Annotated in this window: 56 protein-coding genes, 2 tRNA genes and 1 other RNA gene (2 of these 59 cut by a window edge); 34 read left to right on the plus strand and 25 right to left on the minus strand. The window is 73.5% G+C overall.

Going from position 1 to position 56311, the window contains the following annotated elements; translation table 11 throughout:
* Both ABEA04_RS02955 and ABEA04_RS02960 read right to left on the minus strand, forming a co-directional pair.
* Positions 1-85, minus strand: partial view of a sensor histidine kinase gene (locus ABEA04_RS02955; RefSeq protein WP_345454365.1) — the beginning only. 1346 nt of this gene lie to the left of the window's left edge; the window shows 85 of its 1431 coding nt (coding positions 1-85); the start codon lies at positions 83-85; its stop codon lies beyond the left edge, outside the window.
* A 51-nt stretch (positions 86-136) separates the two neighbouring features.
* Positions 137-1036, minus strand: a complete 900-nt coding sequence (locus ABEA04_RS02960; protein ID WP_345454367.1) for a hypothetical protein — start codon at positions 1034-1036, stop codon at positions 137-139.
* A gap of 215 nt (positions 1037-1251) precedes the next feature.
* Here ABEA04_RS02960 and ABEA04_RS02965 point away from each other — a divergent pair, with 215 nt between their 5' ends.
* The 5 genes from ABEA04_RS02965 (at position 1252) to ABEA04_RS02985 (ending at position 5725) form a co-directional block, all read left to right on the plus strand.
* Positions 1252-1674, plus strand: a complete 423-nt coding sequence (locus ABEA04_RS02965) for a hypothetical protein (protein ID WP_345454369.1) — start codon at positions 1252-1254, stop codon at positions 1672-1674.
* A 303-nt stretch (positions 1675-1977) separates the two neighbouring features.
* Positions 1978-2850, plus strand: coding sequence for an AAA family ATPase (locus tag ABEA04_RS02970; RefSeq protein ID WP_345454371.1), 873 nt, complete (start codon positions 1978-1980; stop codon positions 2848-2850).
* Positions 2847-4232, plus strand: coding sequence for a vWA domain-containing protein (locus tag ABEA04_RS02975; RefSeq protein ID WP_345454373.1), 1386 nt, complete (start codon positions 2847-2849; stop codon positions 4230-4232). The genes ABEA04_RS02970 and ABEA04_RS02975 overlap by 4 nt, the downstream gene beginning before the upstream one ends.
* A gap of 105 nt (positions 4233-4337) precedes the next feature.
* A complete protein-coding gene (locus tag ABEA04_RS02980) occupies positions 4338-4937 on the plus strand; it encodes a hypothetical protein (protein ID WP_345454374.1) in 600 nt (199 codons plus the stop codon).
* Positions 4938-5149: 212 nt separating this feature from the next.
* Positions 5150-5725, plus strand: coding sequence for a hypothetical protein (locus ABEA04_RS02985; protein ID WP_345454375.1), 576 nt, complete (start codon positions 5150-5152; stop codon positions 5723-5725).
* 126 nt (positions 5726-5851) lie between these two features.
* Here ABEA04_RS02985 and ABEA04_RS02990 read toward each other — a convergent pair whose 3' ends face one another.
* The 5 genes from ABEA04_RS02990 to ABEA04_RS03010 all read right to left on the minus strand — a co-directional run bounded on the left by ABEA04_RS02990 (position 5852) and on the right by ABEA04_RS03010 (position 10829).
* The gene (locus tag ABEA04_RS02990; RefSeq protein ID WP_345454376.1) at positions 5852-7270 is read right to left on the minus strand and encodes a hypothetical protein; all 1419 of its coding nucleotides are present in this window, start codon (positions 7268-7270) and stop codon (positions 5852-5854) included.
* Positions 7267-8226: a hypothetical protein gene (locus ABEA04_RS02995; protein WP_345454378.1), complete on the minus strand. Its 960-nt coding sequence runs from the start codon at positions 8224-8226 to the stop codon at positions 7267-7269. Before ABEA04_RS02995 ends, ABEA04_RS02990 begins: the two co-directional genes overlap by 4 nt.
* Before the next feature lie 10 nt (positions 8227-8236).
* Positions 8237-8698 carry a hypothetical protein gene (locus ABEA04_RS03000; RefSeq protein ID WP_345454380.1) on the minus strand — a complete coding sequence of 154 codons (462 nt, stop codon included), beginning with the start codon at positions 8696-8698 and terminating at the stop codon, positions 8237-8239.
* Between the two features lie 123 nt (positions 8699-8821).
* Positions 8822-10006, minus strand: a complete 1185-nt coding sequence (locus ABEA04_RS03005; protein WP_345454382.1) for an aminotransferase class I/II-fold pyridoxal phosphate-dependent enzyme — start codon at positions 10004-10006, stop codon at positions 8822-8824.
* A gap of 37 nt (positions 10007-10043) precedes the next feature.
* Complete coding sequence (locus tag ABEA04_RS03010; RefSeq protein WP_345454384.1) at positions 10044-10829, minus strand: nuclease-related domain-containing protein; 786 nt, start codon at positions 10827-10829, stop codon at positions 10044-10046.
* A 55-nt stretch (positions 10830-10884) separates the two neighbouring features.
* On the opposite strand from ABEA04_RS03010, the gene ABEA04_RS03015 reads away from it, so the two are divergent.
* Both ABEA04_RS03015 and ABEA04_RS03020 read left to right on the plus strand, forming a co-directional pair.
* On the plus strand, positions 10885-11358 hold the full coding sequence (locus tag ABEA04_RS03015; protein WP_345454386.1) for an NUDIX domain-containing protein: 474 nt from the start codon (positions 10885-10887) through the stop codon (positions 11356-11358).
* 37 nt (positions 11359-11395) lie between these two features.
* Positions 11396-12889 carry a potassium/proton antiporter gene (locus ABEA04_RS03020; protein WP_345454388.1) on the plus strand — a complete coding sequence of 498 codons (1494 nt, stop codon included), beginning with the start codon at positions 11396-11398 and terminating at the stop codon, positions 12887-12889.
* Positions 12890-12907: 18 nt separating this feature from the next.
* On the opposite strand, the gene ABEA04_RS03025 is transcribed toward ABEA04_RS03020, so the two are convergent.
* Complete coding sequence (locus tag ABEA04_RS03025; protein WP_345454390.1) at positions 12908-13453, minus strand: LytR C-terminal domain-containing protein; 546 nt, start codon at positions 13451-13453, stop codon at positions 12908-12910.
* The gene (locus tag ABEA04_RS03030; RefSeq protein ID WP_345454392.1) at positions 13450-13749 is read right to left on the minus strand and encodes a type II toxin-antitoxin system VapB family antitoxin; all 300 of its coding nucleotides are present in this window, start codon (positions 13747-13749) and stop codon (positions 13450-13452) included. Before ABEA04_RS03030 ends, ABEA04_RS03025 begins: the two co-directional genes overlap by 4 nt.
* A 59-nt stretch (positions 13750-13808) precedes the next feature.
* Between ABEA04_RS03030 and ABEA04_RS03035 the strand changes: the two genes are divergently transcribed.
* Positions 13809-15515: a helicase HerA-like domain-containing protein gene (locus tag ABEA04_RS03035; RefSeq protein ID WP_345454394.1), complete on the plus strand. Its 1707-nt coding sequence runs from the start codon at positions 13809-13811 to the stop codon at positions 15513-15515.
* Positions 15516-15551: 36 nt separating this feature from the next.
* Here ABEA04_RS03035 and ABEA04_RS03040 read toward each other — a convergent pair whose 3' ends face one another.
* Positions 15552-15791 (minus strand): hypothetical protein, encoded by a 240-nt coding sequence (locus ABEA04_RS03040; protein WP_345454396.1) that lies wholly within the window; start codon positions 15789-15791, stop codon positions 15552-15554.
* 598 nt (positions 15792-16389) lie between these two features.
* Positions 16390-20523, minus strand: coding sequence for a type VII secretion protein EccCa (gene eccCa, locus ABEA04_RS03045; RefSeq protein WP_345454398.1), 4134 nt, complete (start codon positions 20521-20523; stop codon positions 16390-16392).
* A 139-nt stretch (positions 20524-20662) separates the two neighbouring features.
* On the opposite strand from eccCa, the gene ABEA04_RS03050 reads away from it, so the two are divergent.
* From ABEA04_RS03050 to ABEA04_RS03075, 6 genes are all read left to right on the plus strand, one after another.
* Positions 20663-22027: a hypothetical protein gene (locus ABEA04_RS03050; protein WP_345454400.1), complete on the plus strand. Its 1365-nt coding sequence runs from the start codon at positions 20663-20665 to the stop codon at positions 22025-22027.
* A 128-nt stretch (positions 22028-22155) separates the two neighbouring features.
* Positions 22156-22476: a WXG100 family type VII secretion target gene (locus ABEA04_RS03055; RefSeq protein WP_345454402.1), complete on the plus strand. Its 321-nt coding sequence runs from the start codon at positions 22156-22158 to the stop codon at positions 22474-22476.
* Between the two features lie 31 nt (positions 22477-22507).
* Complete coding sequence (locus ABEA04_RS03060; protein WP_345454404.1) at positions 22508-22801, plus strand: WXG100 family type VII secretion target; 294 nt, start codon at positions 22508-22510, stop codon at positions 22799-22801.
* A gap of 184 nt (positions 22802-22985) precedes the next feature.
* Complete coding sequence (gene eccD / locus ABEA04_RS03065; protein WP_345454406.1) at positions 22986-24335, plus strand: type VII secretion integral membrane protein EccD; 1350 nt, start codon at positions 22986-22988, stop codon at positions 24333-24335.
* A gap of 2 nt (positions 24336-24337) precedes the next feature.
* Positions 24338-25837 carry a type VII secretion protein EccB gene (locus tag ABEA04_RS03070; RefSeq protein ID WP_345454408.1) on the plus strand — a complete coding sequence of 500 codons (1500 nt, stop codon included), beginning with the start codon at positions 24338-24340 and terminating at the stop codon, positions 25835-25837.
* On the plus strand, positions 25834-27183 hold the full coding sequence (locus ABEA04_RS03075) for a S8 family serine peptidase (RefSeq protein WP_345454410.1): 1350 nt from the start codon (positions 25834-25836) through the stop codon (positions 27181-27183). The genes ABEA04_RS03070 and ABEA04_RS03075 overlap by 4 nt, the downstream gene beginning before the upstream one ends.
* Before the next feature lie 16 nt (positions 27184-27199).
* On the opposite strand, the gene ppgK is transcribed toward ABEA04_RS03075, so the two are convergent.
* From ppgK to ABEA04_RS03090, 3 genes are read right to left on the minus strand one after another with little or no spacing between them, the layout of a single operon-like run.
* Positions 27200-27946: a polyphosphate--glucose phosphotransferase gene (gene ppgK / locus ABEA04_RS03080; RefSeq protein ID WP_345454412.1), complete on the minus strand. Its 747-nt coding sequence runs from the start codon at positions 27944-27946 to the stop codon at positions 27200-27202.
* A 45-nt stretch (positions 27947-27991) separates the two neighbouring features.
* The gene (locus ABEA04_RS03085; protein WP_345454414.1) at positions 27992-28993 is read right to left on the minus strand and encodes a YihY/virulence factor BrkB family protein; all 1002 of its coding nucleotides are present in this window, start codon (positions 28991-28993) and stop codon (positions 27992-27994) included.
* The gene (locus tag ABEA04_RS03090) at positions 28980-29750 is read right to left on the minus strand and encodes a TetR/AcrR family transcriptional regulator C-terminal domain-containing protein (RefSeq protein WP_345454416.1); all 771 of its coding nucleotides are present in this window, start codon (positions 29748-29750) and stop codon (positions 28980-28982) included. The genes ABEA04_RS03085 and ABEA04_RS03090 overlap by 14 nt, the downstream gene beginning before the upstream one ends.
* Before the next feature lie 223 nt (positions 29751-29973).
* Here ABEA04_RS03090 and ABEA04_RS03095 point away from each other — a divergent pair, with 223 nt between their 5' ends.
* Positions 29974-30147, plus strand: coding sequence for a CsbD family protein (locus tag ABEA04_RS03095; protein WP_345454418.1), 174 nt, complete (start codon positions 29974-29976; stop codon positions 30145-30147).
* 123 nt (positions 30148-30270) lie between these two features.
* Here ABEA04_RS03095 and ABEA04_RS03100 read toward each other — a convergent pair.
* A tRNA-Ser gene (locus ABEA04_RS03100) sits at positions 30271-30358 on the minus strand.
* Between the two features lie 56 nt (positions 30359-30414).
* Here ABEA04_RS03100 and ffs point away from each other — a divergent pair.
* The 7 genes from ffs to ABEA04_RS03135 all read left to right on the plus strand — a co-directional run bounded on the left by ffs (position 30415) and on the right by ABEA04_RS03135 (position 36864).
* An RNA gene (gene ffs / locus ABEA04_RS03105) (signal recognition particle sRNA small type) lies at positions 30415-30505 on the plus strand.
* An 87-nt stretch (positions 30506-30592) separates the two neighbouring features.
* A complete protein-coding gene (locus ABEA04_RS03110) occupies positions 30593-32791 on the plus strand; it encodes a DNA polymerase III subunit gamma and tau (RefSeq protein ID WP_345454420.1) in 2199 nt (732 codons plus the stop codon).
* 37 nt (positions 32792-32828) lie between these two features.
* Complete coding sequence (locus tag ABEA04_RS03115) at positions 32829-33203, plus strand: YbaB/EbfC family nucleoid-associated protein (RefSeq protein ID WP_345454422.1); 375 nt, start codon at positions 32829-32831, stop codon at positions 33201-33203.
* 98 nt (positions 33204-33301) lie between these two features.
* Positions 33302-33898 carry a recombination mediator RecR gene (recR, locus tag ABEA04_RS03120; protein ID WP_345454424.1) on the plus strand — a complete coding sequence of 199 codons (597 nt, stop codon included), beginning with the start codon at positions 33302-33304 and terminating at the stop codon, positions 33896-33898.
* Positions 33895-34485 (plus strand): DUF5063 domain-containing protein, encoded by a 591-nt coding sequence (locus tag ABEA04_RS03125; protein ID WP_345454425.1) that lies wholly within the window; start codon positions 33895-33897, stop codon positions 34483-34485. Before recR ends, ABEA04_RS03125 begins: the two co-directional genes overlap by 4 nt.
* Before the next feature lie 67 nt (positions 34486-34552).
* Positions 34553-35842, plus strand: coding sequence for an aspartate kinase (locus ABEA04_RS03130; RefSeq protein WP_345454426.1), 1290 nt, complete (start codon positions 34553-34555; stop codon positions 35840-35842).
* Complete coding sequence (locus ABEA04_RS03135) at positions 35839-36864, plus strand: aspartate-semialdehyde dehydrogenase (RefSeq protein WP_345454427.1); 1026 nt, start codon at positions 35839-35841, stop codon at positions 36862-36864. Before ABEA04_RS03130 ends, ABEA04_RS03135 begins: the two co-directional genes overlap by 4 nt.
* A 12-nt stretch (positions 36865-36876) precedes the next feature.
* Here ABEA04_RS03135 and ABEA04_RS03140 read toward each other — a convergent pair whose 3' ends face one another.
* From ABEA04_RS03140 to ABEA04_RS03155, 4 genes are all read right to left on the minus strand, one after another.
* Positions 36877-37869 carry a hypothetical protein gene (locus tag ABEA04_RS03140; RefSeq protein ID WP_345454428.1) on the minus strand — a complete coding sequence of 331 codons (993 nt, stop codon included), beginning with the start codon at positions 37867-37869 and terminating at the stop codon, positions 36877-36879.
* A gap of 69 nt (positions 37870-37938) precedes the next feature.
* Positions 37939-38015, minus strand: a tRNA-Pro gene (locus ABEA04_RS03145).
* An 83-nt stretch (positions 38016-38098) separates the two neighbouring features.
* Positions 38099-39049: a metallophosphoesterase gene (locus tag ABEA04_RS03150; protein WP_425576978.1), complete on the minus strand. Its 951-nt coding sequence runs from the start codon at positions 39047-39049 to the stop codon at positions 38099-38101.
* Complete coding sequence (locus tag ABEA04_RS03155) at positions 39040-39363, minus strand: hypothetical protein (RefSeq protein ID WP_345454430.1); 324 nt, start codon at positions 39361-39363, stop codon at positions 39040-39042. The genes ABEA04_RS03150 and ABEA04_RS03155 overlap by 10 nt, the downstream gene beginning before the upstream one ends.
* A gap of 26 nt (positions 39364-39389) precedes the next feature.
* Here ABEA04_RS03155 and ABEA04_RS03160 point away from each other — a divergent pair, with 26 nt between their 5' ends.
* Both ABEA04_RS03160 and ABEA04_RS03165 read left to right on the plus strand, forming a co-directional pair.
* A complete protein-coding gene (locus ABEA04_RS03160) occupies positions 39390-39854 on the plus strand; it encodes a GatB/YqeY domain-containing protein (RefSeq protein ID WP_345454431.1) in 465 nt (154 codons plus the stop codon).
* Between the two features lie 11 nt (positions 39855-39865).
* Positions 39866-40183, plus strand: a complete 318-nt coding sequence (locus ABEA04_RS03165) for a Dabb family protein (RefSeq protein ID WP_345454432.1) — start codon at positions 39866-39868, stop codon at positions 40181-40183.
* Positions 40184-40190: 7 nt separating this feature from the next.
* Here ABEA04_RS03165 and ABEA04_RS03170 read toward each other — a convergent pair whose 3' ends face one another.
* Positions 40191-40994 (minus strand): ATP-grasp domain-containing protein, encoded by an 804-nt coding sequence (locus tag ABEA04_RS03170; RefSeq protein ID WP_345454433.1) that lies wholly within the window; start codon positions 40992-40994, stop codon positions 40191-40193.
* A gap of 10 nt (positions 40995-41004) precedes the next feature.
* Entirely contained in the window at positions 41005-43149 is a 2145-nt protein-coding gene (locus ABEA04_RS03175; protein ID WP_345454435.1) for a transglycosylase domain-containing protein, read from the minus strand.
* Between the two features lie 311 nt (positions 43150-43460).
* Here ABEA04_RS03175 and ABEA04_RS03180 point away from each other — a divergent pair, with 311 nt between their 5' ends.
* The gene (locus ABEA04_RS03180; RefSeq protein WP_345454437.1) at positions 43461-43754 is read left to right on the plus strand and encodes a WhiB family transcriptional regulator; all 294 of its coding nucleotides are present in this window, start codon (positions 43461-43463) and stop codon (positions 43752-43754) included.
* Positions 43755-43774: 20 nt separating this feature from the next.
* Here ABEA04_RS03180 and bagB read toward each other — a convergent pair whose 3' ends face one another.
* Both bagB and bagA read right to left on the minus strand, forming a co-directional pair.
* Positions 43775-44983, minus strand: coding sequence for an ArsA family ATPase (gene bagB / locus ABEA04_RS03185; protein WP_345454439.1), 1209 nt, complete (start codon positions 44981-44983; stop codon positions 43775-43777).
* A complete protein-coding gene (bagA, locus tag ABEA04_RS03190; RefSeq protein ID WP_345454441.1) occupies positions 44980-45984 on the minus strand; it encodes an ATPase BagA in 1005 nt (334 codons plus the stop codon). Before bagA ends, bagB begins: the two co-directional genes overlap by 4 nt.
* A 163-nt stretch (positions 45985-46147) precedes the next feature.
* Here bagA and ABEA04_RS03195 point away from each other — a divergent pair, with 163 nt between their 5' ends.
* Positions 46148-46924 carry a CoA transferase subunit A gene (locus ABEA04_RS03195; RefSeq protein WP_345454443.1) on the plus strand — a complete coding sequence of 259 codons (777 nt, stop codon included), beginning with the start codon at positions 46148-46150 and terminating at the stop codon, positions 46922-46924.
* Between the two features lies 1 nt (position 46925).
* A complete protein-coding gene (locus ABEA04_RS03200; protein WP_345454445.1) occupies positions 46926-47564 on the plus strand; it encodes a CoA transferase subunit B in 639 nt (212 codons plus the stop codon).
* A 50-nt stretch (positions 47565-47614) separates the two neighbouring features.
* Here the strand turns inward: ABEA04_RS03200 and ABEA04_RS03205 are convergent, their stop codons facing one another.
* Complete coding sequence (locus ABEA04_RS03205) at positions 47615-48340, minus strand: TIGR03943 family putative permease subunit (RefSeq protein ID WP_345454447.1); 726 nt, start codon at positions 48338-48340, stop codon at positions 47615-47617.
* Positions 48337-49311: a permease gene (locus ABEA04_RS03210; RefSeq protein ID WP_345454449.1), complete on the minus strand. Its 975-nt coding sequence runs from the start codon at positions 49309-49311 to the stop codon at positions 48337-48339. The genes ABEA04_RS03205 and ABEA04_RS03210 overlap by 4 nt, the downstream gene beginning before the upstream one ends.
* 197 nt (positions 49312-49508) lie before the next feature.
* Between ABEA04_RS03210 and ABEA04_RS03215 the strand changes: the two genes are divergently transcribed.
* The 7 genes from ABEA04_RS03215 to ABEA04_RS03245 all read left to right on the plus strand — a co-directional run.
* Entirely contained in the window at positions 49509-49937 is a 429-nt protein-coding gene (locus ABEA04_RS03215; protein WP_345454453.1) for a Fur family transcriptional regulator, read from the plus strand.
* 20 nt (positions 49938-49957) lie between these two features.
* Positions 49958-50884, plus strand: coding sequence for a cation diffusion facilitator family transporter (locus ABEA04_RS03220; RefSeq protein ID WP_345454455.1), 927 nt, complete (start codon positions 49958-49960; stop codon positions 50882-50884).
* Between the two features lie 314 nt (positions 50885-51198).
* Positions 51199-51357 (plus strand): hypothetical protein, encoded by a 159-nt coding sequence (locus tag ABEA04_RS03225; RefSeq protein WP_345454457.1) that lies wholly within the window; start codon positions 51199-51201, stop codon positions 51355-51357.
* 168 nt (positions 51358-51525) lie between these two features.
* Positions 51526-52704 (plus strand): pyruvate dehydrogenase (acetyl-transferring) E1 component subunit alpha, encoded by a 1179-nt coding sequence (gene pdhA, locus ABEA04_RS03230; protein WP_345454459.1) that lies wholly within the window; start codon positions 51526-51528, stop codon positions 52702-52704.
* Positions 52701-53693 (plus strand): alpha-ketoacid dehydrogenase subunit beta, encoded by a 993-nt coding sequence (locus ABEA04_RS03235; RefSeq protein ID WP_345454461.1) that lies wholly within the window; start codon positions 52701-52703, stop codon positions 53691-53693. The genes pdhA and ABEA04_RS03235 overlap by 4 nt, the downstream gene beginning before the upstream one ends.
* Before the next feature lie 14 nt (positions 53694-53707).
* Entirely contained in the window at positions 53708-55147 is a 1440-nt protein-coding gene (locus ABEA04_RS03240) for a dihydrolipoamide acetyltransferase family protein (RefSeq protein WP_345454463.1), read from the plus strand.
* Between the two features lie 103 nt (positions 55148-55250).
* On the plus strand, positions 55251-56311 hold the 5' portion of the coding sequence (locus tag ABEA04_RS03245; protein ID WP_345454464.1) for a serine/threonine-protein kinase. Its footprint extends 535 nt past the window's final position; 1061 of the gene's 1596 nt are visible here — the first part of the coding sequence; its start codon is at positions 55251-55253; its stop codon lies beyond the right edge, outside the window.

Here is a 56311-nt window from a genome sequence, read left to right on the forward strand (position 1 = left end):
GCTCGGTGAGCACCACCCACCCCCCGTCGTCGGGGCGCAACGGGTCGCGGGCCACCGGGACATCATGGTCGGTGCGCGCGAGCACGTCGGCTCCTCCTGCTGGTGCGTGCGGGTGAGAGGGCGGTCGGGGTGAGGCTCAGCCGCCGATGGGGGTGGGGTTCTGCGGGTCGGGCGGCACGGGCACCGAGCCGCGGATCTGGTTCTGCGCCTGGCACTGGCTGGTGCAGTTGGTGGCGCCCTGGCTCAGCTCGATGGCGTCCTCACCGAGGACGCCGCCCATGCGGCCGCCCGAGGCCACCGACCAGCGGGTGGTGGTGCCGTCCTGGTACAGCTTGGTGGCGACCTGCGGGCTGTCCTTGCCGAGCAGCATCCGGTGCGCGTCGGGACCGGTGGCCACGGCGTCCTGGCCGTTGCCGAAGTTGATCTTGCCGGTGTAGCTGTTCACGAAGTAGAAGAGCGTCGGGCCGAGCTTGTGCTCGATCGTGACGTTCGTGCCGAACTCGGGCTCCATCTGGAAGATGCCGCCCTGCGGGGCGTCCTTCGCCTGGATCTTCAGCTTGCCGGCGCTGGTCGTGAAGATCGCGACGAGGTTGTCGTCGCGCACCTCGAGCCGGCTCAGCCGCGGGCTGCGCAGCTGGGCCGCGGTCAGCGAGGGCACCTTCGAGGCGAACACGACGGTCGGCGAGGTGACCATGCGCTCGGGCGACGGGGCGCCGGTGAGGGTGTAGTCGTAGACGCCGAGGGTGGCCGAGTCGATCGAGAACCGCAGGTTGACGCCGTTGACGGCCACGCGGCCCGAGACGGCCAGGTCCTGCAGCTTGACGTCGCGGCCGGGCGCCGGGTTGTAGGTCTTGCCGTTGACGGTCACGGCGAAGTCGCCGGCGGCGCTCGTGCCGCCGCCGCCACCGCCGCCGTTGTCGTCGCCGGGCTCGCCGCCCTTGGCGAAGGCGTGGGCGGGGGCGAGGGCCAGCGTGGTCGCGGCCAGCAGGCCGAGGGCCGCCCGGCGGAGGCGCCGGCGGGTGGGGGTGGTGGTCATGGGTGCTCCAGTGGTGGTCGGGGCCGCGACCGGCTGCGGTGCGGCACGACCAAGTAGGCGGCCGGCGAGGTCGGAGTCACCAGATGGACGTCGGTACTAGGACCCGGGCGCGAGGCCGGCGGGGTCCTAGGACCATCGGCCATCTGGCGACTCCGACCGGACCGGCGCAAGCGTGAGCACACACCGCAGAACCCACCCCGACCTCGGAGGTCACCATGACCGGCACCACCACCACCCGCACCCGACGCGCCGTCGCCGGCCTCGTCGTCCTCGGCGCCCTCGGCAGCGGCGCCGGCGTCCTCACCGCCCCCGCCCACGCCTCCGGCGGTGACGACGACCGCGTCGTCCGCACCGGCTCGTGCAGCGGCGCCGCGAGCTGGAAGCTCAAGGCCAAGACCGACGACGGCCGCCTGGAGGTCGAGGGCGAGGTCGACAGCAACCGCACCGGCCAGACCTGGGAGTGGACGATCCGCAGCAACGGCGACGTCGTCGCCCGCGGCACCTCCCGCACCGCCGGTCGCAGCGGCTCGTTCTCGGTCGAGCGCAAGATCCGCAACGCCGCCGGCCCCGACCAGCTCGTCTTCCGCGCCAGCAAGAACGGCGGCGGCGACACCTGCGTCGGCCGCCTCACCTTCTGACGCCCGCACAGGCCCCACGCACCCACGGACCCTGAGCCTGTCGATAGGCCCACGGAACCCCACGGACCCTGAGCCTGTCGAAGGGCCCACGGAACCCCACGGACCCTGAGCCTGTCGAAGGGCCCACGGGCCCCCTCGGATCCGTCCCCCCAGACGGACGACGGTCCGGCCGACTCCCCATGTGCCGGCCGGACCGTCGGTCCGAGAGCCGGTCTGGACCGGCCTCGTACGGTCAACGACGCCCCGGCACGTAGGTCACGGGTGATCTGGGGCCGTCTCGCACCGCCTGCCACGATGGGCGGCATGACTGCCTCGCCGTGGTTCGCCTCGCCCGACGAGGCCGCCTCGCGGCTGCACGCGGCGGGCTACCTGCCCGACCCCGCCAGTGCCACGACGTCCTACCTCGCGGGCGCGCTCGAGAAGCCGCTGCTGGTCGAGGGGCCTGCCGGCGTCGGCAAGACCGAGCTCGCCAAGGCGGTCGCCCGCGCGTGCGGCGCCGACCTGGTGCGGCTGCAGTGCTACGAGGGCCTCGACGAGGCGCGGGCGCTGTACGAGTGGAACTACCGCAAGCAGCTGCTGCGCATCCAGGCCGCCGGCGGCTCCGAGACGTGGGAGCAGGCCCACGACGACATCTTCGCCGAGGAGTTCCTGCTCGCCCGGCCGCTGCTGACCGCCATCCGGCGCGACGAGCCGACGGTGCTGCTGATCGACGAGATCGACAAGGCCGACGTCGAGGTCGAGGGCCTGCTGCTCGAGGTGCTCAGCGACTTCCAGGTCACCATCCCCGAGCTCGGCACGGTCACGGCCACGCGCCGTCCGTTCGTCGTCCTGACCTCGAACGCGACGCGCGAGCTGTCGGAGGCGGTCAAGCGGCGTTGCCTCTACCTGCACCTCGACTACCCCGACGTCGAGCGCGAGCGCGAGATCGTCACCGCGCAGGTGCCCGAGCTCGACCGCCACATCGCCAGCCAGCTGGTCGAGACCGTCGCCCGCGTGCGCGAGCTCGAGCTGAAGAAGGCACCGTCGATCGCCGAGTCGGTCGACTGGGCGCGCACCCTGGTGGCCCTCGAGATCGGCGACCTCGACGAGCGGGCGATCGCCGAGACGCTTGGCGTCATCCTCAAGCACCGCTCCGACCACGAGCGGGCCGTCAAGGAGCTGCGGCTCCGGTCATGAGCGACAGCGGGCTGGTCGGGCGCCACCTCGGGTTCGTGGTCGCGCTGCGCGCCGCCGGCCTGCCGGTCTCGCTGGCCGAGGGACTGGACGCCGTCGCCGCGCTCGGCGTCGTCGACTGGACGACCCGCGAGCGGGTGCGCGAGGCGTACGCCGCCACCCTGGTCAAGCGGCAGGCCCAGCGCCCCACCTTCGACGCGCTCTTCGACCTCTACTTCCCCCGGCTGGTCGGCGGCGGGGCCGCGGCCGTGGGGGAGGGGTCGGACGACGAGCCCGCCGGCCCGGCCGACACCGGCGCCGCGCTGGCCGAGTTCCGCGAGCGGCTCGCCGCCGCGCTCGAGGCGGGTGACGACGAGGCGCTGCGCCGGCTCGCCGCCGAGATGGTCGGCCGCTTCGGCGCCATGCCCGGCCGCGGACCCGGTCTCTCCTCGTGGTCGGCCTACACCGCCACGAGGCGGGTGGCGCCGTCCGAGCTGGTCGAGCGCATCGTGGCCGCGCTGCTCGGTGGTGGCCTCGACGAGGAGCGGGCCGAGCGGGTCGCGGGACGCCGGGTCGGGGAGTTCACCGCGATGGTCGACGACGACGCCCGCCGACGCATCGCGGAGGAGAAGGGCGCCGAGCACGTCGCCACCGTCGCGCTGCGGCCGAGCATCGACCGCCTCGACTTCTCCGCCGCCCGCCGGGCCGACCTCGAGCAGATGCGCCGCGAGATCTACCCGCTCGCGCGACGGCTGGCGACCCGGCTCACCCAGGAGCACCACGCGCGGCGTCGCGGCCCGCTCGACGTGCGCCGCACGCTGCGCGCCTCGATGTCGACCGGCGGGGTGCCGGTCGAGACCCGCCACCACCCCAAGCGCCCGCACCGCACCGAGCTCGTCGTGCTGTGCGACGTCAGCGGGTCGGTGGCGAGCTTCGCGCAGTTCACGCTGCTGCTCGTCTTCGCGATGCGGGAGTCGTTCGCGCGGGTGCGCGCCTTCACGTTCGTGGACGACGTCCACGAGGTCACCGACCACTTCCGGCCCGGCGCCGACGTGGCCGAGGTGATGGCCGACCTGGCGGCGTCGACCGCCCACGCCGCGCGCTTCGGCCGCACCAGCTACGGACAGGCGCTCACCGCCTTCGTCGACCGCCACGGCGACGCCGTCGGACCCAACACCTCGCTGCTCGTGCTCGGTGACGCCCGCTCGAACTACAGCCACCTGCGCCTGGACGCCGTGCGCCACCTCGCCGAGACCGCCCGCCACGCCTGGTGGCTCAACCCCGAGCACCGGCGACACTGGGACACCGGTGACTCCGCCGCCCGCGCCTACGGCGAGATCGTGCCGATGGTGGAGTGCCGCAACCTCACCCAGCTGGCCGAGTTCGTGCACGATCTCGCGCGCTGAGGGTTATCCCCAGACCTCGCGACGGCGGTTGCCAGGGGGTGGGGGCCTGCCTAGGGTCGGTGGGGAGGTCGGTCTCGGGAGCCGACCCGGACCGCAGGAGAGATCATGCGTCAGCCGCTGCGCGCGCTCTGCGCCGCGACCGCTCTCGGGCTGGGCCTCACCGCCCTCGCCGCCTGTTCCGACGACCCCGACCCCCGCATCGGCGGGGACGACGACCCCTCCACCGAGGCCGCCCCGCCGGACTCCAGCGAGCCCGCCACCACCGCCCCCGCCACCGACGGCACCACGGCAACGGAGCCGACCGAGCCGCCGTCGAGTGAGGCGCCGGAGGGGGAGACGAAGAGGCAGTTCGTTGTTCGTTGGCTTGAGGAGAGCCAGCGAATGCAGAACACGGGAGACACCGAGGGGTTTCTAGCGCTCAGCCGCGATTGCCAGTCATGCGAAACCCTTGCGCAGACCGTGTCCGACTACTACAGCGCGGGTGGAACGATCTCCTGGGACGGTGGTGAGTTGTTGCGCTTTACGTCCTACGACCCAACTCGAAATGAGTTTCTCGCCGTTTATGAGTCCGGTGACACCCGATATCGGGAACGCAAGGGATCGCCTCTGCGGGAGTTGTCCGGCGGACGTCAGCGCTACGTGATTCAGTTCGAGCGGAAGGGTGACTCGTGGCTGATCCTGGCCGCCGACAGGCTTGTCGACTAGTTGCCATGGCTGTGGCCGCGCTGACTCTGCTCGTGGTCCCAGCAACTGCATCCGCCGACCCCGAAGTCGGGGGGGACCTCTTGGGACAAGGCGCAGTTGAGCGTCACGACGGGGAGCAAGTCCAGCAGATGATCGCTACCTCGGGCACGAGCGGCGACGGGCGCGTCATTGAAGTCAGAGACGCCTGCGGTCTGGGTGGTGAGGGCGTCAACGTGTGCTACGAGACGGCCACGTGCACCGAGGACGGTGAGCCCGGCACGTTCGTCGACGTCTACATCGACGGTGAGTTTTCCGGCAAGGCATGTCTGACCCCCGGCATCGCCGAGAACCTGGCCGTCATCACGCCGGGCCTGGTGCTGCGGGAGTTCGAGCGACTGACGTGGCCCAGCAGCGAGCTGCAGGTGCAGCCGGTCGACCAGCGCACCGCGGTGAACTGGGAGACGTTCTTCTTCACCGACAACACCGCCCCGCACACCCAGACGGTCACGCTGCTGGGCCAGCAGGTGACGATCGAGGCGACGCCGAGCGAGTACGTCTACCGCTTCGGCGAGGGCGCGAGCGCCCGCACTGCCAGCCCGGGCGGCCCCTACCCCCGCGGCGACGTCACCCACGTCTACCGCGCCAAGGGCAGCGCGTCGCCGTCCGTCGACACCGTCTACACCGGCCGCTACCGCGTCAACGGCGGCCAGTGGATCGACATCCCCGCCCCGCTGACGGTCGCCGGCGCCCCCGTCACGCTGCAGGTCATCGAGATCGGCCCGCGCCTGGTCACCCCGCCCACCGACTGACCGACAGGGCAGAGCGCCCCGACCTTCTCGGGCACTCCCTCCGCTTCTCGGGCGTTGCACTGCCCCAGAACGTCAGGGACACCCGGTGAACCGGGTATCCCTGAGGCGGGTGGGACGCACGAAGGCTCAACCCGCCAGGTACCCCAGCTCACCGAGCCGCCTGATCTCGCGGAGCAGCTCGGGGTGCTGGGCGGCGTCGGCGGCGCGGGCGCCCTCGACGTAGCGCTCGTCGCCGGAGGCGTCGCCGGCGTCGTAGACCACCGTGACCCGGTTGGTGACGCCGGAGTTGATGAGCGAGCCGAGCAGGGCGACCGGGTCGCTGCGGTCCTCCAGCGACAGCACGCGCGTGGTCTCGGGGATACGCGGCACGTGGGCCGACGGGGCGCCGGCGGTCACGACCTGGTCGATGGCGAACCGGTTCGACGTCGCCGCGGAGGCCACCTCGGTGGCGGTCACCCCGCCCTGGGCGGAGCCGACGAGCATGACGCGGGCGTCGTCGTCGCCGTGGGCGTCGACGGCCCGCTCGACCGCCCGCACCACCTGCGCCGCGTAGCCCGACTGGTCGCCGCCGACGAGCCGCAGGCGGCGGGCCGAGCCGCCGCCGGGTCCGGGCAGGTAGGCGATGAAGCGGCCGGGGGCCACCCGGTGCACCACCACCGACGTCGGCGCTGCCTGCAGCGCGGTCATCAGGTCGGTGAGGGTGCGCGGCCGGGTCGAGGCGTCGTCGCCGCCGGACGCCGACGCCGCGGCGACCGCGGCCGCAGCGGCCGCCTCGGCCTCCTCGTCGAGGGAGTCGACCAGCCCGCCGGCCACGTCGCGCAGGGCACCGTCGAACCCGACGGCAAACGGCTCGACGCCCGCCGCACGCAGACCGCCGCGCCCGGCCAGGCGCCCCTGCTCGCCGGCCAGCACGCCGGCGGTCAGCAGCGAGCGCATGCGCAGGCCGTCGAGGAGGCCGCCGCCACCGGTGGTGACGTGCTCCATCAGCTCGGGGTTCGCGTCGGCCAGCTCGTTGAGGTAGGCGGCGACGCCGTCGCGGTCGAGCGCGTCGGTCTCGATCAGGCCGGCCGAGACGATGGCACCGCCGAGCGCGACCTGCGGCGCGAGGTAGCCGATGGCGCGACCGGCGATCGAGCCGAGCGTCTTGTAGGCCGCCGACTGCAGCTCGTCGATCCAGCGGTAGGTCAGCACCGTCGCGCGCAGCACCAGCGCGTCGGCGTCCAGCTCGATGGAGCGCGACAGCAGGCCGCGCTTGCCGAGCGTGGCCTCGCGGACGGCGTCCTCGGCCTGCGCGAAGGTGTCCTTGGCCAGCGGCGCGGAGTCGGTGAAGGCCGGGTCGGCCAGGATGTCGGTGCCGAGCGAGGCGCGTCGGCGCATCTCCTCGCCCGACTCGTCGAACAGCGCGGCCAGCCGCATCATGCGGTCGTACTTGTCGGCCAGGTCGGCGGCCTCGGCCTCGGTCACGGGGGCCGTGCGTCGCTCGGCCGCGGCGGCGGCCACCACGGCGGCCTGGTCGGTGGGCGGTCGCTCCTGCTCGTCGGTCACGACGCCGCCTCCTCCCCGTCGGGCAGGCCGCCGTGGCCCGTGAGGCCGGCCAGCACGGGAGCCAGGTCGGCGGCCAGCTCGGACGGCGCCACCGCCCGCAGCTCGACGCGCGCGGTCTCGCCGTGCCCGTGCGGGCGCAGCGTGCGCCAGCCGTCGGCCAGCATCACCCACGACCGGACGCCGACCACGGTCGTCGGCTGCACCGTCAGGTCGGCCACGAGGGCCCGCAGCCGGCCCTGGGTCTCCGCCGAGAGGGCCTGCAGCAGCGAGACCGCCTCGCCGTCGGTGAGCGCGCGGCCGTCGGCCACGACCGCCCCGGAGTGCTGTGCCACCAGCACCGACAGCAGGTCGCCGCGCTGGGCGCTCGCGGCCTCGACGGCGGCGTCCGCGAGCTCGTAGGGCAGCTCGACCGACGCCGGCACGCGCGACTCGCGCACCGCGAGGTCCTCCGGCAGGACGCCGATGCGCGACAGCTCGGTCGGCCACACCGACGGGTGGAACCACGCCAGCTCGAAGACCAGCCCGTCGCACGTGGCGAGCGTGGCCACCGCCTCGCTGGTGGCGCGGTGCCAGGCCTTCACCTGCACGCCCGGCACGGCGACGTCGACGTCGACGGCGTACTCGGGTGTCGCCAGCAGCCCGACGGCGCCGGCGAGACCGTCGTCCAGGACGCCGCCCGCGAGCAGACCGCGACGGGCGAGCGAGGTTTCGGGGTCGTTGAGCGAGCCGAGAGCGGCGCGGTAGGCGGCGTCCTCGGTGGTGGCGCGGCTGGCGCCGAGACGGCCCTCGAGGCTCGGCGTGTCGGCTGCCTCGGCGACGTCGAAGGGCAGCGGCGCACCGCCGGCGCGGGCGGCGACGAGCTGCAGCTCGGGCAGGGTCAGCGCCACGCGTCGCGGCAGGCCGTCGAGCGTCGAGACGGCCGCGATCAACGGGGCGGTGAGGTCGATCGTGGTCAACGGAGTCCTCTCACAGGCCGGGCAGCTCGACGGTGAGCCAGTCGCGGTGGCCGGGGGGCGGGGCGTCGAACGCGGCCAGCACGACGTCGTCCGGGTCGGGGTCGCGGCGCACCACCGGGCCGGCGCCGGGGGCGTCGTTCGCGGCCTCGATCGCCGCGATGCGCGAGCGGGCGTCGGCCACCATCGTGGTGGCGCGGCGCTCGACGTCGGCGATCGCGTCCTGCTGGGTCACGACCTCGCCGACGTGCTTGTCGAGGGTGTCGGCCGCCGTCTCGTGCGCCGCGGCGGCGGAGCGCAGGTGCGTGGCGCGCTCGGCGACCCGCAGCCGCATCGAGTCGGCGGCCCGGCCGGTCCACCCGGTGGTCTCGGTGCGGGCGACGAGCTGGTCGGCCATCGCCCGGATGTCGGCGGCCTGCTCGCGCAGCTGGTCCGCGCGTCGTCGCATGACGTCGGTCTCGCCGTAGCCCGGCATGGCGCCGTCCTCCCCGTCGGTGTCGCCGTGCAGTCCCCTTGGTGAGCGCCTTCCCGCTCCCCGGCGCCGCGAAACGCCGCGACACGCCGCGACACGCCGCGACACGCCATGACTCGCCGCGGCTCACCCGGCCAGCACCGGCGCGAGCCGGTCGAGGGCGGTGGTGATGGTCTCGCGCGGCCCGGCGAAGGAGAAGCGCACGAACCGGCCGCCGTCCACGGTGTCGAAGTCGACGCCGGTCGCGATGGCGACCCCGGTGCGCGCCAGGAGGTCGTGCGCGAACGCCATCGAGTCGGTCGTCAGGTGGCCGACGTCGGCGTAGGCGTAGAACGCGCCGTCCGCCGGGGCCAGCCCGGTGACGCCGAGCGCGGCGAGCCCGTCGAGCAGTACCCGCCGGTTCTCGGCGTAGCGCCGCACGTGGCCGTCGAGCTCGGCGTAGGCGTCGTCGGTGAATGCCTCGACGCACGCGCGCTGCGCCAGCACGGGCGGGCAGATCGTGAAGTTGCCGGTGAGCACGTCGACCGCCCGCCGCAGCCGCGGCGGCACCAGCATCCAGCCGATGCGCCACCCCGTCATCGAGAAGTACTTCGAGAACGAGCAGAACACCACGGCCTCGCGGCTCGACTCCCACGCGCACCGCGACAGCCGCGGCTCGGTGTGCTCGATGCCGTGGTAGATCTCGTCGCTGATCAGCTGGACGCCGTTCGTCTCGCACCACCGCGCCAGCGCCGCCAGCTCGGCCGGCAGCAGCATCGTGCCGGTGGGGTTGGCCGGGCTGGCCACCACCAGGCCGCGCAGGCCGACCCGCGCGTGCATCTCGGCCACCTGCTCGACGGTCGGCTGGAACCGGGTCTCCGGCCCCGTCGGCAGCTCGACCACCTCGCACCCGAGCGCGGCGAGCACGTTGCGGTAGCAGGGGTAGCCCGGCCGCGCGATGGCCACCCGGTCGCCGTGCTCGAACGCGGCGAGGAAGGCCAGCAGGAACCCGCCGCTGCTGCCCGTGGTGACCACGACGTCGTCCGGTCCGACGTCGACGCCGTCGACACGGCGGTGGTGGCCGGCGATCGCCTCGCGCAGCTCGTGGACGCCGGTCGCGGGCGTGTAGCCGAGCGGGTCACCGCTGCGCAGCAGCCGGACCGCCGCCTCGGTCACCGCCCGCGGCGCGCCGGTGCTCGGCTGCCCGGCGAGCAGGTCGACCACGTCGCCGTGCGTACGGCGCCGCTCGGCGGCCGCGGCCAGCAGGTCCATCACGTGGAACGGCGGCACGTTCGCCCGCTGCGCCACCTCCAGCCGGCTCGCGGTGCTCACGCGCCGAGGCTAACGACCCGGACGACGTCGACCGGGGTCAGCGCACGCCGGCCCGCGCCCGGGGCCGGTGACGCACCGGGGCGCCGGGACCGCCCTGGGCGGCCCGGGTCAGCTCGCGCACCAGCACGCGCGACTCGCGGCGGGGGCGGCGCTCGTCGTCCAGGACCCGCAGCCACTCCACGAGGTCGGGGCCGCGCACCACCTCGACGCCGTCGACGGTCACCGGCAGGTCGAGGCTCTTCTGCCCCTTGCCCCACAGCACCAGCACGGCGCGCACCGACGGCGCCGGGCCGCGTCCGCCGCCGACCTGCATGCCGCCGAGCAGCTGCCGGGCCCGGGCCGCCACCGCGGCCGCGGACGCCGCGAGGTCGGTCAGGTCACCGGGCTCGACGCTGCTGCGGTACTTCGAGTCCATCGCCACCACCCCGCCGTGCCGGGTGACGACGAGGTGGTCGACGTCGCCGTCGTCCAGGGTGATGTCGTGCAGCGCGTGGCGCACGATGCGGCGCCGGTGCGCGTGCCGCAGCTCGTCGCGGGTGTACTCCTCGCCCCACGCGACGCCCTTCGACCGGTCGGGCTCGGTGGTCACCAGCACCATCACGCAGACGCCGACGAACGAGCCGGCGAGCAGCACGTGCAGGACACCGAGCAGGTACCAGCTGGCGGGGCTCATCGGCGTGAACCACTCGAACAGCGCCCACAGCGCGACGCCGAGCGCGACCGCGGTGGCGGCGAGGTAGGCCATCGGGCGGGTGTTGCGCCGCACCCAGCCACGCCGCCCCGGTGCGGGGGCGTGACCCGTCGCGGACGGGACGGTCGTCATGGTGGCGACATCGGCAGTGCGGGGCGCCGACTTGAGCGCGCACTACCCTGCGCCGGTGCACTACACCGAGTACGACACCCGCATCGCCGCCTACGCCGTGATCACCGAGCAGCGCGACGACGGCCCGTGGCTGCTGGTGACCTGGTGGAACGGCGAGGGCCGGGCCGACCCGGCGTGGAGCCTGCCGGGCGGCGGCGTCGACTACCCCGAGACGGTGGTCGAGGGCCTGGTGCGCGAGGTGCGCGAGGAGACCGGCTTCGACGTCGAGGTGGGCGCCCCGCTGACGGTCGACACCCACATCGGCAGCCCGAGCCCGACGACCGGCCGGCCGTTCAAGTCGGTGCGGCTGGTCTTCGACGCCACCATCGTCGGCGGCGAGCTCGGCACGCTCGAGGTCGGCGGCTCCACCGACTACGCTGAGTGGCTGCCGCTCGCGGACGTCGCCGCGCAGCCCAGCCGCGCCTCGATCCTGGACGTCGCCGTCTCGGCGCACCTGGCACGCGACGGGGCGGGGCCGCGCGGCCGATAGGATCGGTGTCCGCCACCCCGATGCCCCACGAGGTGACATGACCTTCGACGTCCACCAGCTCGACCAGTTCGTGTTGGTCGGGTCGGCGGTCCTGCTGGCGGCCGTGCTCGCGGTCCGCCTGTCCAGCCGCGCCGGCCTGCCCAGCCTGCTGATCTACCTGCTGATGGGCGTCGCGCTCGGCGAGGCCGGCCTCGGCATCCAGTTCGAGGACGCCGAGCTTGCCCACGCCCTCGGGTTCGCCGCGCTGGCCATCATCCTGGCCGAGGGCGGCCTGACCACGAACTGGCACGAGGCCCGGCCCTCGATGCGGCTGGGGCTCTCGCTCGCCACCATCGGCGTCGCGATCTCGGTGGCGGTCGTCGCCGTGGGCGCGCACTACCTGCTGGGCCTGCCGTGGGAGCTCGCCGTGCTGCTCGGCGCGGTCTGCTCGCCCACCGACGCCGCCGCGGTGTTCTCGGTGCTGCGGGTGGTGCCGCTGCCCCGACGGCTGATCGGCTCGCTCGAGGCGGAGTCGGGCCTCAACGACGCCCCGACTGTCGTGCTCGTCACCCTGGTCAGCACCGGCGCGGTAGCCGACGACGGCGTCCTCGGCATGGTCGGCATCATCGTCTTCGAGCTCGCCCTCGGCGTCGCGATGGGCCTGGCCGTGGGGTGGGGCGGCGCCTGGCTGATGCGCCGCGCGGCGCTGCCGGCCTCCGGCCTGTACCCGATCGCCGTCGTCAGCCTCGCGTTCCTGGCCTACGGCGGCGCCGTCGGGCTGCACGGCAGCGGCTTCGCGGCGGTCTACGTCGCCGCGCTCGTGCTGGGCAACTCCGAGCTGCCCCACCGCGCGGCCACCCGATCGTTCGCCGAGGGCATCGCGTGGCTCGCGCAGATCGGGCTGTTCGTGATGCTCGGGCTGCTGCTCTCGCCCGGACGCATCTCGCTCGAGGTGGTCGGTCTCGCCGTCGTCGCCGGGCTGTTGCTCACCTTCGTGGCGCGGCCGATCTCGGTCGTCGTCAGCAGCGTCGTCCAACCGATGCCCTGGCGCGAGCTGACCTTCCTCAGCTGGGCCGGGCTGCGCGGGGCGGTGCCGATCGTGCTCACCACCATCCCGCTCAGCGAGGGGGTCGACGACGCCGAGCGGCTCTTCGACATCGTCTTCGTGATGGTCGTGGTCTACACGCTGATCACGGGGCCCACCCTGCCGCTCGTCGCCCGGGTGCTGCGGGTCGCCCGGCGCTCCGAGCCACGCGACCTCGACATCGAGGCGGCCCCGCTCGAGCGGGTGCAGGCGGTGCTGCTGCAGATCACCATCAGCCCCGTCTCGCGCATCCACGGCGTCGAGGTCGGCGAGCTGCGGCTGCCGATCGGCTCGTCGGTCTCGATGGTGATCCGCGGCGGCGAGACCCTGGTGCCCGAGCGGCGCACCGTGCTCAAGCGCGGCGACGAGCTGCTCGTGGTGACGCCCCGCAAGCAGCGCGAGCGCACCGAGGAGCGCCTGCGCCAGGTCAGCGCCAAGGGCCGCCTGGCGCAGTGGACGCCCGACTGACCGGGTGGGGCCCGGCCGTCAGGACAGCGCGGGCGGCGAGCAGACGGTGCTGCTCGAGTCGACCTCGACGCGGTTGAGCCCCGGGACGACGCCCGGGAACCGGTCGCCGACGACGACCACGACGCCGGCGTCCTTGCCACCGACCTGGCCCGCGCGGTCGACGACCTCGACCTTGCCGCCGAGGTAGCTGGCCACCAGGCGCACCGCGGCGCTGCGACCCTGGGTGCTCCAGATCTGGGCGGAGCGGACATCGGCCGCCTCGGCCTCGCTGGCGGACAGGTTGTCGAGCACGCCCTGGCCGAAGCCGCGCGCCACCAAGTCGGCGCGGGTGGTCGAGGCGAGGCCGGAGCGGTCGCCCCCGTTCAGCACGCTGACGGTGACCGAGCCGGGCCGCAGGAGGTCGCCGGCGGTGAGCTCGTTCTCGACGCAGATCGGGGGGTCCTCCCGCTGCGGGAAGGGCTCGGAGACGGCCGAGACGCCCCAGCTGACGCCGACGAAGACCAGCACGGCCAGGCCCGCCATGACCGCCGCCGAGCGCAGCCGAGCCTTCATCCGCGGGCTCACGAGGCCGCCGTCCGGTGCACCCGGGCGTGCAGCACGTTGCGCTGCTGCAGCGCGGCGCGCAGCGCGCGGTGCAGGCCGTCCTCGAGGTAGAGCTCGCCGTTCCACTCCACGACGTGGGCGAACAGGTCGCCGAAGAAGGTCGAGTCCTCGTCGAGCAGGGCCGCCAGCTGCAGGGTGTCCTTGGTGGTCACCAGCTGGTCGAGGCGCACCTGACGGGGCGGGATGGCCGCCCAGCCGCTCGAGGTGAGCTCGTGCGGGGGGTAGGGGCGCCCGTCGCCGACCCGCTTGAAGATCACCCGCGGAGTCTAAGCAACGAGACGGACGCCGTTCGATTCTGCAGGCCTAGGGTGGCTCCATGACGACACCGAGCGGTGGCGAGGCGGAGCCGGTCGCGAGCCCGGTCGCGAGCCCGGACGCGAGCCCGGACGCGAACCCGGACGCGAACCCGATCGAGACCGCGGTGCGCGCCGGCTACGCGTTCGAGGGCCCGGCGCTCGAGCTCGGGGCCCTCATGCTCGACGCCCAGACCCAGTCGGAGGCCGCCGTCCGCATCCCGCTGGCGATGCTGAACCGTCACGGGCTCGTCGCCGGTGCCACCGGCACGGGCAAGACCAAGACGCTGCAGCTGCTGGCCGAGCAGCTCAGCAGCGCCGGCGTCGCGGTCTTCGCCGCCGACGTCAAGGGCGACCTGTCGGGGCTCGCGGTGCCGGGCGAGACCAACGAGAAGGTCACCCAGCGAGCCGCCTCGGTCGGCCAGGCCTGGCAGGCGAAGGGCTTTCCGGTGGAGTTCTACGCCCTCGGCGGCGCCGGCACCGGCGTCCCGCTGCGGGTGACGATGTCGGCGTTCGGACCCACGCTGCTGAGCAAGGTGCTCGGCCTGAACGAGACCCAGGAGTCGAGCCTCGGCCTGGTCTTCCACTACGCCGACCGTGCCGGGCTGCCGCTCCTCGACCTCGCCGACCTGCGCGCCGTCGTCCAGCACCTCGTCAGCGACGAGGGCAAGCCCGAGCTCAAGGCGCTCGGCGGTCTGTCCAGCGCGACGGCGGGCGTCATCCTGCGCGAGCTGATCGGGTTCGCCGACCAGGGTGGTGACGTGTTCTTCGGCGAGCCGGAGTTCGCCAGCTCCGAGCTGCTGCAGGTCGACACCGAGGGCCGCGGGCTCATCTCGCTCGTCGAGCTGCCCGAGCTGGCCGAGCGGCCGGTGGTGTTCTCGACGTTCCTGATGTGGCTGCTGGCCGACCTGTTCCACGACCTGCCCGAGGTCGGCGACGTCGACCGCCCCAAGCTCGTCTTCTTCTTCGACGAGGCGCACCTGCTCTTCGACGACGCCTCCGACGCCTTCCTCGACCAGGTCGCCCAGACGGTGCGGCTGATCCGGTCGAAGGGCGTCGGCGTCTTCTTCGTGACCCAGCGCCCCACCGACGTCCCGGACGACGTGCTCGCCCAGCTCGGCTCGCGGGTGCAGCACCAGCTGCGCGCCCACACGCCCAACGACGCCAAGGCCCTCAAGGCCACCGTGGCCACCTACCCCGAGAGCGGCTACGGCGACCTCGGCGCGGTGCTCACCGGCCTCGGCATCGGCGAGGCCGTCGTGACGGTGATGGACGAGCGCGGCGCACCCACCCCGGTCGCCTGGACCCGGCTCCGCGCACCCGAGTCGCGCATGGGGCCGATGGACGCCGACGCGATGGCCGCCGCGGTCGCCGCCAGCCCGCGCCAGGCCACCTACGGTGCCGTCGTCGACCGCGACAGCGCCCGCGAGCGGCTGGCCGCGCGGCTGGAGGAGGGAGCGCGCAAGCAGGCCGAGGAGCAGGACCGCGCCCGGGCCGAGGAGGAGGCGGCCGAGGCGTCGAAGGCCGAGCAGGAGGCGGAGGAGAAGGCCCGCAAGGAGGCCGAGCGGCACGTCCCGGTGCCGAAGCCGTCGCGGAGGACGTCGTCCCGATCGAGCGAGAAGAGCGGCGGGCTGGCGGGCGACGTCCTGGGGTCGAAGGCCTTCGAGGACTTCATGTGCACCGCCGCCCGCGAGATCGCCCGCGGCGTCTTCCGCACCGGCCGCCGGTAGCCGGTCCAGGCTGCCACCGGCCGGCTGCTCACCGGGTCAGGCCGTCCAGCGCACCGACTCGTCGACGAAGTCGGCCAGGGCGTGGACGCCGCGCAGGTCGGCACGCTCCTCCATCAACCGGGTGAGGTGCTCGGTGTGGCGCAGCCGCAGCGCGACGCGGGCGGCGCGGCGCCGCTCGAGCTCGGTCGTCTGCTCGGTGGTCAGGGCAGGGGAGGCGGGAGCGGCCGCGCCGGCGGGGGTGGTGCCGGCGGTCGAGGAGGCGGGGGTGGTGGTCATGTCATCAAGCGTGATCGACAAACTTCACCGCCAGGTTGACCCTGGGTTACGAGCACGTCTCGTCGACGCGGCGAACGTGACGGGACGTCGCGCGGGCTGGGCCGGGTGGGCGGTGCGTGGGTTACCGATGGCGGGTGCCGATCGGTAACCAGGTCACCGCCGGACGGGGCTGAGCCGGGCTGGGCGGTGCGGCAGCCACGGTTCCGTCGTTCGGGACGGTGGCCTGCGCACCGCCCCCAGGGGCTGGGTTGGGTGGGCGGTGTGTCAGCCACGGTTCCGTCGTCCGGGACCGTGGCCTGCGCACCGCCGCCGGGCGCTGGGTTGGGTGGGCGGTGTGTCAGCCACGGTTCCGTCACTCGGGACGGTGGCCTGTGCACCGCCGCCGGGGGCTGAGCCGGGTGGGCGGTGCGTGGGTTACTGATTTCGGCCGCCGATCGGTAACCAGGTCACCGCCGGACGGGGCTGAGCCGGGTGGGCGGTGCGTGGGTTCCCAAATTCGTCGCCCGATCGGTCACCAGCTCACCGCCGCCCCGACCCCAGCCACCGCCGAACCCGACCGGACCCGACCGGACCCGACCGGACCCGACCGGACCCCCGCCTACAGCGCCGGGTCGGCCCAGGCGTTCTGCAGCACCTCGACGCCCCGCTCGCGGGTGATGAGCCGGCCGCGGCCGGCGGGCATCGGCGCGAGGCGCAGGTTGCCGAGCAGCGGACCCTCGTCGGGGCTGCCCGAGAGCATCATCTGCGGCATCGCGAGGTCGCGGATCGCCTGGATGACGGGCTCGTACAGCGCCCGCGAGGCGCCACCGGAGCGACGCGCGACGATGACGTGCAGGCCGACGTCGCGCGCCTGGGCCAGCAGCGGCTGCAGCAGCGCGACGGGCGAGTTCTGCTGGGTGGCGACCAGGTCGTAGTCGTCGACGACGACGAAGACCTCGGCGCCGGTCCACCACGAGCGGCTGCGCAGCTGGTCGGGCGTGACGTCGGGCCCGGGCAGGCGGCTCTCGAGGTAGGCGGCGAGGTCCTTCAGCGCCGGCTGCGCCTGGGTCGCCGAGGTGAGGTAGTTCAGCAGGTACTCGTCGGGCACCTCGCCGAGCAGCGAGCGGCGGTAGTCGACGACGACGAGCTGCGCCTGCTTCGGCGTCCGGGTGCGCATGACCTCGCGGATGTGGGTGCGCAGCACCGCGCTCTTGCCCGACCCGCCGTCGCCGAGCAGCAGCAGGTGCGGCTCGGTGTCGGGGTCGACCGAGACCGGCGCGAGCTCCTTCTCGTTGATGCCGAGGTAGAGGCGGCGGGCGGCGGGTCCGTCGGGGTCGTCGGCGACCTTGGCCATCTCGAGGATGCGGTCGAGGCCGACCTGCTCGGGCAGCAGTCGCAGCTTGGGGCCGGCGGGGCCCTTCCACGCGGCGCTGACCTTGGCGATGAGGTGGTCGACGCCGTCGCCGAGGGTGTCGGCGGTCTGCTGGCCGTCGAGCCGGGGGAGCGCGCCGAGGAAGTGCAGCTTGCCGGGCACCAGGCCGCGACCCGGCCGGCCGCTCGGCACCAGCTGCGCGACCTTGCGGTCGATCTCGGAGTCCATCGAGTCGCCGAGCTTCAGCTCGAGCCGGGTGCCGAACAGGTCGCGCATCGCGGCGCGGTAGTCGGCCCAGCGCGACGCCCCGGTGAGCACGTGCATGCCGAACGTCAGACCGCGCGAGGCCAGCTGCTGGATCTCCATCTCGAGGTCGTCGAAGTCGGAGCGCAGCGTGCTCCAGCCGTCGACGACGAGGAAGACGTCGCCGTACCCGTCGTCGGCACGGCCCTCGGTGCGCCGGCGCCGGTAGGTCTCGATCGAGTCGATGCCGTTGGAGCGGAAGTAGGCCTCGCGCCGGTCGACGATGCCCTGCACCTCGGCCAGGATCCGCCGGACGACGTCGGGCTCGGAGCGCGTGCCGACCCCGGCCACGTGCGGCAGCGTCGACATCGGCGCGAACGTGCCGCCGCCGAAGTCGAGCACGAAGAACTGCGCCTCCAGCGGCGTGGTGGTCAGCGACATGCTCGCCACGAGCGAGCGCAGCAGCGTGCTCTTGCCGCTGCGCGGACCGCCGACGACGGCCACGTGACCGGCGGCGCCCCCGAGGTTGAGGGTCAGGGTGTCGCGGCGCTGCTCGCGCGGACGGTCGACGGTGCCCAGCGGCACGACCAGCCCGCCGAGCCGGCGCCACTGCGGCGAGGTGAGGCCGAGCTGCGGGTCCTCGACGACGTCGGGCATCAGCATGTCGAGGGTGTCGGGCTCGTCGAGCGGCGGCAGCCACACCTGGTGGGCGGGCATGCCCTGGCCCTCCATGTGGCTGACGGCGATGTCGAGCAGCGAGGCCTGCGACTCGTTCTGCTGCGGCTCGGGGTCGGGCTCGACCTCGGGCTCGGGCACCTCGAGGGCCAGCACCTCCGAGATGGTGAACGGCAGGATGCCGCGCACGTGGCCGCCCTCGTCGCGCGGCACCGCACGACGTCCGGTGGCCGGCGGGCCGGAGACGTAGGCGGCCTTGAAGCGGGTCAGCGTGGTCGGGTCGGGCTTGAGGTAGCCGAGGCCCGGGACGGCGGGCAGCTCGTAGGCGTCGGGGACGCCGAGGACGCCGCGCGACTCCTGCGCGCTGAAGGTGCGCAGGCCGACGCGGTAGGACAGGTGCGACTCCAGGCCGCGCAGCCGGCCCTCCTCGAGGCGCTGCGAGGCGAGCAGCAGGTGCAGGCCGAGCGAGCGGCCGAGGCGGCCGATGGCGACGAACAGGTCGATGAACTCCGGCTTGGCCGAGAGCATCTCGCTGAACTCGTCGACGACGATGAACAGCGACGGCAGCGGCGCCAGGTCCTCGCCCGCGGCCCGCGCCTTCTCGTAGTCGCGGATCGAGGCGAAGTTGCCCGTCTCGCGCAGCAGCTCCTGGCGGCGCACCATCTCGCCCGAGAGGGCGTCCTGCATGCGGTCGACCAGCGTCAGCTCGTTCTCGAGGTTCGTGATCACCGCCGAGACGTGCGGCATGTGCGACATGCCGGCGAACGTCGCGCCGCCCTTGAAGTCGACGAGCACCATGTTGAGCTGCTCGGGGGAGTGGGTCATGGCGAGGCCGAGCACGAGCGTGCGCAGGAACTCCGACTTGCCCGAGCCGGTGGCGCCGATGACCAGGCCGTGCGGGCCCATGCCCTGCTGGGCCGATTCCTTGATGTCGAGGTGCACCATCGCGCCCGACTCGCCCAGGCCGATCGGCACCCGCAGCCGGTCGCGCGAGGGCCGGGGACGCCACGCCGCGCCCGGCTCGAAGGTGCGGACGTCGCCCAGGCCGAGCAGGTCCATGAAGTCGGTGGGGCCGGCGATCTCGCCGGGTGTCGCGGTCTCGGTGGGGCCCGCGACCGCGACGCTGTGCAGCGGGGTGAGCCGGCGGGCGAACGCCTCGGCGGTGGCGGGGTCGCACTGGTCGGCCTTGGCGCGGAACGGCTCCTCGCGCACCCGCAGCGCCTCGACCGGCACCAGGCCGTCGTCGCCGGGCTCGCCGATCAGGTGCAGCCGCAGGCGGGTGGCGTCCTCGAGCTCCATCCACCGCGTCGGCAGGTCGAGCACGGTGACGCCGTGCAGCCCGTCGGGCGGGACGACGTGGTTGCCCGGCGGCAGCTCGGCGCCGTCGGTCACGAGCAGGATGTGGGGCGTCGCGGGCCGCTCGTCGGCCCCGAAGCGCGGTCGGTCGCCGAGGTCCTGCGGCAGCAGCGCGGCGAGGTCGGTCAGCGAGGTGCTCACCATGCGCATCGGGCCGACGGCGTCGGTCTGCTCCTGGCTCTGCGCGTGCGGCAGCCACTTGATCCAGTCCCAGTGGGCCAGGTGCTCGTCGGTCGCGAGCACGGCGACGGCGAGCTGGTCGGGCGACTGGAAGGCGGTGGCGGAGCAGATGATCGCCCGGGCCAGCGCCCGCGCGTGCTCCTCCTCTCCGCACAGCTCGATGCGGTCGAAGGCGCGCAGGTCGACCGAGGCCGGCAGGTCGGGCTGGGTGCGGTGGACGACGAGCAGCCGGTGCAGCGCGGACGCCGCGGCCGGGTCGACGTCGTCGATGGGTGCGCTGTCGGGCGGCACCAGCTCGAGCGCGAGCGGCTGGGGGCACAGCCCGTAGCGCACCTGCAGGAAGTGGGGGTCGCCGGCGCCGTGCTCCCACACGCGGGTGCGGTCCTCGGCGAGCGAGGGCAGCGAGCCGGGGTCGGGGTGGTGCCAGGTGAGCGCCTGCCGCTGCCGCTTGGCGGCGTCGCGGGCCACCGCGCGCACGCTGGCCAGGTAGCGCAGGTACTCGGTGCGCGAGCCGGTGACCTGCTGGTTGCGCTGCTTACGCTGCCGGTCGATCTGCACGAAGATGAAGCCGAGCGTGGCGAACAGGAACATGCCGGCCGCCAGCAGGCTGCGGCTGCCCGAGACGCCGTTGCCCTGGCTGAGGGTGGCCACCAGCACGATCGAGCCGAGGCTGCCGAGCATCGGGATGGCGTTCATCGCGACGCCGGCCGCGCCCTCGCTCTGCTGGATCTGGGGCGGCGGCTGCAGCACGAGCTGGCCGCTCGGCATCTCCGGCTCGTCGACCCGGGTGCTGCGCAGGGTCGGCGCCCCGGCGGGCGCCTGCGGGCCGCCCAGCCCGGACGACGACGCCCGCGGCTGGCTGCCCGGACCGGACGCCGTCCCGACCGGCACGGCCTGCCGGCTGCCGGGCTGCTGGGTTGCCGTCACGGGCACCGCCTCGTCGTCGTGGACTGCGCGTCGGTCCGTCCCAGACCGCGAGGGCTCGATGATAGAGGCGGCTCGACGTGGGTACTACTGTGCCCGTGCGGGTGCCCCTGCCCGCAGACGGTCTGGTGCGGGAGGCAGCGTGGCGGGAGCGACGGGCGCCACCGACGTGCTGTCGCTGAGCGTGCACGGGCCGGTCGGCGTGCTCGACCTGCAGGTCCCGGCCGGGGCGTCGAGCGCCGACGTGGCCAACGAGTACACACGTCAGACCAACCTCCCCGAGGTGCCCCACCTCTACACCCGGCTCGGCTCGCCGCTGCCGCCCGACGAGCCGCTGGTCGACGCCGGCGTCGTCACCGGCGCCGTCCTCGTCGCCCTGCCCTACCGGCCCGACGAGGTGCGCCGCCGCTCCGAGGGCCCGATGCGCCGTCCGCGGCACCGCTACCTGCCCGGCGCCCTCTCGGCCACCTGGTGCACGCTCGCGGCCGTCGTCGCGGTCCTCGCCGGCTGGCAGTCCTCGCGGCTGCCCGACTCCGACGAGCGCACCTACGCCCTCGGCGTCCTGTTCGGCACCGCGGTGCTCGCGGCGCTGCCGCTGGGCGCCCTGGCCCGCCACCGCGTGCTGGCGCTGCCGGCCTTCACCGGCGCCGCCACCTTCGCCGTCGCGTGGGACCCCGCGCCCGAGCGGCTGCCCACGGTGCTCGGTGTCGCCGCGCTCGCCTCCGCCGTCACGGCCGCGGTCGCCCGCGCGCTCGACCAGGAGGGGGAGGAGGGGCTGCGGGTCTGGATCATCGGCGGCTCGACGGTCTTCCTCCTCACCATCGTCGCGGCCCTGCTCGACATCGACGCGCAGGTGGTGTGGGCGCTGCTGCTGCTCGCCGCCATGCTCGCCGCCCGCTTCGTGCCCATCGTCTCGGTCGACGTCCCCGACCAGTACCTCATCGACCTCGAGCGCCTGGCGGTCACCGCGTGGTCGGCCCGTGACCGCCCCACCGGACGACGCGGGCGCATCGTCGTGCCGATGGCGGCCGTCAGCACGGTCGCCGCGCGGGGCACGCGGCTGGTGACCGCCGCGAGCGCCGCCGTCCTCGCCGTCACCGTCGTCGCGGCCGTCATGCTGCTGCGCGAGGTCGACGCCGACATCGACGTCATCGGCGCGCGCGTCGAGGTCGGCCTCGCGGGCGCCTCGCTGCTCCTGGCGGCGCGCAGCTACCGGCACGCCGGCGCGCGAGCACTGCTCCGCCTGGCCGGCCTGGCCTGCTGGGCCGCCCTCCTCGGCGAGCTGCTCCTGCGCACCGAGGGAGGCTTCCTGCCGCTGCTCGCCGCCCTCTCGATCGGCCTCGGTGCGCTGCTGGTCGTGGTGGCCGTGGCGCTGGGCCGGGGCTGGCGTTCGGCGTGGTGGTCGCGCCGCGCCGAGATCGCCGAGTCGGTGTGCGGCGCCTTCGCCGTGGGCTCCGTCGTGGTGGCCGCCGGCTTCTTCCGACTGCTGTGGGAATTGACCAGCTGAGGTTTACCCCCTAGGGCCTCGGGTACCTGACTGACTGTCCCGCTCGAACATCCAGAGCGGCAGGCACGTCAACCATCACCAACCAATCTCGGGCGGCCACGAGCCCCCGGAACGAAGGAGAAGCCGATATGTCGAACGGCGCCCCGGAGTACGGTCAAGGCGAAGGCACTCTCACCCGGGCAGCCGGCCTGGTGTCGGACGCCCGCGCGGACTTCAACACGATCAGCGCTCGGCTGACCGACCAGATCTCGGCGGTCCAGGGCCGCTGGGGAGGCCAGGGCGCGTCGGCGTTCTTCGTCCTCCACCAGACCTGGTCGGAGAAGCAGCGCACCATCGTCGACGCGCTCAACGACTTCGCCGACTCGCTCGGTGTCACCGAGCGCGACAACGTCAGCACCGACGAGCAGCAGGGGTCGACCTTCGGTCGACTGACCGGCCGCCTCGGCTGACCCCCGACCACCAGGACCTAGGAGATCTGAGATGAACCTCGACGGAATCCGCGTCAACCACGCCGCGCTCGACCAGGCCGCGGCCGACATGCAGCAGACGGTCAAGGAGATCGACGACCGCCTCAACCGGCTCGAGTCCGAGCTGGCCCCGCTGAAGAGCGACTGGGCCGGTAGCGCCCAGCAGGCCTACCAGATCGCGAAGACCCGCTGGGACACCGCGATCCAGGAGATGAAGGACCTGCTCAACGAGACCCACATGTCGGTCTCGCAGTCCAACCAGGACTACCACGCCGCCGACATGCGCGGGGCCGCTCAGTTCCAGTGAGCCACGCGCTCCATGGCAACGACGTCGAAGGGGTCGACACCGCTGGTGTCGGCCCCTTCGCCGATGTCTCCATGACGACGCCGGCCGCGACGGCACCACGGTGTGCGTGCGGCCCGCGCCATCGGTCGTAGGCTCCTGACTCGATCCGCCACCAGCGGTCGAGCCGTGTGAAGAGGGAGAGCGCATGAACCAGGCGTCCGCCACCGCGTCGGGTCTGGTGCGGGTCACCGTCGCGTCGGGCACCCGCCGCGTCGACCTCGTGCTGCCGGGCGCCGTCCCGGTCGCCGAGCTGGTGCCCGAGCTGGCCCGCAGCGTGGGCGTCCTCGACTCGGCCACCGTCTACGGCGGCTACCGGCTCGTCGCGGCCGACGGACGCCGTCTGGCCGGCGACTCGGGCCTGACACTCCAGGGCATCGAGGACGGCGCCGTCATCACCGTGGCCGCCGGCATCGACGACGAGCCGCCACCGGTCTACGACGACGTGGTCGAGGCGATGACCGACGTCGTCGAGCACGAGCTCAAGCCCTGGGCCCCCGCGGCCGGACGACGCACCGCCCTGTCGGCGGCGTCCCTGCTGCTGGGCCTCGGTGGCGTCGCGCTGCTCATCGAGGGCACCGACCTCGCGGCCACCGCGGCGGCCGTCGTCGCCGGCGCGCTCGTGGCCGGGGCGATCGTGCTCTCACGCGCCCAGCGCGAGCAGGACGCGTCGGTGACCGTCGGCTGGGTGGCCGCGGGCTACGCCGCCATCGCCGGGCTGATGCTGGCCCCGGCCGACGAGACCTTCGGCTACAGCGTCGCCTGCGCCGCGGGCGGCGTGGCCGCCGTGGGGCTGGTCTGCCTCGTCGGCCTCGGTGCGGGCCGGGTGCTGCTCACCCCGGCCGTCGTCGCCGGGGCGGTGGTGGGCGGCGTCGCGCTGATCGTGCACGCCACCGACATCGAGGCCGGCACGCTCATGGTGATCGTGACGACCTTCGTCGTCCTGATCGGCAGCATCTTCCCGTGGCTGGCGCTCGGCGCCACCGGCACGACGGTCGACCAGCTCTACTCCCCGGCCGACATCACCGCCGACCCGCAGGACATCGACGCCGCCCGGGTGGCGGGCGACGCCCGCATCGCCCACGAGATCTTCATCGCCATCTCGGCCACCGTCGGCATCCTGCTGGTGCTCACCGCGCCGCTGGCGGTCGGCATGGGCCTCACCGGCACCATCCTGGCCGTGGTGGCCTGCCTCGTCGTCATGCTGCGCACCCGCCAGTACCGCACCGGCTCCGAGGTGCTCGTCGGCCTGATGTCGGGCATCCTCGGCCTGGCCGCGGTCGGTGTCTCGGTGCTCGTGCAGTGGCCCGACTGGCGCCCGGTCGCCACGGTGACGCTCGCCGCCGCGGGCGCGGTGCTGCTGGCGCTCACCCTGCTGCCCTCGGGCCCGTCGGTGCGCCGGGGCCGCTTCGGCGACGTCCTCGAGACGATGGGACTGGTCGCGCTGCTGCCGCTGCTGGTCGTGGCCACCGGCCTGTTCGACCGCATCGGGGGCTGAGCGTGGCGACCAAGAAGGACCTCGTCGAGGCCTACTCCTTCAGCCGCCGCCGGCTGGTCACCGCCTTCCTCTCCGGCGCCCCCGGCGGCCGCGAGGTCGAGCCCAACCGGCCGGGCCGCGCCATCATCGGCGGCGTCGCGCTGGCCGTGCTGCTCGTCGCGGGCGCCGCGGTGCTCGGCATCCTCAAGGTGCCGGTCGACATCGACTGGACCTCCGAGGACCTCGTCAGCGAGGAGGGCACCAGCGCCGACTTCGCGGTGCTGCCCGACCCGGAGGACGACGGCGAGGTCGTGCTCAGGCCGATCGCCAACGTCACCTCGGCCATGCTGCTCTTCGGCTCCGACGTCGACGCCCGCGAGGTGCCGGCCGATGAGGTCGCCAAGCAGACGCGCGGCCCGGGCATCGGCATCCTCGACGCGCCGGCCACGCCGCCCACCACCGCCAACCTCATCGACACCGGCTGGTCGGCGTGCACGGCGCAGACGGCGACCGACGAGGCCGGCGGTGTCCGCGTGCTGGTCGAGAGCGAGCAGCAGGTCCAGCCGACCCCCGACGTCAGCTACGTCGTGCGCAGCGAGCAGGGCCTCTACCTCATCGCCGAGTCGCTCGTCGGCACCGACGACCGCGGGACGCCGCGCGCCTACGCCTACCCGATCCCGTCGCTGAGCCTGAACGAGGTGGACACGCTGCTCTCGGGTCTGACCGGCGTCGACCCGAGCCAGCCGGTCGCGGTGCCGCAGGCCTGGGTCGAGCTGTTCCCCTCGGGTGGACTCCTCGCCCGATCGACCTTCGGCGTGCCGAACGGCGCCGTCAAGCGGTCGTGGCCGAGCGCCGACACGTTGCCCGGAAAGGCCCGCGACGCGCGGGTGGGCGACGTGCTGGCGCGTGGCGACGACTCCTACGTCATGCTGCCCGACGGCAGCCTGCTCGCGCTGAGCGCCTTCGCCGCGCGGCTCTACGACAACCTGCCGCCGGTGGGCGGTCGGCCCAGCCGCACGTACGCCGTGCAGCAACCCCCTCCGGCCGTCGGCATCCAGAACGTCACGTCCCTGCCGAACGTCAACTGGCCCGAGAGCGGCACGAGTGCCGTCCCGGGCTCGCAGCTGTGCGCGCTGCTCGACACGGTGCCGAACGGGCAGCCCGGCGTCGTGCTGGCGACCACGACCAACGAGAGCGAGGCCGCCTCGACGAGCGAGACCGAGCCGATCGACGTCACGGTCGAGTCCGGCCACGGGGCGTTCGTGCTGCGCGGCGGCTGGAACACCGCCGACGCCACGACGCTAGCGCTGGTCGAGGAGCGAGGCCAGGTGCACCAGCTCGCCGGCAGCGAGGAGCGGGTTCAGCTTGGGTACGGCGACGTCGACGACGTGGTCGTGCCCGACTCGTGGCTGCAGCTGTTCGAGGTCGGCGTGCCGCTCTCGATCGACGCCGCCCGCTGTCCGCCGGCCACCCGGCCGACGAAGGACGCGGACCAGTGCGCTGAGCTGCCGGAGAGCTCATGATGCCGTGGCGCCGGTGCGGGGCGCTCGCCGCCGCGAGCGCGGTCATCTCCCTGTCGGCCGTGGTCGTCGTCCACCCGCCTGCCGTGGCGGAGGACGGCGACTACGACTGCAGGACGTTGTCGAAGGAGAACCGCGAGGGAGAGCCCCCGCGGGGACCGAGCAGCCCCATCGCCGACCTGGACATCGCCCAGGCCCAGGACCTCGTGCGCGAGATGACGGCTCGTGCGCCCGGGGCGGGAGTGAAGGTGGCTGTGGTCGACTCCGGCGTCTCCAAGGCCGCACCCATCAACCGTCCGGCGACCGGCGCCGAGGTCGTGCTCGGCAGCGAGTTCGTCGGGTACAGGAGCGGTGTCCGCTTCTACCACGGCACGGCGATGGCGGGGGTCATCGCCGGCCAGCCGGTCGAGGCCGGGGGCGTCGGTGAGGTCGGTATCGCGCCAGGGGCCGAGATCGTCGACGTGCACGTCTACGACCTGCCGAGCGACACCGACGAGGACACGAAGGACATCGGTCTCACCCAGGCCGGGCTGATCGCCGGGCTCGCCGCGATCGAGGACCAGGTGGGCGACGGCCCGAACCAGGTGCGGATCGTCAACATCTCGCTCACGGGCTCCGCCCACGACCCGGCCCTCGAGCGCGCGATCCGCGCGATCACGAGCAAGGGCGCGATCGTGGTGACCTCGGCCGGCAACCGCTACCTGTCCGACGACCAGACCGTCGAACCGTTCGAGCCCGGGGAGGACCTTGCCGGGAAGTTCTTCCCGGCTGCCTACGCCCACGACGGCCCCGACTGGAAGGCCAACGACCGCATCGTCGTCGCGGGGAGCACGATCCCGCCGGACCTCTACGACCCGGACGACCCCCTGGTCGCGCTCAGCAGCGACATCGACGTGGTCGTGCCCACCGCCGATGTCGTGACCTTCGGGCAGACGGGTGAGCCGTGTCGTCTGTACGAGCCGAACACCTCGATCGCGGCCGCCGAGGTCAGCGGCATCCTCGCCCTGCTCGTCGCGGCCTTCCCCGACGCCGGGCCCGACGAGCTGATCAAGCGGCTCGAGGTGACCGCGGCCGGGGAGACGAGCGGCGACCCGCGCTCGCCGGAGCGGTTCCAGGGCAAGGGCGTGGTGCAGCCGGTGGAGGCGCTGACGCGGGCCTCGATCAAGGGAGCGCCGCCGGGCGCGCGGCGCCGTCCGGCCGTCGAGCCCGCGATCATCCCCGAGCCCGAGCCCGACCTGCTGGCCGGCACGCGCGGGGACGCCGTGTGGTGGGGTCTCGCAGGCGGCGGGGCGCTCGTGGTGGCGCTCATCCTGCGCCCGGTGCTGGCGCGACGGCGCCGCGAGAGCTGAGCGGACGCCGTCCGGCTCAGTCGCCCGCGGCGTGCAGGGCGGCGCCGACGATGCCGGCCTTGTTGCGCAGCAGCGCCGGCACGATCGGGGTGTCGATCTCGACCATCGGCAGGAAGTCGGCGGCGTGCTTGCTGACGCCGCCGCCGACGACGAACAGGTCGGGGGAGAGCAGCCGCTCGAGGTGGCGGTAGTAGACGGTCAGGCGCGAGGCCCAGTCGTCCCAGGAGAGGTCGTCGCGCTCGCGCACGCTGTTCGCCGTCCAGGTCTCGGCGACCCGGCCGTCGATCTCGACATGGCCGAGCTCCGAGCTCGGCACCAGGACGCCGTCGTGCAGCAGCGCCGAACCGATGCCGGTGCCGAGGGTGGTCACCACGACGACCCCCTTCTGGCCGCGGGCGGCGCCGAAGCGCACCTCGGCCAGGCCGGCGGCGTCGGCGTCGTTGATGGCGAAGACCGCGCGCCCGAGGGTGCGGGCGAAGAGGGCGTCGGCCTCGGTGCCGACCCACGAGGGGTCGATGTTGGCCGCGGTGTGCACCGTGCCGCCGCGCACCACGCCCGGCACGGTGATGCCCACAGGCCCGTCGTGGCCCTCCAGCTCGCCGAGCAGCTCGGCGACCACCTCGGCGACCGCCTCGGGCGTCGAGGGGTCGGGCGTGGGGATGCGGACGCGGTCGGCGGCGAAGTCGCCGCGCTCGAGGTCGACCGGGGCGCCCTTGATGCCCGAGCCGCCGAAGTCGACGCCGACGGCGTGCGAGGTGGTCATGGCCTCATCCCAGCACAGCCGGGCCGAGCCGGTCGGGGGAGCGCCTCACTTCCCGGCGTCCTGCTCCTCCAACGGGCTCGCGCCGAACTCGACCTCGACGGTCTCGAAGCCCTTCTGCTGCTGGGCCTTGGCGAGCCCGGTGTAGGAGCGCTTGTCGGCCTCGGTGAGCACCACGTTGTCGGTGAACGGCGTGAGCAGCGTGCGCGGGTGCAGGCCGTCGGCGAGCACGACGTTGACCTCGAGGCACAGCACGATGACGACCGCGGTGAGGTAGAGGAAGGCGAGCAGACCGAGGACGACGGCGAAGACCCCGGCGGTGGCGCTCGAGGTGCTCGACGCGCGCCCGACGTAGGCGACGCCGACGTACTGCAGGCCGAGCCAGCCGAGGGCGGCCAGGAGGGCCCCGGGCCGCACCTGGGCCCAGGTGAGGTCGCGGGCGGTGGCGAAGCGGAAGACGAAGGCGAAGACGGCGGCGTGGATGAGGAACGTGCCGACGACGAGCGCGACGCTCGAGAGCGGCCCGAGGACCGTCGCCGCACCGATCACGCCGGCGAGGGCGGTGGTGCCGACGACGTCGACCCCGATCACGCCCAGCAGCACGATGCTGCGCCCGCGCAGCACGAACGGGTTGCCGCGCTCGTTGCGCGGCACCGTCCAGGCGGTGTTGGAGGCGTTCTGCACCGCCAGACCGACGCCCATGGCGCCGTACAGCGCGCCGGCGATGCCGACCACCAGGCCGGTGACGCTGCCCGCGACGCCCTGCGGGCGCTGCAGGTCGTCGCCGAGCACGGGCAGCTGGGCGAGGGCGGAGTCGAGCAACCGCTCCTGCAGGCCGCTGTCGCCGGCCAGCACGAAGCCGAGGATGGTCGAGGCGAGCAGCAGCAGGGGGAACAGCGAGACGAAGGCGTAGTACGTGATGAGCGCGGCCAGCTGCGGGCCGCCGTCGTCGACGTACTTGTAGACGACGGCCAGTGGTGTGCCGACGGCGGGGTGGCGCTGCTGGAAGGCGTCGACGCGGGCGACGAGGCCCGGTCTAGAGCTCGACACGGAGGACGGCGATCCGGTTGAGCAGCTCTTCGAGCGACTCCTCGAACTCGACCGCCGCGTGGTCCTGCGCGAGCCCCCGCCGCAGCCGGCGCACGGTGGGGTGGTCGAGCAGCCGCGGGTCCTCGTCCTCGCCGTCCTCGTGCACGTCGAGCGGTCCGATGTCGGCCCCCAGCGTCGAGACCTCGAGCAACAGGTGGCCGAGCAGGAAGCTGCAGAACGCGCGGTAGGCCGCCACCGCGGCCTCGTCGCTGAAGCCGCTGCCGACCAGGCCGGAGAGGAACGTCTCGACCCAGTCGAGGCTGCGCAGCGGTGGCCGCAGCCAGGGCGCCTCCGGCGGGCGCGAGGCCACGAGCGGGAACGACTTGGGGTGCGCCAGCGCCACCCGGCGGACGCCGTGCGCGAGGCGCTGCAGGAAGTCCTGCCACCCGTCGCGCGGCTCGAGCAGCACCTCGGGGTCGGCGTGCATGTCGCCGATGAGCACCTCGACCACTGCGTCGAGCAGGTCCTCCTTGCCGGGCACGTAGCGGTAGAGCGACATCGCCTCGACGCCGAGCCGCGTGCCGAGCCGGCGCATGGTGAGCGTGGCCAAGCCCGCCTCCTCGACGTGCTCGAGGGCCGCCGCGACGATGCGCGCCTTGTCGAGCGGCGTCCGCGCGGACGGCAGGTCCTCGCCCCGGACGACGGCGGCGTCGGCGTCGAGCTCGGCAGCGGTGCCGTCGTCCGGGGACGGGTCGGTCGAGGTGCCGCTGGGTGGCACGGTGCTGCTCCTCTCGTGACGGCGACGCCCTCAGTGGCGTAGATCACGCCCCGTCCCCCCCTGATCGGGCGATACCTCCACACAGGGGTGAACGGCGGCGAGGGCTTACGACGTAAATTCGATGGTGGCGACGGCGTAATGGTCAACCGGTTCGACGTCGTCCGCTTCACCCGGGTGGGCATCCGCCCGAGGTCCCTGTACGACTCACTCGAAGGAGAAGGTCATGAGCCTGTCCGACAAGGCCAAGAACGCTGCCCAGGACGCCGTCGGCAAGGTCAAGGAGGCCGTCGGCGACGCCACGAACAACGAGAAGCTCGAGGCCGAGGGCAAGTCCGACCAGACCAAGGCCAAGACCAAGAAGGCCGGCGAGAACGTCAAGGACGCCTTCAAGGGCTGATCGGTCTGATCGAGCTCGATCGACCCACCCCCAACGAGCCGTCGGGGCGCGCCGGGCGCTCGGTGCGCCCCGACAATCTCGTCCGGACCCCGTCGCCCGCCCGCAGCAGGACCGCGGGGCTGGTGGCGGAGGTAGGGGGATTCGAACCCCCGAGGGCGTTAACCCAACCCGCTTTCCAAGCGAGCGCCATAGGCCACTAGGCGATACCTCCGCCGCGGAGCGTACCCGCCACGACGAGGCCGGGCGCAATCGCCTATCGTTCTCACCAACCCCCCGTGTGGCGGCACCTCGCCCAACTCCCCCAGGGCCGGAAGGCAGCAAGGGTAAGCGAGCTCTGTCGGGTGCACGGGGGGCCTTTGCGTCTCCGGGCCCGACCGCGGCGCCGACCGGCCTCCCGCGCCGCCGCCGGCCGCCCGCTGTCGCCGGTGCTGGCTAGGGTTCGAGCGTGGACTCACCGCTCGCGCTCTACCGCCGCTACCGGCCCGAGACCTTCGCCGAGGTCATCGGGCAGGAGCACGTGACCGAGCCGCTGCGAGCCGCGCTCGGCAACAACCGCGTCAACCACGCCTACCTGTTCTCCGGCCCGCGGGGCTGCGGCAAGACCACCTCGGCGCGCATCCTCGCCCGCGCCCTCAACTGCGCGCTCGCGCCGATCTCCGACCCGTGCGGCGAGTGCGACAGCTGCCGCGACCTCGCGCGCGGCGGTCCCGGCTCGATCGACGTCATCGAGATCGACGCCGCCTCGCACGGTGGCGTCGACGACGCCCGCGACCTGCGCGAGAAGGCGTTCTTCGCGCCGGTGCGCGACCGCTACAAGGTCTACATCATCGACGAGGCGCACATGGTGACCACGCAGGGCTTCAACGCCCTGCTCAAGCTGGTCGAGGAGCCGCCGCCCCACCTGCGGTTCATCTTCGCCACCACCGAGCCCGAGAAGGTCATCCCGACCATCCGCTCGCGCACCCACCACTACCCGTTCCGGCTCATCCCGCCGCGCCTGCTCTCGGGCTACCTCTCCGAGTTGTGCGAGAAGGAGGGCGTGCGCATCGAGCCGGCGGCGCTGCCGCTCGTCGTCCGCGCCGGGGCCGGCTCGGCGCGCGACACCCTCTCAGTGCTCGACCAGCTGCTCGGTGGCGCCGGCGACGAGGGCGTCACCCACGCCCTCGCCAGCGGCCTGCTCGGCTACACCCCCGACACGCTGCTCGACGAGGTGGTCGACGCCTTCGCCGCCGGTGACGGCGCCACCGTCTTCGGCGTCGTCGACAAGGTCATCGAGACCGGCCAGGACCCGCGCCGCTTCACCGAGGACCTCCTGCGCCGCCTGCGCGACCTCGTGGTCGTCTCGGCCGTGCCCGACGCCGCCACCAGCGGCCTGCTCGACGTCGCCGCCGACCAGGCCGAGCGCCTGGTCGCGCAGGCCTCGCGGGTCGGCCGCGCCGACCTCACCCGCGCCGCCGAGCTGGTCGCCACCGGCCTCACCGAGATGCGCGGTGCCACCGCCCCGCGCATGCTGCTCGAGCTGATCTGCGCGCGGGTGCTGCTGCCCGGCGCCGACCACAGCACCGAGGGCGTGATGGCGCGGCTCGACCGTGTCGAGCGACGCGCCGCCATCACCGGCGTCCCGACCGCGCAGGCGACCGCCCCCGCGGCGGCTGCCCCGGCTGCCCCGGTCCCTCCGGCGGCTCCGGTCCCTCCGGCGGCGCCGGCGCCCACGGCGCCCGAGGTGGACGTCGACGTCCCGGCCGCACCGCCCCGGGTGCCCGAGCCCGAGCCGGCCACCGCCGAGGCGCCCCGCCGTCCCGAGCCGGTGCCCGAGCCCGAGCCCGAGCCGGTGCGCGCGCCCGAGCCGGTGCGTGAGCCCGAGTCGCCTGCGGCGCAGGCACCGCCCGAGCCCGCCCCGCCGCCGTCCCCGGCGCCCGCCGCCCCGGCGGCGTCCGCAGCGCCGTCCGCCGGTCAGGGCGGGCTGACGCTGGTCGACGTGAGGCGGCTGTGGCCCGACATCGTCGAGGCCACCAAGCAGCGGCGCCGCATCACCTGGATCCACCTCTCGCAGAACGCGCAGGTGGTGGCGGTCGACGCGAAGACCCTCACGCTCGGGTTCGCCAACCCGGGCGCGCGCGAGTCCTTCGACGCCGGCGGCAGCGCCGAGATCGTGCGGCAGGCGGTCATCGACGTCATCGGCGCCGACTGGCGCGTCGAGACCATCGTCGACCCCGGTGCCGACGCCGCCGCCTCCCCGCCCTCGACGGCCGCCCCCGCCCCGACCCCCGCCGTCGAGCCGCCGGCCGTCCAGCCGGCCCCCCGCGCCGACGCCCCGCCGCGCGAGCCCGAGGCGCCGCCGGCCTGGGCCGTCGACGACGCCCCGCCGTCCACCTCGCAGGCCGCGCCCGAGCCGCCGGCCGTGCCCGAGCCGCCGGCCCCGGCCGAGCGGTCGGCCCCGCCCCAGGCCGCGGCCCGCGAGGCGATCCGCCCCGTGCGCGCCGTCGGTGCGCCGGGCGAGCCGCCCCCACCCGACCCGATGGCCGGCGCCGACGCCGAGGCCGACCGCGACGACCCCTCGGCCGACAGCGAGGCCCTGGGCACCGACGAACTGCTCGCCCGCGAGCTCGGCGCCCAGGTGATCGAGGAGATCCCCCACCAGTGACCGCACGACCCACCGCCCGGAAGGCAGGACGACCCCGATGACCCAGACCCCAGGTGCCGACGACAACCCGTTCGGAGCCGGCGGCTTCGACATGAACGCGCTGATGCAGCAGGCCCAGCAGGTGCAGGAGCAGCTGGTCGAGGCGCAGCGCCAGCTGGCCGAGACCGTCGTCGAGGGCAAGGTCGCGGGCGTCACCGTGCGCGTGTCGGGCACCGGTGACCTGCTCGGCATCGACATCGCCACCGGCACCGTCGACGGCGACGACGCCGAGTCCCTGGCCGACCTCGGCGACCTCGTCGTCGCGGCCTACCGCGACGCCAAGACCCAGGCCGACGCCGCGGCGGCGCAGGCGCTCGGCCCGCTGGCCGGCGGCACGGGCATCCCGGGCATGCCCGGGCAGCTCGGCTTCTGATCGCCACCGGCCCCGCGGGCGGGGCGACGGCGAGACTCGTCGTCGGTCCACCCGCGCGGGGCGGGTCGGTTGTCACCGCGGCTCTCTAGGCTGGCGGTGTGTACGAAGGCGTGGTCCAGGACCTCATCGACGAGCTCGGCCGGCTGCCGGGCATCGGTCCCAAGAGCGCCCAGCGCATCGCCTTCCACCTGCTGCAGGCCGAGCCCACCGACGTCCGCCGGCTCGCCGACGTGCTGGTCGAGGTCAAGGCCAAGGTGCGGTTCTGCTCCACCTGCTTCAACGTCAGCGAGGACGAGCAGTGCCGCATCTGTCGCGACCCGCGGCGCGACCCCTCGGTGCTGTGCGTCGTCGAGGAGTACAAGGACGTCGTCGCCATCGAGCGCACCCACGAGTTCCGCGGCCGCTACCACGTGCTCGGCGGCGCGATCTCGCCGATCGACGGCATCGGCCCCGACCAGCTGCGGGTCAAGGAGCTCATGCGCCGGCTCTCCGACGACCAGCTGACCGAGATCATCCTCGCCACCGACCCCAACCTCGAGGGCGAGGCCACCGCCACCTACCTCACCCGCCAGCTCAAGCCCCTCGGCTTGCGCGTGACGCGTCTGGCGAGTGGACTGCCGGTGGGCGGCGACCTCGAGTACGCCGACGAAGTGACCCTCGGACGAGCATTCGTAGGAAGACAGGCCGCACCATGACCCCCTTCGAGACCACCCTCGACGCCGAGACCGAGGACTTCGCGCAGCAGATCGCCGACTCCGTCTCGAGCTTCCTGCTCGCGATCCGCGAGATCGCGCGGGAGGGCGACGCGAGCCGGTCGATCTCGTTGCTGCTGCTCGAGATCAGCCAGGTGCTGCTCGCGGGCGCCCGGCTCGGCGTCCAGCGGGACTTCCTGCCGCGCGAGGAGTACCAGCCCGACGTCGGCCCCGAGGCCGACGTCGACGAGCTGCGCCTGCGCCTGGCCGAGATGCTCGGCGACCTCGACACCCACAGCTACGTCTTCGACCCCTACGTGCCGGGGGCCGTCGAGAGCCAGCTCTCCGACGACCTCACCAGCATCGCCACCGACCTCGAGTACGGCCTGCGGCACTACCGCGCCGGCGACGTCGGCGAGGCGCTGTGGTGGTGGCAGTTCTCCTACGTCTCCTCCTGGGGCAACCTGGCCGGCGCGGCGCTGAACTCGCTGCTCTCGGTCATCGCCCACGACCGGCTCGACGTCGACAACGACGCGGAGATCGAGCAGATCGAGGCCGCCGAGGCGGTCTTGGACAGCGACCCGAGCTGAGACCGCACCCTCGTTAGGATCGGAGGGTCCGGACAGGACCCTTCCCCGATCCCCAGGAGTGAGCCCGGTGGGCATTGTCGTGCAGAAGTACGGCGGTTCGTCGCTCGCCGACGCCGACGCGATCAAGCGCGTCGCACGGCGCATCGTGGAGACCAAGAAGGAGGGCCACGACGTCGTCGTCGCGGTCTCGGCGATGGGCGACACCACCGACGAGCTGCTCGAGCTGGCGGCCGACGTGAGCCCGCTGCCGCCCGCCCGCGAGCTGGACGTGCTGCAGTCGGCCGGTGAGCGGATCTCGATGGCGCTCGTCGCCATGGCCATCTCCGACCTCGGCTTCACCGCCCGCTCCTTCACCGGCTCGCAGGCCGGCGTGATCACCGACGCCCAGCACGGCAAGGCCAAGATCATCGACGTCACGCCGGGGCGCGTCGTCCAGGCCATCGGCGAGGGCCACATCGTCATCGTGGCCGGCTTCCAGGGGGTCAGCCAGGACACCAAGGAGATCACCACCCTCGGGCGTGGCGGCTCCGACACCACCGCGGTCGCCCTGGCGGCCGCGCTCGACGCCGAGGTCTGCGAGATCTACACCGACGTGGACGGCGTCTTCACCGCCGACCCGCGCATCGTGCCCTCGGCGCGCAAGCTCGACGCGGTGACCTACGAGGAGATGCTCGAGCTGGCCGCCTGCGGCGCCAAGATCCTCCACCTGCGCTGCGTCGAGTACGCCCGGCGCTACGACATCCCGATCCACGTGCGGTCCTCGTTCAGCCACCTCGACGGCACCATCGTCCGCGGCTCGATCGACGACGACGACCACCAGCAGCAGGAGACGAGCATGGAAGCAGCCATCATCGCCGGCGTCGCGCACGACCGCAGCGAGGCCAAGATCACCGTCGTCGGCGTGCCCGACAAGGTCGGCGAGGCCGCCCGCATCTTCGCCGCGCTCGCCGAGGCGCAGATCAACCTCGACATGATCGTGCAGAACGTCTCGGCGGCGGCCACCAACCTCACCGACATCTCCTTCACGCTGCCGCGCAGCGACGGGCAGACGGCCATGTCGGCGCTCGCGAGCCTGCAGTCCCAGGTCGGGTTCGACTCGCTGCTCTACGACGACAAGATCGGCAAGGTCTCGCTCATCGGCGCCGGCATGCGCTCGCACCCGGGCGTCACCGCCAAGTTCTTCTCCGCCATCGCCGAGGCCGGGGTCAACATCGGCATGATCTCGACCTCCGAGATCCGCATCTCCGTCGTGGTCGACGAGGTCGACGTCGACGCCGCCGTCCGGGCCACCCACTCCGCCTTCGACCTCGACTCCACCGAGGTCGAGGCCGTCGTCTACGGGGGCACGGGCCGATGACGAGCATCGGTGTGGTCGGTGCCACCGGGCAGGTGGGCGTCGCGATGCGTCAGATCCTCGAGCAGCGCTCGTTCCCGGCCGACGAGGTGCGCTTCTTCGCCTCCGCCCGCTCGGCCGGCACCGTGCTGCCCTTCGCCGGTCGCGAGATCGTGGTCGAGGACGCCGCCACCGCCGACCCCGCGGGCCTCGACATCGCGCTGTTCTCGGCCGGGGCGTCGACGTCCCGCGCCCTCGCGCCCCGCTTCGCGGAGGCCGGGGCCACGGTCATCGACAACTCCTCCGCGTTCCGGCTCGACCCCGACGTCCCGCTCGTGGTCTCGGAGGTGAACCCCGGCGCCGTCGCCGAGGCGAGCAAGGGGATCATCGCCAACCCCAACTGCACCACGATGGCCGCGATGCCGGTGCTCAAGCCGCTGCACGACGAGGCCGGCCTGGTGCGGCTGATCGCCTCGACCTACCAGGCCGTGTCGGGCTCCGGCGTCGCCGGCGTCGACGAGCTGGCCGACCAGGTCGCCGCGGCCGGCGAGAAGGCCCGCGAGCTGGCCTACGACGGGCAGGCCGTGGCCTTCCCCGAGCCGGTGAAGTACGCCCGCACCATCGCCTACAACGTGCTGCCCCTGGCCGGCTCCATCGTCGACGACGGCACCGACGAGACCGACGAGGAGCAGAAGCTGCGCAACGAGTCGCGCAAGATCCTCGGCATCCCCGACCTGCGGGTCTCGGGCATCTGCGTGCGGGTGCCCGTCTTCACCGGCCACTCGCTCGCCATCAACGCCGAGTTCGAGCGGCCGCTGCCCGTGGCCCGCGCCCGCGAGCTGCTCACCGGCGCCCCGGGCGTCGAGCTGAGCGACATCCCGACGCCGCTGCAGGCCGCCGGCCAGGACGCCTCCTACGTCGGACGGCTGCGCCACGACCCGGGCGTGGACGACGAGCGCGGCCTCGCGCTGTTCCTCAGCAACGACAACCTGCGCAAGGGCGCGGCCCTCAACACCGTGCAGATCGCCGAGCTGCTGCTGCCGTAGGGCGGGCCCTGACTAGGCGTCGGACTCGACGAACGTCGTCGAGATCCACCAGCTGAGCAGGAACGTCAGCGCGGTGACGGTGGGGATGACCAGCACCATCCACCACGAGTCGAGCACGTCGACCAGGAACAGCAGCGCGACGACGGCCGTGCAGCCGACGGCCAGGAAGCTGGTGGAGCCCGGGTCGGGGATCGCGAAGAAGCGCAGCACCAGCGCGCCGGCGATCACGGTGAGCGCGAAGACGACGGCGAGGGCCGCCAGTCCGGGTGCGGCGCCGCACGACGACGTGCCGCGCACGGTCTCGCATCCCAGGAAGCCCAGCCACGTCAGCCCGATCATCACCAGGCCGACGACGACGCCGGCGGCCGCAGCGGCCGGGGCGCCGGTGAGCGGCGGCGCGGCCGGCTGCCGTGGCTCGGCGGGCGTGGGGGCGGGGTCCGGCTCGTCGTCGGTGCCGTGGTCTGTCCCGTGGTCGGTCGCGGTGTCGGTCGCGGTGTCGGTCGCGGTGTCGGCGACCTGCGTCGTGGACGACGCCCGCGCCGGCACCAGCCGCCGCAGCCGTGACGTGCGCGCCGGGGCGGCCTCCTCGACCGGCTCGGCGGCCGGCGTCGTGACGGTGGCCGCCGGGGCGTCGTGACCGGCGTCCTCGAAGGCCGGGGCGGGCGTCGCCTCGAGCTGCTCGGTGGGCTGGTCGTCGACGGTGGCCAGCGTCGCGGTGTCCGCCTCGCCGGCGACCGGCTCGGGCTCGGCGACCGGCTCAGGCTCGGCGACCGGTTCAGGGTCGGCGACGGGCTCGGGCTCGACGACCGGCTCGGGCTCGACGACCGGCTCGGGGTCGGCGACGGGCTCGGGCTCCGCGATCGGCTCGGGCTCGACGACGGGCTCCGGCTCGACGGCGTCGGGTGGCGGGGGAGCGGGCGTGGCCCTGGGCTTGCGACGGCGCCGTCCGAACAGCTTGGGGGGCTCCAGGCTCGGCCCCTCGGAGCGCTCGGAGTCGTCTGCCATGGGCGGCAGTCTGGCACGACGAGACCCCGGCCCGAAGGGATCGGTGCCGGGGTCTGACGGGAGTCGTGCTGGTCGGGCTGACAGGATTTGAACCTGCGGCCTCCTCGTCCCGAACGAGGCGCGCTACCAAGCTGCGCCACAGCCCGATGGGCACGACCGGGGGCCGTGCTCACCAGTCGGCGAGCATACCGGAGCGGCTGGAGCCGCCCGCAATCGGTATCGGCCCGGGTCAGCCGCGGGGGAGCAGCGTCAGCAGGGTCGCCTCGGGCCGGCAGGCCACCCGCACCTGGGTGTAGGGGTTGGTGCCCAGCCCGGCGCTGACGTGCAGCCACGCCGAGCCGGCGTCGCCGGGCCGGGAGCCGGCCGGATGACGGTGCAGTCCGCGCGCCCGGGAGGGGTCGAGGTCGCAGTTGGTCACCAGCGCGCGTCCGCCGCCGGGCCACGGCAGGCACACCTGGCCGCCGTGGGTGTGGCCGGCCACGACGGCGTCGTAGCCCTGCGCCACGAAGCGGTCGAGCACGCGCAGGTAGGGCGCGTGGGCGACGCCGAGGCGCAGGTCGGCGGCGGCATCGGCCGGGACGACGCTCTCGAGGTCGTCGTACTCCAGGTGCGGGTCGTCGACGCCGGCGAACGCGAGCACCAGGTCGCCCACCGTGAGCCGGCCGGCGGTGTTGGTCAGGTCGAGCCAGCCGGCGTCGGTGAACCGGCGCGACAGCTCGCGCCAGGGCAGCTGCGGCACGTGCACGTGGCGCCGGCCGTCGTCGGGCAACAGGTAGCGGAACGGGTTGCGCATCGACGGCTCGAAGTAGTCGTTCGAGCCGTGCACGAACACGCCCGGCAGGTCGAGCAGCGGCCCCAGCGCATCGACGACGTGGGGCACGGCGTCGCGGTGCGAGAGGTTGTCGCCGGTGTTGACCACGAGGTCCGGGCGCTCGTCGCGCGGCAGGTCGCGCAGGTCGCGCAGCCACGCCTGCTTGCGCCGCTGGCGGGGGGTGAGGTGCAGGTCGCTCAGGTGCAGCACCCGCAGCGGCGCGGCGCCGGGCGGGAGCGTGGTGACCGCGACCCGCCGCATCGTGTACTGCCGGGTCTCGCGGACGGCGTACGCCGCGGTCAGCAGGCCGGTCGCCACCAGCGGGCCGAGGGCGCGCGAGGTCAGCGCCGCGGTGCGCCTCACGCCCACGGCTGCACGAGCCCGGCGGGGAGCGCCAGGCCCGCCACGGCGGAGCCGGCTACGAGCAGCCGTCGTCCGTCGGCCCAGACCAGGCACAGCAGCGTCATGCCGACGGCGAGGAAGCCGAGCATCACGACGAAGAACCCCGCGAAGGAGCTCGTGGTGCCGGGGTCACTCGTGTAGCCCGGGTCGACCAGCGCCGCGACGGCGACCGCGAGAGGCACGCTCAGCAGCGCGTTGGCGACCGCGGCGACGACCACCGGCCACCACGCCGGACGGCGCGCGACGGCGGGGGAGGGTGCGGAAACCGACGGGCTGGGCACCGGCCCAGGCTGCCACAATGGCGGGCATGGCGACCCTCAAGGAGCAGCTGCGCACCGACCTCACCACCGCGATGAAGGCCCGTGACTCGCTGCGCTCCTCCACCCTGCGCATGGTGCTCACGGCCGTCACCACCGCCGAGGTCGCCGGCACCACCGCTCGCGAGCTGAGCGACCAGGAGGTGCTCGAGGTGCTGACCCGCGAGGCCAAGAAGCGGCGCGAGGCCGCCACCGCGTTCGAGGACGGCGGCCGCACCGAGAGCGCTGAGAAGGAGCGCGCCGAGGCCGAGGTGATCGCCGACTACCTGCCCGCGCAGCTCGGCTCCGACGAGATCGCCGCGATCGTCAGCGGTGCGATCGAGCAGACCGGCGCCGCCGACGAGGGCATGCGCGCCATGGGAAAGGTGATGGGCGTCGTCCAGCCGCAGGTCAAGGGCCGGGCCGACGGCGGCGCGGTCGCCGCCGAGGTGCGCCGTCAGCTCGGCGCGAGCTGACCGGACGCCGGATGATCAGGCACATCGTGCTGGTTCGGCCGCGCGCGGACGTCGCTCCGGAGGCATGGGCGAGCCTGATGGGACGACTCGACTCCGTGGTCGACGCGCTCCCCGGTGCGATGACCTTCCGGTCGGGGTCGAACGTGAGCCCGGAGGCGGGGATGGGCAAGGGGTACTCCGAGGCGTTCGTCGTCGACTTCCACGACGCCGCGGCCCGCGACGCCTACCTGGTCGACCCCGAGCACGTCCGCATCGGCGAGAGGCTCGTGCAGATGGCTCAGGACGGGCCCGAGGGGATCGTGGTCGTCGACCTGGAGATCGGCTCGTAGCCGCGCGTCAGGTTCGTGGGCCGCGTAGGTCGCCCCGTCGCAGGAACGCCCGGTCCGAGCTGCGTACCTCGCTGAGCGGGCCGGCGGCGCGCAGGACGACGTCGAGCACCCGGTCGGCGTCCGCGGCGTAGGAGCCGCTCGCCCACGCGGCGTTCGCCTCGACGACGCTCCACCTGCCGTCGCTGTCGAGACCGACGTCGACGACGATCGCCGACGGGAGCGTCGGGCCGACGTGCGCCAGGAGGTCGTCGGCGAACGCGAGCGCGTCGGGTGAGGCGGCCGCGACCTCGAGCCGGCCGTCCTGGGCGTACCGGCTGGCCGCGTGCACCCGGCCGTCGAGGACGTGGAGGCGGAACTCGGCGACGTAGGTGACGACGTCGCTGACGAGGACCCGGGTGCCGGCGTCGACGGCGTCCGCGCCCGGCAGGCGGGTCCCGTCGGTGTAGACCCTCGCCGCGATGCGCTTGTCGTTCGGGGTCTTGACGAAGACGGGCGACCGCAGCCGGTGCGCCTCGTGGAGGGTCATCGCCCGGATGTGCCGGTGCGTGAGGTCGCGGGGGAGCGTGGTCAGCCAGTCGAGGGGCGCCTCCAGCAGCCCGATCCGCAGGACGTCCGCGGTCGCGTCCGCGAAGGACGGGCCGGCGTGGAGGTACCGCGCGGCCGTCGTGGCGACGACGTGCGCGGGGACCTCGAACGTCGGGCACTGCAGGGTGGTGAGGCCGCGATCCTCGGCCGCCGCCGCGACCCGGCGCGCGGACCCGGTGAGCCGAGGTGGCAGGACCAGGATGCCGACTGCCCCTCGGCTGCTCACGGGCGAGCCGTCAGCGACGTCCGCCGCGCCCGTCGTTGCCCCGGTTGCCACCGCGCCCGGGACCGTTGGTCGACGGGGGCGCCTGTGGCACGTAGGGCGTCTCGACGCCGGCGCCCTCGACGGTGGAGGGGTAGACGAACCTCGTGTCGGGCAGCTCGTCCTGGAACGCCTTGAGCGCGTCGCCCCAGATGGGGGCGGCCAGCTGGGAGCCGGACGCCGTCGCCGGGACGCCGTTGATGACGACGTTGTCGAGGCCGATCGGGGTGCCGAAGTCGTTGGCGCCGGCGATCATCGCGGCGGCCGAGACGGTGGGCGTGTAGCCGACGAACCACACCGACGGCGACTGCGCCACGGTGCCGGTGGTGCCGGTCTTGCCGGCGGCATCGACCACCAGCCGCTCGTTGGAGGCGAAACCGCCCTCGATGACGCCCCGCAGCACATCGCTGACGGCGTCGGCGGTGCTCTCGGCCATCACCCGCGAGCAGCGTGGTTCGTACTGCTTGAGCACGTTGCCGTTGGCGTCCTCGATCGAGGAGATCGGCTGGGAGTCGCAGTGGATGCCGCGCGCGGCGAAGGTGGCGTAGGCCTCGGCCATCTCGAGGGCGCTCACGTCGGCGACACCGAGCGTGAAGTTCGGCACCCGCTCGGGCTGGATGATGAAGTTGCCCTCGGCGTCCTTGACGCCCTCGGGCGAGGTGAGCCGCACACCCATCGACTTGGCCAGGTTGTAGGGGTCGCACACCCCGGTCTCCTGCTCGAGGCGCAGGTAGAAGGTGTTCACCGAGTCGCGGGTGCCGGTGTAGAGGTTCTCGTAGCCGCCGTCGGTGGAGTTGCGCATCGGGAAGTCGGCCGTGCCGAAGCTCGGTGCCCCCGGGCAGTTCGCGTAGTCGCTGAAGTTGAAGGTGGTCTCGTTCGGCGAGTAGTAGGTCTCGTCGAGGGGCACGCCGTCCTCGATGGCCTGGGCGAGCACGAAGGCCTTGAACGTCGAGCCGGCCTGGAAGCCGTTGGAGTCGCCGTACTGGCTGGGCACGACGAAGTTGAGGAACGTCTCGCCCTTCTTGCGCTTGTCGCCGTAGGGCCGCGACTGCGAGATCGCCTTCACCTGGCCGGTGCCGGGCTCGACGATGGCGAGCGCCCCGATGGCGTCGTCGGTGGCGCGCACGTTTCCGCGCACGGCGCGGTCGGCGTCGTCCTGCCACTCCAGGTTCAGGTTGGTGCGGATCGTCAGGCCGCCGGTGTTGAGCAGCCGCTGACGCTCGGACTCGTTGTTGCCGAGCGAGCGGTCCTTGAGCAGGTACTCGAGCACGTAGCTGCAGTACAGCGGCGCGGTGCTGTTGAGGCAGCCGCGCGGCGAGGTCTGCGGCCGCAGCTTGAGCTTCTTGGCCTTCACCGCGTCGGCCCGCTTCTCGCTGATCACGTCGAGCTCGGCCATGCGGTCGAGGACGACGTCGCGGCGGGCGATGGCGCGGTCGGGGTGGTCGGTCGGGTCGAACGCGCTCGGGTTCTGCACCAGCCCGGCCAGCGTCGCCGACTGGTTCAGGTTCAGGCTGCTCGCGTTGACGTTGTAGTAGTGCCGCGCGGCGGCCTGGATGCCGTAGGCGCCGTCGCCGAAGTAGACGATGTTGAGGTAGCGCTCGAGGATCCAGTCCTTCGAGTGCTTCTTCTCCAGCGCGATCGCGTAGCGCAGCTCGTTGAACTTGCGCAGGTAGGTGTCGTCGGTGACCGCGGCGCGCTCGGCCTTGGTATTGGCCTGGTTGAGCAGGGTCTGCTTGACCAGCTGCTGGGTGATCGACGACCCGCCCTGGACGACGCCGCCCGAGCCGAGGTTGGTCACCAGCGCGCGCATCGTGCCCTTGACGTCGAGCGCGCCGTGCTCGTAGTAGCGGTAGTCCTCGATCGAGACGAGCGCCTTGACCAGCGTGCGCGAGACCTTGTCGAGCGAGACGTTGATGCGGTTCTCGTCGTAGACGTAGGTGATGAGGTTGCCGTCGGCGTCGTAGATGGCCGACTTCTCGCCCGGCACCTCGGTGTCGAGCTCCTTCGGGAGGTCGTCCATCGAGTCGGCGATGTTGTTGCTGGCGAAGCCGACGAGCCCGGCGAAGGGGATCGCCAGGCCGGCGACGACGACGCCGAGCACGGCGGAGACGGCGACCATGACCCCGAGATGGGTGATCACGGTCAGGGCGCGAGGGCGATCGGACCTGGGGCGTGACACGCCCGAAAGGGTACGTGAGCGGCCCTGGCGATCACGTATTCACGAGGTGCCGCGGGGCTGTCGAACGGGCACCGGTCGACCCCGACCCTAGGGGGGCCACCCGGGCCTAGTCATTTAGGACTAGGGGATTTGGGTCGTTCGTGCCTGGCACTGGTCTAGCCGACCTCCTTAACTTTCTCTTCGTAGAGAGGGGACAAGGTGGGCGTCATGGGGACGACCACTTCTCTCGGTTGACGATGTGGGGACATCACATGTGGGTTGAGGACTGGGCACCGCGCGCTGCTTGCAAGGGCGAGACGCCCGACAAGCTCTTCGTTCGGGGAGCAGAGCAGAACAAGGCGAAGGTGCTGTGCCAGGCGTGCCCGGTGCGCACCGAGTGCCTGGCCGAGGCGCTGGACAACCAGATCGAGTGGGGCGTCTGGGGTGGCATGACCGAGCGCGAGCGCCGGGCGCTGCTGCGCCGTCGTCCCGACGCCTCGTGGCGCGCCGTGCTGGAGAAGGCGCGCACCGCGCACGCTCCGGTGCCCGTCGCCGCCGGCGTCTGACCGACCGCCCGACCGCCGCCTCAGCGCGGCGGGGCCGTCGTCCCGCCGTCGCCGAGCAGCTCGCCGACACGGCGCAGGCCGTCGAGGTCGTGGACGTCGCTGGGCAGCGCCGGCACGACGACGCTCGGCACCTGCGGGTGCGTGGTCGCGAAGCGCTCGCGCAGGCGACGCTCGCGCTCGGCGAGCCGGGCGCGGTCGGCGTGCAGCCGCAGCAGCTCGGCGGTCGGTGACCGCGGGTCGCGCTTGCGCAGCCGGACGGCGGCCGCCACCGCCTCGTCGGCCGACAGGTCGCCGGCGGGCAGCGTCGCGGCGCGGTTGACCACGAGGCCGGCCAGCGGCATCGCGTCGTCGCTGAGCCGCTCGACGAAGTAGGCCGCCTCGCGCAGTGCGTCGTCCTCGGGTGCCGCCACGACCACGAACGCCGTGCCGCGGGCCTGCAGCAGTGCGTAGGTCTTCATCGCGCGCTGCCGGAAGCCGCCGAAGACGGTGTCGATGGCGGCCACGAACGTCTGCAGGTCACGCAGCACCTGCGCGCCCAGCACCTTGGTCAGGGCGCCGGTCACCAGACCGAACCCCGCCGTCACCAGCCGCGCCGGCCCGCGGGCCGGGGTGAGCATCAGCCGCACGAAGCGCCCGTCGAGGAAGCTCGAGAGCCGCTCGGGGGCGTCGAGGAAGTCGAGTGCCGAGCGCGACGGCGGCGTGTCGACCACGATGAGGTCGTAGCGGCCGTCGGGCCGCGAGGCGGTGTGCTCATCGGCGTGCAGCTGGCCGAGCTTCTCCATCGCCATGTACTCCTGGGTGCCGGCGAACGAGCTCGACAGCGCGACGTAGAACGGGTTCTCCAGGATCTGCTTCGCACGCTCCGGCGAGGCCTGGCTCTCGACCACCTCGTCGAAGGTGCGCTTCATGTCGAGCATCATCGCCTCGAGGCTGCCGCCCTCGGCGTCGTCGATGCCGGCCACGGGCCGCGGGGTGTTGTCGAGCTCGGCGATGCCCATCGCCTGCGCCAGCCGCCGTGCCGGGTCGATGGTGAGGACGACGACGTGACGGCCCCGCTCGGCCGCACGCAGCGCCAGCGCCGCGGCCGTGGTGGTCTTGCCGACGCCGCCGGAGCCGCAGCAGACCACGATCCCCACGGTGGGGTCGTCGAGCAGCGCGTCGACGTCGAACGACGCGGCCGGCCCCGACGAGGAGGACGTCGGCCCGACGCGCACCCGCCCGCCGCTCACGCCAGCCCCTGCCGGCGCAGCGCGCCCGCGAGCTCGTAGAGCGCGCCGAGGTCGACGCCGCCGGGCAGCCGCGGCAGCTCGTAGACCGGCACCCCGAGCTCGTCGACCCGGGCCCGCTGCGCGGCCTCGAGCTCGCGGCGCTCGGCGTGCTCGCGGCCCTCGTGCAGCAGGCCGGCGACGAGGGCGTCGTCCACGTCGAGGCCGCTCTCGGCGAGGTCGGCCACCAGCGTCTGCTCGTCGAGCGTGTCGACGCCGGCCGCGCCGACCGCCGCGCGGGCGAGGTCGCGCGAGCGCACCTGGTTGACGATCACGCCGCCCACGGGCAGCCGGGCGCCGCGCAGCTCGGCGATGCCGTCGGCGGTCTCCTGCACGGGCATCTCCTCCAGCACCGTGACCAGGTGCACCGCGGTGCGGGGCGAGCGGAACAGCGTCATCATCGTCTCGGACTGCGACTTGACCGGGCCCACCTTGGCCAGCCCGATCAGCTCGTCGCTGACGCCGAGGAACTGGGTGATGCGGCCGGTGGGCGGGGCGTCGAGCACGACGGCGTCGTAGTGGATGGCGCCCTTGTTGCGCCGGTTGCGCTCGACGGCCTCGAAGAGCTTGCCGGTGAGCAGCACGTCGCGCACGCCGGGGGCGATGGTGGTGGCGAACTCGATGACGCCGAACTTGTCGAGCGCGCGGCCGGCGCGGCCGAGCTTGTAGTAGAGCGCGAGGTACTCCAGCAGCGCCGACTCGGGGTCGATGTGCAGCGCGTGGACGACGCCCGGCCGGCCGGCGCCGTCGTCCGGGGGGAGGCCGGTGGCCAGGCGGCGCTCGGCGAACGGCAGCGGGTCGACGTCGAACATCCGGGCGATGCCCTGCCGGCCCTCGACCTCGCACAGCAGCACCGTGCGGCCCTCGTCGGCCAGCGCCAGCGCCAGCGCGGCGGCGACCGTCGACTTGCCCGTGCCGCCCTTGCCGGTCACCACGTGGAGCCGCACCCGGGGCCAGTCGCTCACGTCTCGAGCGTAGTGAGGCCACCGAAGTCGATCGGGTGAGGTCGGCGCGGACGGAGTCGACGAACGACGGGAGCACCACCACGCCGCAGGAGGGGAGAGCCGGCGGGCGGGAACCCTCGACCGACCGGTCTGGACCGCCGGGCGCCGCACTAGGGTGCGCGGCATGGACAAGGTGGTCAGCTCGGCGGCCGAGGCGGTCGCCGACATCCCGGACGGCGCCACGGTGGCGGTGGGTGGCTTCGGCCTGTGCGGCATCCCCTCGGTGCTCGTCGAGGCGCTGCTCGCGGCCGGCACGCGGGAGATCGAGGCGGTCTCGAACAATGCCGGGGTCGACGACTGGGGGCTGGGGCGGCTGCTGGCCGCGGGCCGGTTGCGGCGGATGGTGGCCTCCTACGTGGGGGAGAACAAGGAGTTCGCCCGCCAGTACCTCTCCGGCGAGCTCGAGGTCGAGCTGACCCCGCAGGGCACGCTGGCCGAGCGGATGCGCGCCGGCGGCAGCGGCATCGCGGCGTTCTACACCGCCACCGGCGGCGGCACCCAGGTCGCCCAGGGCGGGCTGCCCTGGCGCTACGACAGCGAGGGCAACGTGGTGGTGGCCTCGCCCCCGAAGGACACCCGGGTCTTCGAGACCCACGACGGCCCGAAGGAGTTCGTGCTCGAGGAGGCGATCGTGGCCGACTTCGGCCTGGTGCGCGCCTGGAAGGGCGACCGGCACGGCAACCTCGTCTACCGCGACTCCGCGCGCAACTTCAACCCGTTGGCCGCGATGTGCGGCCGGGTCACCGTGGCCGAGGTCGAGCACCTCGTGGAGCCCGGTGAGCTCGACCCGAACGAGGTCCACACCCCCGGCGTGTTCGTGCAGCGGGTTGTGGCGCTGACCCCTGAGCAGGCCGCCGAGAAGCGCATCGAGCGCGTCACCACCAGGAAGCGGGAGAACTGAGATGGCCTGGACCCGTGAGCAGATGGCCGCCCGGGCGGCCTCGGAGCTGTCCGACGGCTCCTACGTCAACCTCGGCATCGGGCTGCCGACGCTGGTGCCGAACTACGTCGCCGAGGACGTCGAGCTGGTGCTGCAGTCCGAGAACGGGATCCTCGGGGTGGGCGCCTACCCGTTCGAGGGCGAGGAGGACCCCGACCTGATCAACGCCGGCAAGGAGACCGTCACGCTGCGCCGCGGCGCCTCGTTCTTCGACTCGGCGATGTCGTTCGGGATGATCCGCGGCGGCAAGATCGACGCCGCCATCCTCGGCGCGATGCAGGTCAGCCGGGCCGGCGACATCGCGAACTGGATGATCCCCGGCAAGATGGTCAAGGGCATGGGCGGGGCGATGGACCTCGTCCACGGCGCCAAGCGGGTCATCGTGCTGATGGAGCACGTCGCGCGCGACGGCTCCTACAAGATCGTGAACGAGTGCTCGCTGCCCTACACCGGCCGCGGCGTCGTGCAGCGCATCATCACCGACCTCGCCGTCATCGACGTCGAGCCCGGTCCCGACGGCGGCCTGCGGCTCGTCGAGCTCGCCCCCGACGTCACCGCCGACGAGGTGCGCGCCAAGACCGAGCCCGCGCTGCTCGACTGACCCGCGGGCGGACCCCGCGCCGCCACGGACCCTGAGCCTGTCGAAGGGCACTACTCGTAGGTCTGCCTCGGCTCCTCGACCTCCACGACCTCCGCCGCCGTGATGGTCGGCGGGGTCGTGCCGTCGGTGCCCGTGCCGGAGGCGTAGGTGCCGGTCACCTTCACCCACTGGTCGCGCGGCGGGCGGACGGCGTCGTCCGACGGGTCGTCGACCTCGACCTGGTAGGCCATCGCGTCGGCGGCGCAGCAGCCGATGGTGAGCCGGCTGACGTACCACGCGCCGTCGCGGTCGTAGGAGACGAACCCGGTGAGGGCGACCTGCTGCCCGTCGAGCGTCTCGCCGCCGTCCTGGGCGCGCCAGATGAACTCGGTGACGTCGACGTCGACCACCTCGCCCTCCTCGAGCTGCGCGAGGTCGGCGGGCTTGGCCACCGGCGCGGTCTCGCCCGAGCGGCGCTCGGCCAGGTAGGAGCCGAGCTGGGGCGGGCTGATGACGAAGGTGACCAGGCCCGGCAGCACCAGCAGCCAGGTCACCAGCGGCAGTCCGCCGTGGCCGTGCCCGTCGTCGTCCGCGTGGTCGTGGCCGTCGTGGCCGTCGTGCGAGCTCGGCGGCGCGACGACCAGGCCCACGGCCAGGACGACGAGCAGCACCCCGCTGAGGAGGATCGGCCACTTCATCCACTCGGTCACGTAGCGCAGGTAGGCGTCGGTGAACGCCAGCCGCACCAGCACGGCGCCGAGGAAGGCCATCAGCAGGCCCTGGGTCGGTCGGGTCACAGCAGCCACCACCCCACGAGCGAGGCCGAGACGACGGCGGTGACCAGCACCACCGGCACGAACTGCCGCGCGAACGCCGTCCCGAACCGGCCGGCCTCCATCGAGGCGAGCTTGACGTCCATGGCCGGCCCGACGACGAGGAAGGCCAGCTTGGCGGTGGGGGAGAAGGCGGTGAAGCTGGCGGCGACGAAGGCGTCGGACTCCGAGCACAGCGCCACCAGGAACGCGAAGAGCGCCAGCGTGAGGACGCCGAGCACCGCCTGGCCGGCGACGGTGTCGACCACCTCGCGCGGCACGAAGGTGTTGATGCTGGCGGCGAGGATCGCGCCGAGCACCAGGAAGCCCGAGGCGTGCAGGAAGTCGTGCCGCACCGTCTGCACGAACCGGTCGCGCTTGGAGGCGTCGGGGTCGAGGGTGCCGCCGCGGTCGAGCATCGGCAGCCGGCCGGCGCGCGCGAGCACCCACCAGCCGACCGCGACCGCGGTGAGGAGCGAGGCCACGAACCGGGCCAGCACGAACATCGGCTCGCCCGGGAAGGCGACGGCCGTGGAGACGATGACCGCGGGGTTGATGGCCGGCGCGGCGAGCAGGAAGGTGAGAGCCACCGCGGGCGCGACGCCGCGCCGGATCAGGCTGCCGGCGATCGGGACGGCGGCGCACTCGCAGCCCGGCAGCCCGATGCCGGCCACGCCGGCCACCGGCACGCCGAGGGCCGGGTTGCGCGGCACGACCTTGCGCAGCACCTTCTCCGACAGCAGCGCGGTGATGACCGCCGAGAGCAGCACGCCCATGACCAGGAACGGCGTCGACTGGACGACGATGGCCACGAAGATCGTGCTCCACGTGGCCAGCGAGGGGTGGTCGAGCAGCGGCACGATCCAGCGGCCGCCGAGCAGCACGGCGAGGATCGCGATCGCGACCAGCTCGACCTGGCCGACGGGGGGCCGTCGGGTCGGCGTCCCGGAGCTCACGGGCGGGGTGCCTACGGGCGGGGTGCTCACGGCGGGGCCTCCGTCGCCGGGTCGGGGTGGTGCGTCGTCCAGGCGGTAGTGAACACCATGTTCATTATCAATGCGAGGGAACGGTGCGATCGTGGACGACGGCTCGTGCGCTCCCCCGGCCGCGCCCGCCGGGTAGCGTGGGTCCGAGCCGAGCGACAGGGACCACCTTGAACGACAGCACCGTCACCACGGGCAAGCCGGTGTCGCGGTCGACGCGGCAGAAGCGGGCCGTCGAGGCCGCGATGTCGGCCTCCGACGACTTCCGCACCGCCCAGGAGATCCACGAGGCGCTGCGCCGCGACGGCGAGTCCGTCGGCCTCGCCACGGTCTACCGCGCCCTGCAGACCCTGGCCGACCAGGGCCAGGTCGACGTGCTCAAGACCGACGGCGGCGAGGCGGTCTACCGCAGCTGCAGCCGCTCGCACCACCACCACCTCGTCTGCCGTCGCTGCGGCCGCACCGTCGAGATCGAGGGCCCGGCCGTCGAGCGGTGGGCCAGCGCGCAGGCCCGCGAGCACGGCTACGCCGACGTCAGCCACACCGTCGAGCTCTTCGGCACCTGCCCCGCCTGCCAGGCGGACGCCGCCGGCGACTGAGACCCGGACCGGGCGAGAGCATGGGCCACGGGCACGGCCACGGGCACGCCGCCGGACGCGCCGCCGACCGGCGACGGCTGCGCCGGGTGCTGGCGGTCACCGTCACGGTGATGGTGGTCGAGGTCGTGGGTGCCGTCGTCACCGGCTCGCTCGCGCTGCTGGCCGACGCCGCCCACATGGCCACCGACGCCGGCGCCGTCGTCCTCGCGCTGGGGGCGTCGTACGTCGCCTCGCTGCCGGCCGGACGCCGCTCGACCTTCGGCTACCACCGCGCCGAGGTGCTGGCCGCGCTGGTCAACGCCCTCGTGCTGCTCGGCGTGTGCGGCTACCTGGGCTGGGCCGGCATCTCGCGGCTCGGCGACCCGCCGGACGTCGACGCGCTGCCGATGGTGCTGTTCGCCTCGGTGGGCCTGCTGGCCAACGGCGTCTCGATGGTGCTGCTGCACCGTGGCCGCGAGGGCGAGGCCTCGCTCAACCTGCGTGGCGCCGCCAACGAGGTCTTCGCCGACCTGCTCGGCTCGGTGCTGGCGGTGCTCGCCGGCCTGGTCGTGCTGGCCACCGGCTGGCACGGCGCCGACCCCGTCGCGTCGCTCGTCATCGCGGTGATGATCCTGCCGCGGGCGCTGGTGCTGATGCGCGACGCCGCCGTCGTCCTGCTCGAGATCGCCCCGAACGGCCTCGACCTCGACGACGTCGTCCACCACCTGCGCCACGTCGACGGCGTCGTCGACGTGCACGACCTGCACGCCTGGACCATCACCAGCGGCATCCCCAGCCTCTCGGCCCACGTCACCGTCACCGACGAGGCCCTCGCCGCCCGCGGCGTCGGCGCCATCCTCGACGAGCTCTGCGCCTGCGTCGCCGCCCACTTCGACGTCGAGCACGCCACCTTCCAAGTGGAGCCCCGCTCCCACGAGGCCCACGAGAACCTCGGCGAGCTGCATTAGGCCCGGGGGTCTCGAGGCTCGTCGCCAGGGCTCCTCGCACCTCGACCATCGTGGGAGCGGGCTCTGACGATGGTCGAGGTGCGAGGCCGGCCACCGCCGAGCCTCGAGACCGCGCAAGGAGCACGCGAAACGCCACCCCACGGACCCTGAGCTCGTCGAAGGGCACCCACCACTCGCGCAAGGCCTTCGACAAGCCCAGGGTCCGGGTGACTGGGTCGGCGTCGGAGGGGAACCGTGCGCACGGACGGGCGCGGGGTCGGCGGTTCGTCGTGTCGTCCAAGCCCGACCTGCGGCGGATGTGGTCGGATCGGAGCATGCCGACCGACGACCAGCAGCTCGCCCGCGCCGCCGCCCTGGCCCAGAAGGCGGCCGAGACCGCCGAGCGGCTCAAGCCCGGCACGTGGGAGTCGGTGCAGGCGCTCGCCCTCGCCTCGATCGCGCTGCGCCTGAGCGCCGAGACCCCCGACCGCTGAGGTCGGATTGACGACCGCGACCGGCGCGGCGCTAGGTTGACGACATCCGGCTGTGCCCCGGGTCACAGCCGCGCCACCCCTGCGGCGGCCCGCGGCCGGCTGCCGGCCCACCGAGAGACCCGATGGCGGCGACCCCGCCCAGCGGGCCATAGACGAGGAGCCCTGTCGATGAACGCACCCCCCGATCCGGCCTCGAGCGCGTCGGGCTTCGGCCCCGACCTGGCGGAGGTCTTCGGACCCGGCCAGAGCGACGGCGGCCCCGAGCTGGTGCAGCTGCTGACCCCCGAGGGCGAGCGGGTCCACCACCCCGAGTTCGACCTCGACTTCAGCGAGGAGCAGCTGCGCGGCTTCTACCGCGACATGACGCTGGTGCGCCGCCTCGACGTCGAGGCCACCGCGCTGCAGCGCCACGGCGAGCTCGGCATCTGGGCCCAGCTGCTCGGCCAGGAGGCCGCCCAGGTGGGCGCCGGCCGCGCGCTCCGCCCGCAGGACTTCGTCTTCCCGACCTACCGCGAGCACGGCGTCGCGTGGTGCCGCGGCCTCGACCCGCTCAAGCTGCTCGGCCTGTTCCGCGGCGTCGACCACGGCAACTGGAACCCTGCCGACGTCAACTTCGGGCTCTACACGATCGTCATCGGCGCCCAGACGCTGCACGCCACCGGCTACGCCATGGGCATCCAGCGCGACGGCGACGTCGGCACCGGCGACGCCGAGCGCGACGCCGCCGTCCTCGCCCACTTCGGCGACGGCGCCAGCAGCCAGGGCGACGTCAACGAGGCCTTCATCTTCGCCGCGTCCTACAACGCGCCGGTCGTCTTCTTCTGCCAGAACAACCAGTGGGCGATCTCCGAGCCCATCGAGCGCCAGACGCGCATCCCGCTCTACCAGCGCGCGCTCGGCTTCGGCTTCCCCGGCGTGCGCGTCGACGGCAACGACGCGCTGGCCACCTACGCCGTCACCCGCGCGGCGCTGCAGCGGGCCCGCGACGGGCAGGGCCCCACCTTCGTGGAGGCCTACACCTACCGGATGGGCGCCCACACGACCACCGACGACCCCACCCGCTACCGGCTCTCCGACGACGTCGAGAGCTGGAAGCTGAAGGACCCGATCGCCCGCGTCGAGGCCTACCTGCGGCGCAACGGCCTGGTCGACGACACCTTCATCGCCGACGTCGCCGCCGAGGCCGACGACCTCGGCCACACGCTGCGCGAGGGCTGCAAGGCCATGCCCGACCCCAGGCCGATGGCGATGTTCGACCACGTCTACGCCGAGGAGACCCCCGAGCTCGCCGCCCAGCGCGAGGGCTTCGCGGCCTACCTCGACTCGTTCGAGGGGAGCCACGCATGAGCACCCAGACCACCCAGCGGATCACCCTGGCCAAGGGCCTCAACCTCGGCCTGCGCAAGGCCATGGAGGACGACCCGAAGGTCCTGCTCATGGGCGAGGACGTCGGCAAGCTCGGCGGCGTCTTCCGCATCACCGACGGTCTGCAGAAGGACTTCGGCGAGGACCGCGTCATCGACTCCCCGCTCGCCGAGTCGGGCATCGTCGGCACCGCGGTCGGCATGGCGATGCGCGGCTACCGCCCGGTCGTCGAGATCCAGTTCGACGGCTTCGTCTACCCCGCCTACGACCAGATCGTCTGCCAGGTCGCGAAGATCCACTACCGCAGCCAGGGCCGGGTGAAGATGCCGATCGTCATCCGCATCCCGTTCGGCGGCGGCATCGGTGCGGTCGAGCACCACAGCGAGTCGCCCGAGGCGCAGTTCGCCCACACCCCGGGCCTGAAGGTCGTCGCCTGCTCCAACCCGGTCGACGGTTACTGGATGATCCAGCAGGCCATCGCGTGCGACGACCCGGTGATCTTCCTCGAGCCCAAGCGGCAGTACCACGCCGACAAGGCCGAGCTCGACGAGTCCGCGACGCCCGAGCCGCTGTTCAGCAGCCGGCTGGTGCGCCGCGGCACCGACGCCACCGTGCTCGCCTACGGCCCCACGGTGAAGACCGCGATGGCGGCTGCCGAGGCCGCGGGCACCGAGGGCCGCAGCCTCGAGGTCATCGACCTGCGCACCCTCTCGCCGCTCGACATGGCCCCGGTCTACGACTCCGTGCGCCGCACCGGCCGGGCGGTCGTCGTCCACGAGGCGCACGCCAACCTCGGCCTGGGCTCCGAGGTGGCCGCGCGCATCACCGAGGAGTGCTTCTACTCCCTCGAGGCGCCGGTGCTGCGGGTCGGTGGGTTCGACACCCCCTACCCGGCCTCGCGCATCGAGGAGGACTTCCTGCCCGACCTCGACCGCGTCCTCGACGCCGTCGACCGCACCCTGGCCTTCTAGGAGACCCACCAGCCATGCCGGAGTACCTGCTGCCCGACGTCGGCGAGGGCCTCACCGAGGCCGAGATCGTCACCTGGAAGGTGAAGGTCGGCGACACCGTCGCCATCAACGACATCGTCGTCGAGATCGAGACCGCCAAGTCACTGGTCGAGCTGCCCTCGCCGTTCGCCGGCGAGGTCACCGCCATCCTCGTGCCCGAGGGCGAGATGATCCCGGTCGGCACCCCGATCATCGCCATCGGGGACGCCGCGACGACGCCCACCGAGGACCCCACGCCGCCCGACGTCCAGCCGGCCGAGATGACCATCGACCTCTCCAACCCCGCCGCGAGCGGCGGCGGCGAGGGCGAGAGCCTGGTCGGACGCAACAAGGCCGACCGCGGTCCGGTGCGCCGCGCGCGCAAGGTGGCCAGCGGCACCGTCGCCACGCACATGCAGACCCAGGCGGCCTTCGAGTCGGCCTCCTCGCCGATGGTCGAGGCGGCCGACCTCGAGGACGCCGTCCCGGCGACGTCCGCGCCGGTCGAGACGGCCGAGCCCGAGCCGGCCCGCGGGTCGGCGCGGGTGCTGGCCAAGCCGCCGGTGCGCAAGCTCGCCAAGGACCTCGGCGTCGACCTCGCCACCCTCACGCCCAGCGGCCCGGACGGCACCGTCACGCGGGCCGACGTCGAGAGCGCGTCGGCGTCGTCCGGCCCTTCGACGGGCTCGGGGTCCGTGGTCGCGCCGTCGTCCGCCCGCACGGGCGAGCGCGAGACCCGCGAGCCGATCAAGGGCGTGCGCAAGATGATGGCCGGCGCGATGGTCGACTCGGCCTTCACCGCGCCCCACGTCACCGAGTGGGTCACCGTCGACGCCACCGCCACGGTCGAGCTGGTCGAGCGGCTCAAGGCCCGCCGCGAGCTGCGCGCCGTGCGCGTCAGCCCGCTGCTGGTGCTGGCCAAGGCGGTGCTGCTCGCCGTCCGCCGCACGCCCGAGATCAACTCCTACTGGGACGAGGCGGCCCAGCAGGTCGTGCTCAAGCACTACGTCAACCTCGGCATCGCCGCGGCCACGCCGCGCGGGCTCGTGGTGCCCAACGTCAAGGACGCCGACGGGCTCTCGCTGGTCGAGCTGGCACAGTCGCTGGCCGAGCTGACCTCGGTGGCGCGCGAGGGGCGCACGCAGCCCGCCGACATGGCCGGCGGCACCTTCACCATCACCAACGTGGGCGTCTTCGGTGTCGACGCCGGCACCCCGATCATCAACCCGGGCGAGTCGGCCATCCTGTGCTTCGGCGCCATCCGCAAGCAGCCGTGGGTGGTCACGAAGGACGGCGTCGACGAGATCGCGGTGCGCCACGTGACGACGCTGGCGCTGAGCTTCGACCACCGGCACATCGACGGCGAGAAGGGCTCGCGGTTCCTGGCCGACGTCGCCGGCATCCTGAACGACCCGGGCTCGGCGCTGCTGTTCTGACGCCGCCGTCCGGACGGGCCCGGGGGCCCGCCCGCGAGAACCACGGATTCCGGGGTCGCCGCGCTTTGGGGCGGCCCCGGACGGGTAAGTAGGCTCCGTGTCGATGACCACGGGAGCCGGCGCCACTCCCGAGCCCGGAGGCGAGCTCGGTCCGTTCCGCCTCGGCAAGCGCCTCGGCATCGGCGGCATGGGCATCGTCTTCCAGGCGCTCGACACCCAGCTCAACCGCCAGGTCGCGCTGAAGATCATCACGCCGCACATCGGCGAGGACCCCGGCTTCCGCGCCCGGTTCACCCGGGAGGCGCAGGCGCAGGCCTCCCTCGACTCGCCGCACGTCGTGCAGGTCTACTCCTTCGGCGAGGCCGACGGCCGGCTCTACATCGCCACCCAGCTCATCCCCGACGGCGACCTCGGCCAGATGCTGCACCGCCACGGCCGCCCGCCCGTGCGCGTCGGGGTGAACCTCATCTCGCAGATCGCCGACGGCCTCGCCGTCGCCCACCAGGCCGGGCTCATCCACCGCGACATCAAGCCGGCCAACGTGCTGCTGCGCCGCCGTGACAACGAGCTGCACGCCTACCTCGGCGACTTCGGCATCGCCCGCCACGTCAGCGGCGGCCAGCAGCTCACGCAGGTCGGCGGCACCGTCGGCACGCCCAGCTACATGGCGCCCGAGCTGCACACCGGCGGGCAGGCCGGGCCGGCGTCCGACATCTACTCCCTCGGCTGCCTGCTGTGGGCCTCGCTCAGCGGGCACGCCCCCTACTCGGGCACCAGCGACTACCAGGTCGTGCGCGGCCACCTCGAGGCGCCGGTGCCGCAGCTGGCCGAGACCGGCCCGCTCGCCTCCGAGATCAACCGCGCGCTGCGCTCGGCCATGGCCAAGGACCCCGCCGACCGCTACCCGACGGTCGCCACGATGCGCGACGACCTGCGCCGCATCGCCCGGCTGCCCGACGACCCGCAGCCGATCCGGCTGCCGGACGACTCCGCGCCGCTGACGCCGCCCACGCAGCACCAGCAGCACCTGGTGACCCCGCGCACCCCCACGCCGACGCCCACCCCGACGCCGGGCCCCACGGGCGGCCCGCCGGCGCCGCCGTTCATGCCGACGCCGACGCCCACGCCGCAGTTCGCCACGCAGCCGTTCGCCCCGTCGCGCGG

It is taken from the genome of Nocardioides marinquilinus, assembly GCF_039543705.1.
In the GTDB taxonomy this organism is placed as follows: Bacteria; Actinomycetota; Actinomycetes; order Propionibacteriales; family Nocardioidaceae; genus Nocardioides; species Nocardioides marinquilinus.

Coding starts and splice junctions, on each gene's coding strand:
- ABEA04_RS03000 (WP_345454380.1), bottom strand. CDS start 8,698: ATGCCGGGCTACGGCGAGACCGACGTCATGCGACGACGCGCGGACCAG.
- ABEA04_RS03040 (WP_345454396.1), bottom strand. CDS start 15,791: ATGACCACCACCCCCGCCTCCTCGACCGCCGGCACCACCCCCGCCGGC.
- ABEA04_RS03125 (WP_345454425.1), top strand. CDS start 33,895: ATGACCCCCTTCGAGACCACCCTCGACGCCGAGACCGAGGACTTCGCG.
- ABEA04_RS03095 (WP_345454418.1), top strand. CDS start 29,974: ATGAGCCTGTCCGACAAGGCCAAGAACGCTGCCCAGGACGCCGTCGGC.
- ABEA04_RS03075 (WP_345454410.1), top strand. CDS start 25,834: ATGATGCCGTGGCGCCGGTGCGGGGCGCTCGCCGCCGCGAGCGCGGTC.
- ABEA04_RS03010 (WP_345454384.1), bottom strand. CDS start 10,829: ATGACGACCGTCCCGTCCGCGACGGGTCACGCCCCCGCACCGGGGCGG.
- ABEA04_RS03135 (WP_345454427.1), top strand. CDS start 35,839: ATGACGAGCATCGGTGTGGTCGGTGCCACCGGGCAGGTGGGCGTCGCG.
- ABEA04_RS03055 (WP_345454402.1), top strand. CDS start 22,156: ATGTCGAACGGCGCCCCGGAGTACGGTCAAGGCGAAGGCACTCTCACC.
- ABEA04_RS03225 (WP_345454457.1), top strand. CDS start 51,199: ATGCCGACCGACGACCAGCAGCTCGCCCGCGCCGCCGCCCTGGCCCAG.
- ABEA04_RS03195 (WP_345454443.1), top strand. CDS start 46,148: ATGGACAAGGTGGTCAGCTCGGCGGCCGAGGCGGTCGCCGACATCCCG.
- ABEA04_RS03115 (WP_345454422.1), top strand. CDS start 32,829: ATGACCCAGACCCCAGGTGCCGACGACAACCCGTTCGGAGCCGGCGGC.
- ABEA04_RS02965 (WP_345454369.1), top strand. CDS start 1,252: ATGACCGGCACCACCACCACCCGCACCCGACGCGCCGTCGCCGGCCTC.
- eccD (WP_345454406.1), top strand. CDS start 22,986: ATGAACCAGGCGTCCGCCACCGCGTCGGGTCTGGTGCGGGTCACCGTC.
- ABEA04_RS03220 (WP_345454455.1), top strand. CDS start 49,958: ATGGGCCACGGGCACGGCCACGGGCACGCCGCCGGACGCGCCGCCGAC.
- ABEA04_RS03200 (WP_345454445.1), top strand. CDS start 46,926: ATGGCCTGGACCCGTGAGCAGATGGCCGCCCGGGCGGCCTCGGAGCTG.
- ABEA04_RS03160 (WP_345454431.1), top strand. CDS start 39,390: ATGGCGACCCTCAAGGAGCAGCTGCGCACCGACCTCACCACCGCGATG.
- ABEA04_RS03240 (WP_345454463.1), top strand. CDS start 53,708: ATGCCGGAGTACCTGCTGCCCGACGTCGGCGAGGGCCTCACCGAGGCC.
- ABEA04_RS03060 (WP_345454404.1), top strand. CDS start 22,508: ATGAACCTCGACGGAATCCGCGTCAACCACGCCGCGCTCGACCAGGCC.
- ABEA04_RS03235 (WP_345454461.1), top strand. CDS start 52,701: ATGAGCACCCAGACCACCCAGCGGATCACCCTGGCCAAGGGCCTCAAC.
- ppgK (WP_345454412.1), bottom strand. CDS start 27,946: ATGACCACCTCGCACGCCGTCGGCGTCGACTTCGGCGGCTCGGGCATC.
- ABEA04_RS03140 (WP_345454428.1), bottom strand. CDS start 37,869: ATGGCAGACGACTCCGAGCGCTCCGAGGGGCCGAGCCTGGAGCCCCCC.
- ABEA04_RS03165 (WP_345454432.1), top strand. CDS start 39,866: ATGATCAGGCACATCGTGCTGGTTCGGCCGCGCGCGGACGTCGCTCCG.
- ABEA04_RS03175 (WP_345454435.1), bottom strand. CDS start 43,149: ATGGTCGCCGTCTCCGCCGTGCTCGGCGTCGTCGTCGCCGGCCTGGCG.
- ABEA04_RS02975 (WP_345454373.1), top strand. CDS start 2,847: ATGAGCGACAGCGGGCTGGTCGGGCGCCACCTCGGGTTCGTGGTCGCG.
- ABEA04_RS03035 (WP_345454394.1), top strand. CDS start 13,809: ATGACGACACCGAGCGGTGGCGAGGCGGAGCCGGTCGCGAGCCCGGTC.
- ABEA04_RS02960 (WP_345454367.1), bottom strand. CDS start 1,036: ATGACCACCACCCCCACCCGCCGGCGCCTCCGCCGGGCGGCCCTCGGC.
- ABEA04_RS03180 (WP_345454437.1), top strand. CDS start 43,461: ATGTGGGTTGAGGACTGGGCACCGCGCGCTGCTTGCAAGGGCGAGACG.
- pdhA (WP_345454459.1), top strand. CDS start 51,526: ATGAACGCACCCCCCGATCCGGCCTCGAGCGCGTCGGGCTTCGGCCCC.
- ABEA04_RS02970 (WP_345454371.1), top strand. CDS start 1,978: ATGACTGCCTCGCCGTGGTTCGCCTCGCCCGACGAGGCCGCCTCGCGG.
- ABEA04_RS02980 (WP_345454374.1), top strand. CDS start 4,338: ATGCGTCAGCCGCTGCGCGCGCTCTGCGCCGCGACCGCTCTCGGGCTG.
- ABEA04_RS03020 (WP_345454388.1), top strand. CDS start 11,396: ATGACCTTCGACGTCCACCAGCTCGACCAGTTCGTGTTGGTCGGGTCG.